47 protein-coding genes and 2 tRNA genes (1 of these 49 running past the window's edge) are annotated in these 57,671 nt (G+C 62.5%); 19 read left to right on the forward strand and 30 right to left on the reverse strand.

The genetic code is table 11. The annotated features are described in order from the left end of the window. Window positions 1–296: 296 nt before the first annotated feature. Window positions 297–962 (reverse strand): phosphoribosylglycinamide formyltransferase, encoded by a 666-nt coding sequence (gene purN, locus RO069_RS00495; RefSeq protein WP_328184556.1) that lies wholly within the window; start codon window positions 960–962, stop codon window positions 297–299. A gap of 5 nt (window positions 963–967) precedes the next feature. Then, window positions 968–2,032 carry a phosphoribosylformylglycinamidine cyclo-ligase gene (gene purM / locus RO069_RS00500; protein ID WP_328184557.1) on the reverse strand — a complete coding sequence of 355 codons (1,065 nt, stop codon included), beginning with the start codon at window positions 2,030–2,032 and terminating at the stop codon, window positions 968–970. Between the two features lie 185 nt (window positions 2,033–2,217). On the opposite strand from purM, the gene RO069_RS00505 reads away from it, so the two are divergent. From RO069_RS00505 to RO069_RS00520, 4 genes are all read left to right on the forward strand, one after another. Next, window positions 2,218–3,402, forward strand: a complete 1,185-nt coding sequence (locus tag RO069_RS00505) for a DUF2066 domain-containing protein (RefSeq protein WP_328184558.1) — start codon at window positions 2,218–2,220, stop codon at window positions 3,400–3,402. Window positions 3,403–3,418: 16 nt separating this feature from the next. Next, a complete protein-coding gene (locus RO069_RS00510) occupies window positions 3,419–3,976 on the forward strand; it encodes a CDP-alcohol phosphatidyltransferase family protein (protein ID WP_328184559.1) in 558 nt (185 codons plus the stop codon). After that, a complete protein-coding gene (gene hda, locus RO069_RS00515; protein ID WP_328184561.1) occupies window positions 3,973–4,668 on the forward strand; it encodes a DnaA regulatory inactivator Hda in 696 nt (231 codons plus the stop codon). The genes RO069_RS00510 and hda overlap by 4 nt, the downstream gene beginning before the upstream one ends. A 62-nt stretch (window positions 4,669–4,730) precedes the next feature. Next, window positions 4,731–5,066 carry a YqcC family protein gene (locus tag RO069_RS00520; protein WP_328184563.1) on the forward strand — a complete coding sequence of 112 codons (336 nt, stop codon included), beginning with the start codon at window positions 4,731–4,733 and terminating at the stop codon, window positions 5,064–5,066. Between the two features lie 29 nt (window positions 5,067–5,095). Here RO069_RS00520 and RO069_RS00525 read toward each other — a convergent pair whose 3' ends face one another. Together RO069_RS00525 and nadC are read right to left on the reverse strand one after the other, a co-directional pair. Further along, window positions 5,096–7,162 (reverse strand): putative bifunctional diguanylate cyclase/phosphodiesterase, encoded by a 2,067-nt coding sequence (locus RO069_RS00525; protein ID WP_328184564.1) that lies wholly within the window; start codon window positions 7,160–7,162, stop codon window positions 5,096–5,098. Window positions 7,163–7,212: 50 nt separating this feature from the next. Continuing rightward, the gene (nadC, locus tag RO069_RS00530) at window positions 7,213–8,082 is read right to left on the reverse strand and encodes a carboxylating nicotinate-nucleotide diphosphorylase (protein ID WP_328184565.1); all 870 of its coding nucleotides are present in this window, start codon (window positions 8,080–8,082) and stop codon (window positions 7,213–7,215) included. A 294-nt stretch (window positions 8,083–8,376) separates the two neighbouring features. Between nadC and RO069_RS00535 the strand changes: the two genes are divergently transcribed. Together RO069_RS00535 and ampD are read left to right on the forward strand one after the other, a co-directional pair. Continuing rightward, a complete protein-coding gene (locus RO069_RS00535) occupies window positions 8,377–10,788 on the forward strand; it encodes a DUF1631 family protein (protein WP_328184566.1) in 2,412 nt (803 codons plus the stop codon). Window positions 10,789–10,862: 74 nt separating this feature from the next. Further along, window positions 10,863–11,447, forward strand: coding sequence for a 1,6-anhydro-N-acetylmuramyl-L-alanine amidase AmpD (ampD, locus tag RO069_RS00540; RefSeq protein ID WP_442915317.1), 585 nt, complete (start codon window positions 10,863–10,865; stop codon window positions 11,445–11,447). 16 nt (window positions 11,448–11,463) lie between these two features. Here the strand turns inward: ampD and RO069_RS00545 are convergent, their stop codons facing one another. From RO069_RS00545 to RO069_RS00615, 15 genes are all read right to left on the reverse strand, one after another. Next, window positions 11,464–12,021: a cob(I)yrinic acid a,c-diamide adenosyltransferase gene (locus tag RO069_RS00545; RefSeq protein ID WP_328184567.1), complete on the reverse strand. Its 558-nt coding sequence runs from the start codon at window positions 12,019–12,021 to the stop codon at window positions 11,464–11,466. A gap of 1 nt (window position 12,022) precedes the next feature. Further along, entirely contained in the window at window positions 12,023–12,994 is a 972-nt protein-coding gene (locus RO069_RS00550) for a ketopantoate reductase family protein (RefSeq protein ID WP_328184568.1), read from the reverse strand. Continuing rightward, window positions 12,995–15,847, reverse strand: coding sequence for a valine--tRNA ligase (locus RO069_RS00555; protein ID WP_328184569.1), 2,853 nt, complete (start codon window positions 15,845–15,847; stop codon window positions 12,995–12,997). A gap of 487 nt (window positions 15,848–16,334) precedes the next feature. Further along, the gene (locus tag RO069_RS00560) at window positions 16,335–17,228 is read right to left on the reverse strand and encodes a hypothetical protein (RefSeq protein ID WP_328184571.1); all 894 of its coding nucleotides are present in this window, start codon (window positions 17,226–17,228) and stop codon (window positions 16,335–16,337) included. Next, window positions 17,215–18,471, reverse strand: a complete 1,257-nt coding sequence (locus RO069_RS00565) for a hypothetical protein (RefSeq protein ID WP_328184572.1) — start codon at window positions 18,469–18,471, stop codon at window positions 17,215–17,217. Before RO069_RS00565 ends, RO069_RS00560 begins: the two co-directional genes overlap by 14 nt. 9 nt (window positions 18,472–18,480) lie before the next feature. Then, window positions 18,481–19,923: a Dyp-type peroxidase gene (locus RO069_RS00570; RefSeq protein WP_328184574.1), complete on the reverse strand. Its 1,443-nt coding sequence runs from the start codon at window positions 19,921–19,923 to the stop codon at window positions 18,481–18,483. Between the two features lie 22 nt (window positions 19,924–19,945). Beyond that, complete coding sequence (locus RO069_RS00575) at window positions 19,946–21,310, reverse strand: hypothetical protein (protein WP_328184576.1); 1,365 nt, start codon at window positions 21,308–21,310, stop codon at window positions 19,946–19,948. Between the two features lie 24 nt (window positions 21,311–21,334). Further along, window positions 21,335–21,913 carry a hypothetical protein gene (locus tag RO069_RS00580; RefSeq protein ID WP_328184578.1) on the reverse strand — a complete coding sequence of 193 codons (579 nt, stop codon included), beginning with the start codon at window positions 21,911–21,913 and terminating at the stop codon, window positions 21,335–21,337. 57 nt (window positions 21,914–21,970) lie between these two features. Beyond that, on the reverse strand, window positions 21,971–23,659 hold the full coding sequence (locus RO069_RS00585; protein WP_328184579.1) for a GMC family oxidoreductase: 1,689 nt from the start codon (window positions 23,657–23,659) through the stop codon (window positions 21,971–21,973). Continuing rightward, complete coding sequence (locus tag RO069_RS00590; RefSeq protein ID WP_328184580.1) at window positions 23,656–24,615, reverse strand: alpha/beta fold hydrolase; 960 nt, start codon at window positions 24,613–24,615, stop codon at window positions 23,656–23,658. Before RO069_RS00590 ends, RO069_RS00585 begins: the two co-directional genes overlap by 4 nt. Then, window positions 24,612–25,268 carry a COG1470 family protein gene (locus RO069_RS00595; protein ID WP_328184581.1) on the reverse strand — a complete coding sequence of 219 codons (657 nt, stop codon included), beginning with the start codon at window positions 25,266–25,268 and terminating at the stop codon, window positions 24,612–24,614. Before RO069_RS00595 ends, RO069_RS00590 begins: the two co-directional genes overlap by 4 nt. 20 nt (window positions 25,269–25,288) lie before the next feature. Then, window positions 25,289–26,113 carry a hypothetical protein gene (locus tag RO069_RS00600; protein ID WP_328184583.1) on the reverse strand — a complete coding sequence of 275 codons (825 nt, stop codon included), beginning with the start codon at window positions 26,111–26,113 and terminating at the stop codon, window positions 25,289–25,291. 12 nt (window positions 26,114–26,125) lie between these two features. Continuing rightward, a complete protein-coding gene (locus RO069_RS00605) occupies window positions 26,126–26,575 on the reverse strand; it encodes a hypothetical protein (RefSeq protein ID WP_328184584.1) in 450 nt (149 codons plus the stop codon). Window positions 26,576–26,817: 242 nt separating this feature from the next. After that, window positions 26,818–27,300, reverse strand: a complete 483-nt coding sequence (locus RO069_RS00610; protein ID WP_328184586.1) for a DNA polymerase III subunit chi — start codon at window positions 27,298–27,300, stop codon at window positions 26,818–26,820. After that, on the reverse strand, window positions 27,287–28,780 hold the full coding sequence (locus RO069_RS00615) for a leucyl aminopeptidase (protein ID WP_328184588.1): 1,494 nt from the start codon (window positions 28,778–28,780) through the stop codon (window positions 27,287–27,289). The genes RO069_RS00610 and RO069_RS00615 overlap by 14 nt, the downstream gene beginning before the upstream one ends. Window positions 28,781–29,021: 241 nt before the next feature. Between RO069_RS00615 and lptF the strand changes: the two genes are divergently transcribed. Together lptF and lptG are read left to right on the forward strand one after the other, a co-directional pair. Continuing rightward, a complete protein-coding gene (gene lptF / locus RO069_RS00620) occupies window positions 29,022–30,131 on the forward strand; it encodes an LPS export ABC transporter permease LptF (RefSeq protein WP_328184589.1) in 1,110 nt (369 codons plus the stop codon). Then, the gene (gene lptG, locus RO069_RS00625; RefSeq protein WP_328184590.1) at window positions 30,118–31,179 is read left to right on the forward strand and encodes an LPS export ABC transporter permease LptG; all 1,062 of its coding nucleotides are present in this window, start codon (window positions 30,118–30,120) and stop codon (window positions 31,177–31,179) included. The genes lptF and lptG overlap by 14 nt, the downstream gene beginning before the upstream one ends. Before the next feature lie 16 nt (window positions 31,180–31,195). Here the strand turns inward: lptG and RO069_RS00630 are convergent, their stop codons facing one another. Then, window positions 31,196–31,726 carry an RDD family protein gene (locus RO069_RS00630; protein ID WP_328184592.1) on the reverse strand — a complete coding sequence of 177 codons (531 nt, stop codon included), beginning with the start codon at window positions 31,724–31,726 and terminating at the stop codon, window positions 31,196–31,198. A 141-nt stretch (window positions 31,727–31,867) separates the two neighbouring features. On the opposite strand from RO069_RS00630, the gene alaS reads away from it, so the two are divergent. From alaS to RO069_RS00665, 7 genes are all read left to right on the forward strand, one after another. After that, the gene (gene alaS, locus RO069_RS00635; RefSeq protein WP_328184594.1) at window positions 31,868–34,498 is read left to right on the forward strand and encodes an alanine--tRNA ligase; all 2,631 of its coding nucleotides are present in this window, start codon (window positions 31,868–31,870) and stop codon (window positions 34,496–34,498) included. Window positions 34,499–34,670: 172 nt separating this feature from the next. Next, window positions 34,671–35,903, forward strand: a complete 1,233-nt coding sequence (locus RO069_RS00640) for an aspartate kinase (protein ID WP_328184595.1) — start codon at window positions 34,671–34,673, stop codon at window positions 35,901–35,903. 186 nt (window positions 35,904–36,089) lie between these two features. Next, window positions 36,090–36,290, forward strand: coding sequence for a carbon storage regulator CsrA (gene csrA, locus RO069_RS00645; RefSeq protein WP_328184596.1), 201 nt, complete (start codon window positions 36,090–36,092; stop codon window positions 36,288–36,290). A gap of 168 nt (window positions 36,291–36,458) precedes the next feature. Beyond that, window positions 36,459–36,548: transfer RNA gene (locus tag RO069_RS00650), tRNA-Ser, on the forward strand. Window positions 36,549–36,902: 354 nt separating this feature from the next. Next, a tRNA-Arg gene (locus RO069_RS00655) sits at window positions 36,903–36,979 on the forward strand. A gap of 451 nt (window positions 36,980–37,430) precedes the next feature. Next, entirely contained in the window at window positions 37,431–38,864 is a 1,434-nt protein-coding gene (locus RO069_RS00660) for an alpha/beta hydrolase (RefSeq protein ID WP_328184598.1), read from the forward strand. 276 nt (window positions 38,865–39,140) lie between these two features. Further along, the gene (locus RO069_RS00665) at window positions 39,141–40,580 is read left to right on the forward strand and encodes an alpha/beta hydrolase (protein WP_328184599.1); all 1,440 of its coding nucleotides are present in this window, start codon (window positions 39,141–39,143) and stop codon (window positions 40,578–40,580) included. A 45-nt stretch (window positions 40,581–40,625) separates the two neighbouring features. Here RO069_RS00665 and RO069_RS00670 read toward each other — a convergent pair whose 3' ends face one another. After that, complete coding sequence (locus RO069_RS00670) at window positions 40,626–41,165, reverse strand: DUF2058 domain-containing protein (protein ID WP_328184601.1); 540 nt, start codon at window positions 41,163–41,165, stop codon at window positions 40,626–40,628. 99 nt (window positions 41,166–41,264) lie between these two features. On the opposite strand from RO069_RS00670, the gene dbpA reads away from it, so the two are divergent. From dbpA to RO069_RS00690, 4 genes are all read left to right on the forward strand, one after another. Further along, on the forward strand, window positions 41,265–42,641 hold the full coding sequence (gene dbpA, locus RO069_RS00675; protein WP_328184602.1) for an ATP-dependent RNA helicase DbpA: 1,377 nt from the start codon (window positions 41,265–41,267) through the stop codon (window positions 42,639–42,641). Between the two features lie 240 nt (window positions 42,642–42,881). Further along, the gene (locus RO069_RS00680) at window positions 42,882–43,133 is read left to right on the forward strand and encodes an OadG family protein (protein WP_328184603.1); all 252 of its coding nucleotides are present in this window, start codon (window positions 42,882–42,884) and stop codon (window positions 43,131–43,133) included. A gap of 42 nt (window positions 43,134–43,175) precedes the next feature. Then, window positions 43,176–44,975: a sodium-extruding oxaloacetate decarboxylase subunit alpha gene (gene oadA, locus RO069_RS00685; RefSeq protein ID WP_328184604.1), complete on the forward strand. Its 1,800-nt coding sequence runs from the start codon at window positions 43,176–43,178 to the stop codon at window positions 44,973–44,975. Between the two features lie 13 nt (window positions 44,976–44,988). Then, the gene (locus RO069_RS00690; RefSeq protein ID WP_328184605.1) at window positions 44,989–46,323 is read left to right on the forward strand and encodes a sodium ion-translocating decarboxylase subunit beta; all 1,335 of its coding nucleotides are present in this window, start codon (window positions 44,989–44,991) and stop codon (window positions 46,321–46,323) included. A gap of 293 nt (window positions 46,324–46,616) precedes the next feature. Here the strand turns inward: RO069_RS00690 and RO069_RS00695 are convergent, their stop codons facing one another. From RO069_RS00695 to RO069_RS00735, 9 genes are all read right to left on the reverse strand, one after another. After that, window positions 46,617–49,739: an error-prone DNA polymerase gene (locus tag RO069_RS00695; protein WP_328184606.1), complete on the reverse strand. Its 3,123-nt coding sequence runs from the start codon at window positions 49,737–49,739 to the stop codon at window positions 46,617–46,619. Window positions 49,740–49,749: 10 nt separating this feature from the next. After that, a complete protein-coding gene (locus RO069_RS00700; RefSeq protein WP_328184608.1) occupies window positions 49,750–51,168 on the reverse strand; it encodes a Y-family DNA polymerase in 1,419 nt (472 codons plus the stop codon). After that, complete coding sequence (gene imuA / locus RO069_RS00705) at window positions 51,165–51,860, reverse strand: translesion DNA synthesis-associated protein ImuA (RefSeq protein WP_328184610.1); 696 nt, start codon at window positions 51,858–51,860, stop codon at window positions 51,165–51,167. The genes RO069_RS00700 and imuA overlap by 4 nt, the downstream gene beginning before the upstream one ends. A gap of 232 nt (window positions 51,861–52,092) precedes the next feature. Continuing rightward, complete coding sequence (locus tag RO069_RS00710) at window positions 52,093–53,991, reverse strand: hypothetical protein (RefSeq protein ID WP_328184612.1); 1,899 nt, start codon at window positions 53,989–53,991, stop codon at window positions 52,093–52,095. Between the two features lie 2 nt (window positions 53,992–53,993). Next, window positions 53,994–54,587: a YmfQ family protein gene (locus RO069_RS00715; RefSeq protein WP_328184613.1), complete on the reverse strand. Its 594-nt coding sequence runs from the start codon at window positions 54,585–54,587 to the stop codon at window positions 53,994–53,996. Continuing rightward, window positions 54,575–55,636 (reverse strand): baseplate J/gp47 family protein, encoded by a 1,062-nt coding sequence (locus RO069_RS00720; RefSeq protein WP_328184614.1) that lies wholly within the window; start codon window positions 55,634–55,636, stop codon window positions 54,575–54,577. The genes RO069_RS00715 and RO069_RS00720 overlap by 13 nt, the downstream gene beginning before the upstream one ends. Beyond that, the gene (locus RO069_RS00725) at window positions 55,637–56,086 is read right to left on the reverse strand and encodes a phage GP46 family protein (RefSeq protein WP_328184615.1); all 450 of its coding nucleotides are present in this window, start codon (window positions 56,084–56,086) and stop codon (window positions 55,637–55,639) included. Beyond that, window positions 56,083–56,793, reverse strand: a complete 711-nt coding sequence (locus RO069_RS00730; RefSeq protein WP_328184617.1) for a phage baseplate assembly protein V — start codon at window positions 56,791–56,793, stop codon at window positions 56,083–56,085. Before RO069_RS00730 ends, RO069_RS00725 begins: the two co-directional genes overlap by 4 nt. Continuing rightward, window positions 56,790–57,671, reverse strand: the 3' portion of a protein-coding gene (locus tag RO069_RS00735; RefSeq protein WP_328184619.1) for a phage baseplate assembly protein. 159 nt of this gene lie beyond the right edge of the window; 882 of the gene's 1,041 nt are visible here — the last part of the coding sequence; its start codon lies off the right edge, out of view — the gene reads right to left on this strand; the stop codon is at window positions 56,790–56,792. The genes RO069_RS00730 and RO069_RS00735 overlap by 4 nt, the downstream gene beginning before the upstream one ends.

Consider the following 57,671-nt stretch of genomic DNA (forward strand, 5'->3'; position numbering starts at 1 on the left):
GGTAGAAATCGCGCCAGGCGAGAGCGTCCCACTTTGAGGCCATTTTGACGGTCATCTGAGGCGCATAGTGGTTCTATGCAACGAGGATGAGCGCTCAAAAGGGACCAAAGTGGGGCGGTCACAGCGGCGGGACGTTCTGCCGCGCAGACTCCTGGGCCGATGGTGGCGCGAACAACAGGGTGGGATTGACGGTGGTGTCCTGTCACTGGGTGCTCCCTCATACTGCTTGAACTGCCCCAGTGTAGCGGGCACGCCCGGGCCAGCGGATGACGATTTTGTTATACGCGGCGCGCCCGTCAACCCGCGGGCAATGTGAGTACCTGGCTCAGCGGTTCCCCGTCAAACCGGATCTGGTCGTTCCCGGCCAGTTGCAAGCGGCCCTCGCAGAACCAGCGGATAACGATGGGATAGAGCAGGTGTTCCCGGGCCTGTACCCGTTCGGCCAGGGTTTCGGCGGTATCGTCCGGCTCCACGGGGACCTGGGCGCGGGCGATGACCGGCCCGCCATCCAGGTCCTCGGTGACGAAGTGGATGGACACGCCATGTACCTCGTCGCCGGCGTCGATGGCCCGCTGGTGGGTGTTCAGGCCACGGTACTTGGGCAACAGGGAGGGGTGCACGTTCAGCATGCGCCCCTGGAAGGCCCGCACCAGTTCCGATGTCAGGATGCGCATGAAGCCGGCCAGTACCACCAGGTCCGGCTGGCGGCGCTCCATCTCGAGGCGCAGGGCGGCGTCGAAGGCTTCCCGGGAGTCGTAATGGGTGTGGTCAACGGTGAAGGTTTCGATGCCCGCCTGGGCCGCCCGCTCCAGGGCGAAGGCCTGAGGGCGGTTGCTGCCCACCGCCACGATGTCCCCCGGGAAGTTACGCTCCCGTGAGGCGTCGATCAGGGCCTGGAGATTGGTGCCGCTGCCCGACGCCAGTACCAGGATACGGGGTCTGTCCACCGGATCTGCCTGCATACCACTCATCCCCGGACCAGTCCCGGCGCGTAGCGCACCCGGGCGGGCTGGGAGAGGTCGTCCTGGCTTTCAATGGCGCCGATCTGCCAGGCGTTTTCGCCCAGGGCGGTCAGGGTGTCCAAGGCCAGGGCCTTCTGTTCCTCCGGTACGCAGACGATCATGCCCACGCCGCAGTTGAAGGTGCGGTACATTTCGGCATCTTCCACGCCGCCCTGGTCCTGCAGCCACTGGAACACCGCAGGCAACTGCCAGCTGTCGGTATCGATGGCGGCCGTGGTGCCGTCGGGCAGCACCCGGGGAATGTTCTCCGGAAGTCCGCCGCCGGTGATATGGGACATGGCACGAACATCAACGGTTTTAATCAGTTGCAGAAGGTTCCTGACGTAGATTCTGGTTGGGGCCATCAGACTTGAGGCCAGGGTGCCGTCGGCCATGGGCTGTTCCAGGTCGGCTTCTGTCATTTCCAGGATCTTGCGGATCAGGGAGTAGCCATTGGAGTGGGGTCCCGAGGACGCCAGGGCAATCAGGGCATCCCCCGGCTGTACCCGGGTACCGTCGATGACGCCGTCACGTTCCACCACGCCCACGCAGAAGCCCGCCAGGTCGTAGTCATCACCTTCGTACATGCCGGGCATTTCCGCGGTTTCGCCGCCCACCAGGGCGCAACCGGCCAGCTCGCATCCCTTGCCGATACCTTCCACGACGTTGGCAGCCACGTCCACGTTCAGTTTTCCGGTGGCGTAGTAGTCGAGGAAGAACAGGGGCTCGGCGCCGCCCACCACCAGGTCGTTGACGCACATGGCCACCAGGTCGATGCCGATGGTGTCGTGACTCTGGAGCTGCATCGCCAGGCGCAGTTTTGTGCCGACGCCATCCGTGCCCGACACCAGCACCGGTTCGCGGTATCCGGTGGGTAGGGAGACCATGGCGCCAAAACCGCCGAGCCCTCCGAGCACTTCCGGACGACGGGTACGCTTTGCGGTGTCCTTGATACGGTCCACCAGTTCGTTGCCGGCATCAATGTCCACGCCGGCATCACGATAGGTGAGGGAGGGCTTCTGTTCGCTCATGTCTGGGTCAGCCATGTTGGTCGGTGATGTGAGCGCGGGATTTTACCAGTTGCGGTAAGGGGCTCCAACTATGATTGGCGGGATGTCCGCACTTTCCCGGACCCGGCCCCCGGGGGTGGTTGCTACTCAGGGTCTGGGCCATCGTGTATCCTATGCCCCCGTGTATCAGTAACGCAGGGTGAAACATGGCAGTCGAGCATCTGAAGAACCGTCAGCTCCGGGGAACTGTGATCCTGATGACCCTGCTGTGGTTGCTGGTATCAGCCACCGTCACCCATGGCATAGTGGTTGACGGGCTTTACCAGGCCGAGGTGCCTGTTGCCGGTGAGGAGGACGCTCAGCTTGAAGAGGGCTACCGGGCCGGCCTGGAGCAGGTTCTGGTGCGTGTCTCCGGTGACCGGAACGTCATGGACCGTGAGGGCGTCGCGTCGCGGATGGAGAACATTGAGCCACTGCTGGAAAGCTGGCAGGTGGAGCCGGGACCGTCCGGTGAGGACCAGTTGCAGATGGTGTTTTCGGCCCAGGGGGTGAACCGTCTGCTGGCGGATGCCGGTGCCAGTGTATGGGGCGCGAATCGTCCGAAAACCCTGGCCTGGATCGCGGTGCAGGACGGGGGTGACCGGGGACTGCTGGTGGAGACCGGTGACCGGTCCGGACAGGGCTGGTCGGCGCTGATCCATGACAACGCGGAACAGCGGGGTCTGCCCCTGGTGCTGCCGCCGGCAGACCGTGCATCCGACCGCAGCCTGCTGTCGGAGGTCTGGGGGCAGTTCATGGGGCAGGTTTCCCGGGCGTCCTCCGGTATCGAGCACGACCTGCTGGCCGTGGTGCGTGTCCGGCGGAGCGATGGACTCTGGCAGGCCAGCTGGCTATACCAGGGCCGGGGCATCGAACAGTCCCGCTCGGTGTCCGCCGACAGCCCCGAAGCCCTGGCCAGTGCCATGGTGGATGCCTGGGCCGGTGAACTGGCGTCGCGGTTTGCAGTGACTGGCGATCGTATCGAGACCGGTCCCTATGTGAATCTTGTTGTCGAGGGTATTGATTCGCCGTCGGACTATGCCGCCATCAAGCAGGCATTGTCCCGCCTCAATCCGGTGGAATCCGTCGGCGCCACCAGCGTGTCCCGTGATCGCATCGTGTTCCGGGTGGAGCACGCCGGCGGGGTGGCCCAGCTCCAGCAGAATATTGCCCTGGATGAACGCTTCCAGGCACTGACTGGCAGCGGTGGTGACCACCCCAATGGTCGCGACGAAGCCGGGGGAGCCAATGCCGGAACAACCGGGCAGAAGCTGTTCTACCGCTGGCAGGACAACGTGGTCGCGCCGGTGGGGGCGGGAGAGCAGGAACCGGTTTCCGGACCAAGGACCTGATATTGCTAAGGACCTGATGTTGCTAAAGTGGCGATGGATACCCAACGGACTGACCTTTTTCCGGATACTGCTGGTGATTCCATTCGCCTGGACACTGGCAAGCGATCAGTATCGTCCTGCCCTGGCGCTGTTCATCCTGGCGGCGGCCACCGATGGGCTGGATGGTTTCCTGGCCCGGGTCTGCGACTGGAAGACACGCCTGGGGGCCATTGCCGACCCCCTGGCCGACAAGTTGCTGATGATCACCGCCTTCCTGGTATTGAGCGTGACCGACGTGCTGCCCCTGTGGTTGTTCGGGCTGGTGCTGGGGCGGGATCTGGTGATTGTCGGGGGCGGCCTGCTGTTCCACCGCCTGATCGGGCCATTCGACATCCAGCCGAGCCTGCTCGGCAAGCTCAATACCCTGGTGCAGATCCTGGCCGTGCTGGCGGTGATGATGGCGGAGGCGGGTTTCAGCATGCCAGCCAATATCCATAAGCTGGCCTTAGGGGCAGTGGCCTTCATGGCTGTGGTGAGTGGGGCTCATTATGTCGGTCTGTGGGGAATCCGGGCCGTTCGGGGGGAATCGTCATGAGCGGGGCGCAGCTGGCCCTGGGAGTACTGCTGAGGGATGATGCCCGCTGGGCCAATTTCCATGGTGAGCGTAACGCCACGGCGATGTCGCTGATCCGGGGCGCCTGTGGCAGCGACGGACACCCCCTGGTGGTGATCTGTGGCGACGAGGACACCGGCAAGAGCCACCTGTTGCAGGCGGCCTGCCACGACTACGAGCAGTCCGGTCGCAGTGCCGTGTGTTTCAGCCTGGCGGAACTGGAAGAGCTGGGCCCCCAGGCGCTGTCCGGGGTCGAAGCCATGGACCTGGTCGCTCTGGACGATGTGCACCTGGTGATTGGCCAGCCGGACTGGGAGGAAGCGCTGTTCCACCTGTACAACCGGGCCCGGGACCTGGGGCACCAGGTCATGATTACCCTGGACAATACCCCGTCGGCCCAGTCCTTTGGGCTGGCGGACCTGCGTTCCCGTTTCCAGGAGGGGCTGCTGGTGCAGCTCGGCACCTATCGTGACGACGACCGGGTCACCATATTGCAGGCCCGTGCGGAACAGCGGGGGCTGGTGCTGAGTGATGAGGTGGCCGGGTTCATCATGCGTCGCTCGTCCCGCCGGCTGGGGACCTTGCTGTCGGTCCTGGATCAGCTCGATGAGAACTCACTGCGGGCCCAGAGGCGGCTGACCATTCCCTTCGTGAAGTCTGTCATGGGATGGTAAAATAGCGGGTTTCACCCAGGGCGGACGTAGTACGCTCCGCTATTCGTAAGAGGATTTCCCCCATGAGCGCCTCCCACGAGCTGCTGTCCGAAGTGGCCGACCGTCTTCTGGGCATTGAAGTCGAGATGCGCCGGATCGAGGTATGGTCCAGCGAACCACCATCCGATGAAGCCCTGTCCAGTACCCAGCCATTCTGTATCGACACCCTGGAATTCACCGAGTGGCTGCAGTTTGTGTTCCTGGCGCGCATGCGGGTTATCGTGGAGCGGGGACACAGTCTGCCGAGTGTCTCCGGTATCGCGCCCATGGCGGAGGAATACTTCCGGGCCCGGCCCGAGCCCGGCGATGGCCTGGTGCGCGAGCTGGAAGCGATGGACGAGCTTCTCAGCGAGTCCTGATCAACCGTCTGGTCAATTCGCTGAGGGGGTTACTGGCTGTCCGACAGGTCCGGCATCAGCTGGCGGCCCTCACGCACTTCCGCGAACAGGCTGGCCAGTTCCTGGCTGGAGACCGGCGGACAGAACCGGTGTCCCTGTACCATGTGGCATCCCGACTGGCGCAGGAACCGGTCCTGGTCCTCGCTCTCAACCCCGGCGGCGACCACCCTCAGCGACAACCGCCTGGCCAGGCTGATCAGCGTATGGGTAATGGCGGCGGTATTCTCGTCATCAGGAGATCGCTGAAGCAGGCTTGGATCAATCTTGACCTGGTCGAAGGGCAGCTCCCTCAGCAGGGTGAGGGATGACAGGCCACTGCCGAACCGGTCCAGGGTCAGGCCGATACCGATGTCCTTGAGCCTGCGCAGCACCGCCGCCGTCTCCTCCAGCCGGTCCGACAGGATGCGTTCGTCAATCTCCACCATCAGCAGGGCCGGGTCCAGCCGGGTGGCTTCAATGGTGCGTTGCAGTTCCTCCGCCAGGTGGGGGTGGTTATACTGGCGGGATGACAGATTGATGCTGATCCGCACCGGCGAGCCGCTCATGGCCTGGATGGCCCGGGCCTGCAGGCAGGCATTACTGCAGATCCATTCGCCAATGGCGTGGAGCTGACCACTCTGTTCCGCCACCTCCAGGAAATCCACCGGCGACAGCATGCCCCGGCCCGGGTGGTTCCAGCGCAGCAGGCTTTCCAGGGCCACGATCTGGCCGTTGCGGGCGTCCAGCACGGGCTGGTAGTGGAGATCCAGTTCTCCGGCCCGGATGCCGGCGCGCAGTTCCTGCTCCAGGGACATCTGCCGCTGCATTTCGTGGTTCATCTCCTCGCTGAAGAACTGGATGTTGTTGCGGCCAGCCTTCTTGGCCCGGTACATGGCCATATCGGCGTTCTTCAGTAGCTGTTCGTAGCTGCAGCCGTCGTCCGGGGCCACCGTTATCCCGATGCTGGAGGTGATCACCAGTTCGCCGCCGGGTACGGTCACCGGCTCCGTGATGGCCTCCAGGATGCCCCGGGCCACCTTTTCGCAACCTTCCGCGCCGCTGACATGGTGTAACAGCACCGCGAACTCGTCGCCACCGAGCCGGGCAATGGTGTCTTCCTCCCGCACGGTATCCCTGAGCCGCTGTGACAGCGTCTTGAGCAGGGCGTCGCCGGCGTCGTGTCCCAGGGTGTCGTTGATGCGCTTGAAGTGATCAACATCGAGACTGATCAGCGCGCAGTTGTGGCCATGGCGGCTGGCGCTGGCCAGGGCCCGGCGGCAGCGGTCCTCGAACAGCCGGCGGTTGGCGGTGCCGGTGAGCACATCAAAATGGGCCAGGTAATGGAGTTGGTCCTGGGTCCTGCGGATCTCGGAAATGTTCTGGCCGATGAGGATGAGCTGCTGGCGGTCCTCTTCCTCGTCCTGGAGCAGGTTCAGGTTCCAGAGGATGATGTGGTCGGTGCCATCGTAGCCCTGGATGCCGGTTTCCAGGAGTTCCTGGGTATTATGGCCGGTGCCCAGGGTCTTGAGGATCTTCCAGCTCATCTCATCCCGGTATTCCTCGGGTATGAAGGTTTCCACCAGGTTGCGGCCCACGGCTTCATCACGGCTGTAGCCGAACAGGGCTTCGGCGGAAGCGTTCCACTGGCGGATCCGGAAGGTGGAGTCGATCAGCATGATCGGGGTGGCCGCAGTGTCGAACAGCGCCCGGAAATGCCGGGAGGAACGCCGGAAGGAGCGCTCCGCCTGCTGTCGTACGAATACCTCGTCCCGCAGTTCCTGGTTGATGGCCTGCAGCTCCCGGGTACGCTCCTCCACCACTTCCTCGAGGTGGGTTTCGATCCGGCGTCGTTCCCGCAGCAGCGCCCGTACGTAGACAAAGGTGCCCGCCAGCACCAGCATGGCGGGCCCCGCCGACCACATGAAGCGGATCAGCGTCTCCTGTTCAATGGGCACCTTGGGAGCGGTGAGTAGCACAAGTGGGCTCAGGGCCAGCGCCAGTATCACCAGGCTGACCAGGCTGTCCGCCAGTATCGGCAGCCAGCGCTCTTGAAATTGATGGGTCCTGGTTTCTTTCACGTATCCCTACCTGTATCCGGCCTGGTGAGCCGGTCCGATTGTCTCTGGTGTCAGCCCGGGTTGGGGCCGCCCTCGACGTGAAGCCTCATGGATAGATCGACGGCTTCCACATCCTTGGTCAGTGTCCCTATGGATATATAGTCGACACCGGTTTCTGCAACGGGTACCAGGGTATCCCGATTGATACCGCCCGACGCTTCCAGGCGACAGGCACCCGCGACCTTGCTGACCGCGGCTTTCATCTCTTCCAGCGAGAACTCGTCCAGCATGATGATATCGGCACCGGCGTCCAGCGCCTCATGCAGTTCGGCCATGTTCTCCGTTTCCACTTCCACCGGGCGTCCCGGGGCAATCTGCCGCGCCTGACGGATCGCGTTGGCAATGGAGCCGCAGGCGGCGATGTGGTTTTCCTTGATCAGGAAAGCATCCCACAGGCCGATACGGTGGTTATAGCAGCCACCACAGGTGACTGCGTACTTTTCCGCCATCCGCAGCCCTGGCAGGGTCTTGCGCGTATCCAGCAACCGTACCCCGGTATGGGCCACCTGGTCGGCGAACTCACGGCAGCGGGTGGCCACTCCCGACAGGGTCTGCAGCCAGTTCAGGGCCGAGCGTTCACCGGTCAGCAGGCTCCGGGCCGGTCCCTCACAGGTGAACAGGGTCTGGTCCGGTGCCACCCGGTCACCATCCGCCACCGCCCAGGTCACGGTGACCGACGGATCTATCTGACGGAACACCTCATCCACCCAGGCTCGCCCGGCAACCACCGCCGGCACCCGGGTGATCACCCGGGCCTGTGCCCGCTGCCGTTCCGGGATCAGGGCGGCGGTTATATCACCACTGCCGATATCTTCTCGCAGACTCAGGGCAACGGACTCAATACAGGATTGGCGTAACAGCTCTTCGGACAACGGTGTCATCGTGTTTCTATTCCGGTCAGTCGGTCGGGGCCGGTGATTGTATCGGCAGGTGCCTGTGACTGGAAATACCCCGTGCGTCGACCCATGGGTCATTGGGTGACGTTTTACGTCAGTTTTTGCGAAAAGGCGACCAGTTGGACCACCTGTAACACTGAAAATAGGGGCTGGCGTGACGGATTTGTGATGGCGTTCCGCTGTTCACAATCGGTGACAAAAACTGACACATATTGACGTGAGAAGGGCCTATGATACGTGCTAATAAGTGTCAATCAATGTTAAACGGGGCCTGAAGTCATGGCACAGGAAAGCAAGGTAGTCAGTCTCAGAGACGCGCCGGGAGCGCGCACGGAGTTACCCGCTGCCCTAATACGCCTGAGGGATGCCTCTGCACGATCCCTGACCAGGGTCATGTCGGAGTTCTTCGACAGTGCCGACGATGTGCTGTTCGGCATGGCGGACCGGGCGGGGTCCAATCAGGATCAGATCGCCTACTTTGACGCCATGCGTGAACTGCGCCTGCGGCGCAAGACCATGACCAACACCATGCTCCACTGGGTGGCCCGGGCCTTCAACGAGATTGGCCGGTTCGATCCCATGCCCCGGAGTCGCAGTCTGGAGGACGTGGACCAGGACTCACTGACCCTCCTTGATGACAGCGAGCTGGAGCAGAAAGTTGCCATTGAAAGCCTGATCAACAAGCTGGCCAATCGTTACGCCGAGCCGGTCCGCCTGCTGAGTGTCCGCATTGCCCATGTTTCCGGTCATCGTGATCTGGCCGATCGCCAGATGCCCCTGAGCCCGGAAGTGATCTGCACCGGTCTGGGGGAAGCCAGTGGCGAGCTGGATATTGATATCCGTGCCCGGCTGGTGGTCCTCAAGCTCTTCGACCGGCTGCTGCTGGACCGCCTGAGTTCACTCTACAAGGATACCAACCAGATGCTGGTGGCCGAGGGTGTGCTGCCGGATCTCAAGCGTCCGCCGGCGGCAACGCCCCCGAAAGACGCGGCACCGCGCCGTCCGGTGCCGCCGCCCACAAGCCGTGCGTCCGCAGACACCGAACGACCACAAGGCGATGGCCGTGACGAGGCCGAGTCCTCGGTGACCTTCTCCGAACTCACGGCGCTGCTGCATCGTAGTGAAGGCGCCCAGCAAGGCCTGTCCGGTGGTATGCCTGCCGGCGCCGGTTCGGCGCAGCAACTGGATACCAGCGCCCTGATGAGGCAGTTGGGCGGCATCCAGGGGTCCGCCATGACCAGTGAAAACGGTGAAGTGTTGCCCCTGTCGGAGCTGCTGGGCCGGGTACTGGAGCGTGGCGCCGGGCAGGGCGGTCAGGGTCTGCCGGTGAACCAGGTGGACGGCGATGTGATCAACCTGGTGGCCATGCTGTTCGAGTTCATCCTGGACGACCGCCAGTTACCGTCGGTCATGAAAATGCTGATCGGTCGCCTGCAGATTCCGGTACTCAAGGTCGCCCTGCTGGACCGCAGTTTCTTCAATCGCGGCGGTCATCCCGCCCGCAAGCTGCTGAACGAACTGGCCCTGGCCGGCATTGGCTGGTCCCCACGGGGGGATAACCAGCGTGACCCGCTGAGGGAAAAGATTGAAGGCATCGTCGATCGATTGCTGAACGAGTTTACGGACAACGTCGGATTGTTCGATGAGTTGCTGGTTGATTTCCAGCATTTCATGGACCTGGATCGCCGCCGCCGTGAGCTGGTGGAACAACGCCTGCGGGATGCGGAAGAGGGCAGGGCCAGGCACGAGCTGGCCCGTGAACGGGTCGGTAAGCTGCTGGCTGGTGTGCTGGACACCTACCGACTGCCGGACAGGGCCCTGGCCATTGTCCAGGAACCCTGGCGGAAGTACCTGGAGTGGCTGTTCCTGCGGGAAGGGGATAAATCCGGGGCCTGGCAGGAAGCCACCGACCTGACCATCAGGCTGGCCTGGAGCCTGGATCCACAGCCGGTGGAGGAGACCACCCGGGATGACCTGCTCAAGGCCATCCCCGGCATTACCGATGCCCTGCGTCGTGGGCTCCACGAGATTTCCTGGGACCCGTTCGCCATTGACGCGGCCATCCGTGATCTTGAACTGGCCCACGTGGATGTCCTGCAGGGGCTGGTGACCCGTCCCCGCAAGCCGGAAACCGAGGAAGAGCTGCCCAGCGGCCCGGCGGATGAGCTGGTGGTGGCCGAGCCGGCGCCGGAAGCCAGGCAGGCTTCGCCCGAGCCGGCACCGGAACCCGAGGTAAAAGCGGATGACGTGCCTGTCCTGAAAGTGGCGGAAGAGGAGCCGGCCAGGGCGGAGCCCGAAGCCCGCAAGCCCGTCAAGGCACCGGAACCCGCCGCGACACCGGAAAAGGCGTCTACGCCGACGCCGGAAAGTAAGGCTGAAGCCAGGGCGGAAACCCCGGTCCCGGAGGTGGATTCTGTCTGGATGGAAAAGGCTGCCGGCCTGAGGGTGGGTTGCTGGGTGGAGATGCCCCGGGACAATGGCCGTCTGCGTTGCAAGCTGGCGGCGATCATCCGCGCCACCGGCAAGTACATCTTTGTTAACCGCAATGGGGCCAAGGTGGCGGAATACCTGCAGGACGAGCTGGCCATGGCCCTGTCCACCGGCAGCATCACCATGCTGGATGACGGCCTGATCTTCGACCGGGCGCTGGAGTCCATTATCGATAACCTGCGCCATAACCGCCGGGACTGAGGCTCCCTCCTCGCCCTGGCCGGGGCTTTATGTTTCAATTCGGGGTCTGACATTAGCCAATCAGCAGGAATGCCGTGTCCGATCCCGAATTCTCCTACCTTGTCTCTGAACTGCGAACGTCCGGCCGTCTGCCATCCGCCCGCTGGTGTCCCTCACCCAACTTCGGTCCCCGCCCGGACGAGGACGACATCTCGCTGCTGGTCATCCACAACATCAGCCTGCCGCCGGAACAGTTCGGTGGTCCCTATATCGAGGATTTCTTCCGCAACCGACTGGATACATCCGCCCATTCCTATTTCCGGGAAATCGGCGACATGAAGGTGTCGTCGCATCTGCTGATTCGCCGGGACGGGGAGGTGCTGCAGTTTGTCAGCCTGAGGGACCGGGCCTGGCACGCGGGGCGTTCGACGTTCTGCGGTCGGGAGGAATGTAACGACTATTCCATCGGTATTGAGCTGGAAGGGGCGGACCACATTCCCTATACGGAAGACCAGTACCGGACCCTGGTGGAGGTGGCCCGGCAGATCATGGTGGGCTGGCCGGCGATTACCGACGACCGGATCACTGGCCACAGTGATATTGCCCCGGGCCGCAAGACGGACCCCGGCCCGGCCTTTGACTGGGGCTATTTCAGGCGCCTGCTGCAGACGGGGCGCTAGTGCCCCTTGACACGGGTCAGATCGCTGACCGGTGTTGCTCCCAGAGTACTTCCTCGCCGCCATCCCGTCGTGCCAGTACCCTGGCCACCACGAACAGCAGGTCTGACAGCCGGTTGAGGTAGTGGCGGGCATCGGGATTGATGGAGTCCTCATGACTGAGGGCCACCACGACCCGCTCAGCACGACGGCAGACCGCCCGGGCCAGGTGGCACTGGGCAGCGGCCATCGATCCCCCTGGCAGGATGAAGTTCTTCAGGGGCGGCAGGTCGGCGTTATAGCGATCCAGGGTGTCCTCCAGCCAGCGGATGTGCGATTCGCCGATCACCTGGCTGCCGGGAATGGCAAACTCCCCACCCAGGTCGAACAGGTGATGCTGGATACGGCGCATGGCTGCGGCCATCTCGTCGGCGGATGCCAGTTGTTCGATCAGCAGGCCGATGTGGCAATTCAGTTCGTCAGCGGTGCCCATGGCTTCCACCCGCTGGGCGTTCTTGGCAATCCGGTTGCCGTCCGCCAGGCCGGTGGAGCCATCATCGCCGGTACGGGTGTAGATCTTCGACAGTCGGTTACCCATGTCAGGAACTCCGTTCTGGGTTGGGGTGGGGTACCAGGGTTCTTACCCGGTCCGCCAGCATCTGGTTCACCGGTGCGGCCAGTCCCAGCTCCCGGGAGCGCCTTGCCACGTAGCCGTTGATGTAGTCGATCTCGGTGGCACGCCCGCTCTGGAAATCGCCCCGCATGGACGAAGTATTGGCGGCGGTATTCCGGGCGACCCGTTCGATATTGTCCCGTAGCTCCCGGGGCGAGTGGGAGGGCAGGCCTTCCGCCTCGATCAGGTTGGCGAGTTCGTCGCAGAGGGCGTCGATGTGGTCAAGGAACAGCGGCGACGTCAGTATGTCACCATTGCGGCAGTCCAGGATGGCGGTGAACGGATTGATCCCGGCGTTCACGGCGAGCTTGCCCCAGAGTCGTTCCAGGATGCGTTCCTCTCCCCGTACCTCCAGGCCGGACCGGGCCAGCTGGCGAATGACGGCCGAGGTGACGGCGGCGCCGGTTTCGGTCAGGGCGCCGATCCAGGTATGTCCCCGGGCGGCGTGGACCACCCGGTCCGGTGTCGGGCGGTTGGCGGCCTCGGTGGTGCTGGCCGCCAGCACGGGCCGCCCGGGCCAGCGCTCGGCCACGGCCTGTTGGCTGCCGAGGCCATTCTGGAACAGCACGATGGGACAGGGTGCGGGTAGGCGGTCGATTATCGGTGCAAGAGCATCGAGGGTATCGCCCGCCTTGGTGGTCACCAGCAGCAGGCTGGTGCCGGACAGCCCCGTCAGCCAGCGACGCACGATGTCGTGCTCCCGCCCCCGGTCGTCTTCCAGGTGGTAGTTGAGCTTGAACGAGGACAGCGCCGAGGCGTTCCGGGGCACGAAGCCGGTGGTTTCCGACGGCAGGTAGGCGGCCCACAGCCGTCCCAGGGCACCGGCGCCGAGGACCGCGACAGGATCGTCCCCGTAACCGGACTGGGAAGGGCTGCTGGACGACTGCGGGGAGGGCACCTACATGGCCTCGATGTCGGCGCGCTGGTCGCTCAGTCGCTTGCGGCTGCCCTCGGCGTCGCGGAGCTTGTCCTTTTCCTTTTCAACCACCTCCGCCGGGGCCTTGGCGGTGAACTTCTCGTTGTTCAGCTTGCCTTCCAGGCGCCCGATCTCCTTCTGCAGGCGTTCCAGCTCCTTGTCCAGGCGCTTGAGTTCCGCCTCCTTGTCGATCAGGCCGGCCATGGGTACCAGCACTTCCATCTCTCCCACCAGCTGGGTTGCCGACATGGGAGCCTTGCCGTCCCCGAGCCATTCCAGCTTCTCCAGCTTGGCCAGGGAGATCAGGAACTGGCGATAGTCGTCCATACGGCGCTGGTCGCCGGCGCTGGTCCCCTTGAGCAATACCGGGACCTGCTTTGCCGGGGAGATGTTCATCTCACCGCGAATGTTGCGCACGGCGACGATCACGCCCTTGAGCCACTCGATATCACCGGCCACCTCCGGGTCGCGCTTGCTGTCGTCCGGCTGCGGGAAGGGTTGCAGCATGACGCTTTCGCCGGTCCTGCCGGCCAGGGGCGCGATGCGCTGCCAGATTTCCTCGGTGATAAAGGGCATGATCGGGTGAGCCAGGCGCAGCACGGCCTCCAGCACCCGGACCAGGGTGCGGCGGGTGCCGCGCTTGGCTTCGGCGCTGGCGTTGTCATCGTTGAGCACCGGCTTGGACAGTTCCAGGTACCAGTCGCAGTATTCGTTCCAGATAAACTCGTAGAGGGCATGGGCCGCCAGGTCGAAACGGTACTGGTCCAGGTGGCGGATCACCTCGCCCTCGCAGTGCTGCAGCTCGCTGATGATCCAGCGGTCCGCCAGGGACAGTTCCACTGGCTCGTCGTTAACGCCGCAGTCCTCGCCCTCGACGTTCATCAGCACGTAACGGGCCGCATTCCACAGCTTGTTGCAGAAGTTGCGGTAGCCCTCCAGACGCTTCATGTCCCAGTTGATATCACGGCCGGTGGTGGCCATGGCCGCCAGGGTAAAGCGCAGGGCGTCGGTGCCGTGGGCACTGATGCCTTCCGGGAACTCCTTCTTCGTGCGCTTGGCGATCTTCTCCGCCAGCTTGGGCTGCATCAGGTTGCCGGTGCGCTTGCCCAGCAGGTCGTCCAGGCCGATGCCGTCGATCATGTCCAGCGGGTCGATAACGTTGCCCTTGGACTTGGACATCTTCTCGCCATGCTCGTCCCGGATCAGGCCGGTGACATAGACGGTATGGAAGGGGACCTGCGGGGTGTTGTCCTCGTTCTTCATGAAGTGCATGGTCATCATGATCATGCGGGCGACCCAGAAGAAGATGATGTCGAAGCCGGTGACCAGCACATCGGTGGGGTGGAAGGTCTTCAGGCGCTCGGTGATCTCCGGCCAGCCCAGGGTGCCGAAGGTCCACAGGGCGGAGCTGAACCAGGTATCCAGCACGTCCTCGTCCTGATTCAGCGGGACGTCGTCAGCCAGGCTGTACTTCCGGCGCACATCGGCCTCGTCCCGGCCCACGTAGATGTTGCCCTCGGCGTCGTACCAGGCCGGAATCCGGTGGCCCCACCAGAGTTGGCGGGAGATGCACCACTCCTGGATATCCCGCATCCATGCAAAGTACATGTTCTCGTACTGCTTGGGCACGAACTGGATGCGACCGTCCTCCACCGCCTCGATGGCGGGTTTGGCCAGGGTTTTGGCATCCACGAACCACTGGTCGGTGAGCATGGGTTCGATGATCAGCCCGGAGCGGTCGCCCCGGGGCACGCTCAGGAAGTGGTCCTGGGTGTCTTCCAGCAGACCGGCAGCGTCAAGGTCGGCGACAATCCGCTTGCGGGCCTCCTCGCGGCTCTGGCCAGCGTAAGCCTCCGGCATGGTGCCATCGAGATCGGTATTCTCGGTGCCGTCGGCGTTGAAGATCTCGGCCACTGCCCGGATGTTGGCGTCCTCGGTCATGACGTTGATCATGGGCAGGTTGTTGCGCTTGCCCACCTGGTAGTCGTTGAAGTCGTGGGCGGGAGTGATCTTCACGCAGCCGGAGCCTTTCTCCGGGTCGGCGTGATGGTCCGCGACGATGGGGATGCGGCGGTTCACCAGCGGCAGCATCACGTACTTGCCGATCAGGTGCTGGAAACGCTCGTCGTCCGGGTGTACCGCCACGGCGGTGTCCCCCAGCATGGTTTCCGGCCGGGTGGTGCCGACCACCAGGTAGTCCAGGCCGTCCTCGGTTTTCGCGCCGTCGGCCAGTGGGTAGCGCAGGTGCCAGAAATAGCCTTTCTCTTCCTTGTTTTCCACCTCCAGGTCGGAGATGGCGGTGTGCAGTTTCGGGTCCCAGTTCACCAGCCGCTTCCCCCGGTACACCAGGCCTTCGTCGAACAGGCGGATAAACACTTCCTGCACGGCCCGGTAGAAGCCGTCGTCCATGGTGAAGCGTTCGTGGTCCCAGTCCACCGACGTGCCCAGCCGGCGCATCTGGCCGGTAATGGTGCCGCCGGACTGTTCCTTCCAGTCCCAGATGCGCTTGATGAACGCCTCGCGCCCCAGATCGTGGCGGGTCTTGTCTTCCTCGTTGGCCAGCTTGCGCTCCACCACCATCTGGGTGGCGATGCCGGCGTGGTCGGTGCCCACGGTCCACAGGGCGTTGCGGCCCTGCATGCGGCGGTAGCGGGTGAGCGTGTCCATGATGGTGTGCTGGAAGGCATGGCCCATGTGCAGGCTGCCGGTCACATTGGGCGGCGGGATGGCGATACTGAAGGATTGGCCTTCACCGCTGGGGCGGAAATACCCCTTGGATTCCCAGTTCTGGTACCACTGGCGCTCAATGTTTTCTGGCTGGTAGGTTTTTTCCATGGGTGTCTTCTGGTGACCGTTTTTGGTTGGTTCGCAAGGGAAAATGAAAGGCCACGATTATACATTGTCATGGGGTACGCGGCGAATATGTGCGGCATTATCCAAATGTGTCGGGCCCGTAAATAGCTGGAGGTGGGTAAGGTGAGATCCCTTTCCGGGACCTTCGAAAACAGGGACGTTTTCGAAGAGCCTCCATGGACGGATTTACGGCGTGTCCCGGAAAGGGGGCTCGCCTTGGCCACTTTGCACCGAACGTTGCCGTCTTATGGGGATCAGGTTGCGGAGCGCTGCAGTCGAGGCGATATCATTATTCAGGACACGCCCCGCAAGTACGTCTCTGGCCGATTTTTGCTCCTGCAAAATCGGCATTCTCGCCATCCGTGGCGGTCATAGAACTCGACGAACGCCATCCCTGGCGTTCGACGGTCCTGAATAATGATCTCACCCCGCCTGCTCTGACAGTCGTGCGGGTCTCCCAGATAGGCTGCTAGACAGTAGCCAGCCGGCGGCGGGCGCGGGTTGCGGGCTGGCGGGAGCGCTTGTTGGCAGCCAGATAGCCGGTGAGGCGGCTGCCATGGCCGTCTGAGCAGGTGAAGCGGCCCTGGCAGAAACTGTGGAGGTAGTGGGTGTTGAACAGGTGCCCCGAGGCCCGGTGCCGGAAATGGCGACCGGTAAACCTGCCCGGAGTGCCAGCAATGCCGATACGGGCCACGTAGTCGTTGGTGTGGTAGAAATGTTCGGCGTAGATCCCCTTGAGCCGCATTTCCGTGGCGGCGCTGGCAAAGGTATAGATTTCCAGTTTCTCCAGTAGCGGGCTGTCATCCCCCGACAGTCGCTCCATCAACTGATAGACCGCGCCGGTGGCGATGATGCCGCCCTGGGAATGCACCAACAGAACAACTTTGCTGTGCTCCCTCAAGCCCTGCTCCAGCAGCCGCGAGACACTGGTTTCCAGGGTGGACATGATCTGCATGGTACGGCCGGCGGCGCATTCCAGCAGGTCCAGCAGGATGCCGTCGGACGGATTGTGCATCAGGTAGATGCGGCGGCCGAACAGGTTGGCCAGTGCCAGCCCGTTAAGCCGAAGCACATTGCGGTCGGTACAGATGCCGTTGAGGAAGTACCAGGCCTCATTGTCCAGCGACAGGGAACGGGTGTCGTCGGGCACTTCGGATGGCAGGTGGGGCACGCCGCGAAAGGGCGCATAGACCGGGAACAACGCCCGGAAAATGGCGCTGTGGAAGTAGTGGGGCGTTTCGTAGTTGCCCTTGCGCAGTTCCGACCAGGGTAATCCGGGGTTCAGCGGACTCAGTACCTGGGGCAGCCAGGGCAGGTTGACGAGGGTGGCTCTTGCCCGTTCCAGGGCTTCAAACAGGTTCATGGGCGGTTTCCTCCGATGACTCCGGGGCATTGTCGCTATCGGGCTCCCCGGCCAGGTCAAACCGTTCGTGGCCGGTGGGTTCGATGTGTTGCTCGCCGTTGATGGCCTGTCGGGTGCGGGAGGTGGCGTAGTAGATGGCCCGTCGGGCCCTGTTCTGGTTGCCCAGGGGGCGGTGCTCGGCGATGGTGTGCCAGGGGTTGATGGTGAGGTTGCGGGCAAAGGCATCCTGGGCCGGGTAGTCAAATCGCTGCATATGCAGGTCCAGCCGGGCCACCCTGACCAGGGGGGAGTCCCGGGTGGACCAGACGATGGCGGCGTTCTCGATGGGCATGGCGCGCGGGTCGGTCTGGAACTGGATGGCGAAGTCAAAGCTGACCGGCTCCTGTGCCAGGGTCTCCCGCATGGCGTCCCGCAGGTAGTTCGGGGTGAAGGGGCCGGCCCTGGTGTGTGTCTGCCGGCGGGGAAGCAGGGCGTACTTGATGGCCCGGGGCCTGCCGTCGCCATTGTCGTAGAGATAGGGCACACAGCTATGGTAGGCCAGGTGCAGCGGATTGGCGTGGGCCCGGGCGTAGAGGCCCTGCATCACCATGTCCAGATAGTGGGAGTCGAACGGGTTGAGGAAGTACCAGGCCGGAGTGCCCAGGCCCACCTGCTGTTGCAGCTTGACGTTTTCCTGTAAGTCCGGGGTGGTGAAGGTGGGGGCACTGATACCGGAGAAGTCCACGGTATGGCGTTCGTCGTCCAGTAATTTCGGCCCTGGCACGCCCATCAGCTTGAGGCCGATACTGAGGATGCCATTGTCCTCGATATCCGGCACCACCCGGGGCCCGGGGCCGCCGAAGCGGGCATAGGCCAGATAGCGCTCACCGGGCTGGAACAGGGGCGTTCGCAGGTGGGGGGCGAGATAGTCGTTGACCCGGAACACCCCCCGGACCAGGCCGTAGGTCTTGGTGTTACCGGCCCGTTCGGCAGTCTCGCCGGTGTCTCCGTACTCCCGCTCCAGGAAGCGGTTCATCAGGTCGGTGATGTCGTCGATAAGTGCCGCCTCGTCCTCCATTGGCCGTTCTTCCGTCAGCCCCAGGCCGGTGGGGCGCTGTCGCAGCCGGATAAGTCCCTGGGTGAAGGCCTGCAGGGGGCCTCGGGCCAGGCGGTCGAAATGGTCACGGTAGTACGGGTCCAGCCGCCGCAGGCGGGGAATCAGGGTATCGGTCGTGGACTGGACCAGCCTGGGAATGATTCTCATGATGCCCTCCTAGCCACTGAACAGGAATTGCAGTGCCCGCCGACCGGGCAGGAAGAAATAGCCGCCGCCCCGTGTCCTGACGAATTCGGGTAACGGGTGGTACTTGCAGCGCAGGGGGTCGTGCTGCACACGGAAACTGTCCTGGGACTGGCCGAACATGGTGCGGTGCCCGATAATCGGGTCGGTTTCTTCCCGCAGTCCGTTGAAATTCGGGTTGTCCGACCAGGTGTGCTGGACGAATTCGAACTGGCGTCCGATGTTGGCATTCAGGCAGATGAAGTGCAGGCCCCGGTCTCCGGCCTCGTCCGGTTCATCAAGCCGCGCCAGCATCTCTTCCGGGGCGAGCCCGGGCACAAACGGCGTGCCGTAGGCCCGTCCACGGCGGAGCAGCCGGTGGCGGTTGCTGAAGGCGACCGACTTGTCGCTTCCCGGTTCCGGTTCCAGGCTGTCCCGTGGGTGTGTGCGCCGGATATGGGCTCCCAGGGGGCATCGGATGCCATCCGCGTCGGGGTCGTGATAGCGGAAGTCGTCCAGGTCGGTGACGCCGGGCTGGTCACGGTCCGGGGCCAGTACCAGGGGCACGCCGCTGGGCCAGCGGCCGACCATCTTCGCGGCCAGGTGGACCGGATCCCGGATCAGCGAACCGGGGTGGGCGGCGAGTTCCCGCTGGGTGCGCCAGAATCCGGGCACATCCTGAGCCAGTTGTCGAAACACCAGGTAGGTGCCGTTGAATCCCAGGTCCTTTGCTCCGGAGCCTTCCGGGTCAGCGGGCAGGAGGTCCTGGTGGTCCTGGCCTGGTTCCAGCAGCGGTCGTGGCGTCAGCAGCCCATAGCCATTGGGATAGCCCAGCAGGAACTCCCCCAGTGGCACGGCATTTCCCCGTGACCGGGCCTGCCGGTCGAATTCGGCGATATAGGGCTGCCCGATGCTGTCCCGGAAGCCGAAGTGCTCCCGGAACTCCGGCAGGGTAACGGTGGCGAGCTGGTGAACCACCTCCAGGCCATGATCGGGCAGGTCCGACACCAGGCGGCTGACCTGCTCGGCCAGTGCCGACTCGCTGGCGCTATAGCAAAGTACCAGGACATCCACCGGTGGCGACTCTGGGCCGCCCCACTGCCAGTGCTCCGGTGCTTGCTCGCCCTCGTCGCCGAGAATCCGACGCTTGTGGGGCGTGGTCATACCGGAGCGGAACTCGTTGGAAAAGCCAGCGAGGATCGACTCGTGAACACCCAACCGCACCAGGCCATGGTGGCTCAGGGCCAGGTTGGTGGCGTGGTCGGTGGGCCGGGTATCGGCGAAGGTGACCTCACTGGTCAGCTCCCGCAGCCAACGCCTGGCCTTGCTGCGATTGCGTATCGACAACAGCAGGAAGGCGGCGGCGGGCAAGGGGCCATAGCCCCTGACCACGAGGCCCTGGATATCGCTGAAATCCGGTGTGGCGGTGTCTTCCATGTGATGGCTCTCCAGTCGCCTGTTACAGGCGCTTCAGCCAGGCCAGGGCCTGCCGGTTGCTCATGTGTCCCCGTAGCCCGTCGCGGATGGCTTCGTTGCTGGCGATGTTCAGGGCCGTGAGGTGGGGGTAGGGGCTGTACCAGACCAGGTTTTCCAGCTGATGCAGCCCCAGGTAGTCTTTGAACCGCTGTTCCTTGCGGGCGCCGCCGAACACCAGCCAGCGGGTAGCGGGATAGCCGACACCGTTGCTGAAGATAATGTTCAGCCCCCAGGACACCTTGTCGATAAAGTCCACCATGTAGCTTTCCATGCTGCCGTCGTAGTTACTGGTGAACAGTAGCCGACGATCGTTTTCCAGCAGGGTCCAGCGGGCGAAGTGGATGGTATGGACGCCGTCCAGCCCCAGGATGGGGATGCCGGCCAGGTTGCCGTTGTTGAAGATGTGCCGCAGGACCACCTGCGCCGGGAACAGCAATCCGCGGGCGGTGACCCGCCGCAGCAGGCCCGGTTTGACGTAGCCCACGGCGGCAAAGGGATTGTGGGGCAGGAAGTCCTCGGTGGCCCGCAACTGGTTCAGGCGACTCAGGGGTGCCCGGTGAGTGTACTCGATATCGACCCGCTCCCTTATCCGGATCGCCAGCAGCCAGGCAAGGAGCAATGGCCAGCCCCAGAACAGGATTACACTGCCCACCACCAGGAAGCCGGCCAGCCGGATCTGTTCGACGGCCTGCCAGAGCCTGCCGGGGCCGGGACGACGGGCGAGCATGTCCGACAGTTCCGGGTGGGTGCCCACGAAGTCGATAATGGATTGGCGTACCTCCCGGGGGGATGCATCCGGCGTTGGCGTGTGACGGTCCAGGAAATCCTGTATGGCGTGGTAAAGCGCATCCTCCTCCCGTATCTGGCGGACGGTCCGGCCAATGGTGTTGATGTAGAAGGTCTGGGAGGGAATCGTGTGCCGCGCCAGGAACCCCTGCCGTGCCAGTCTGTCCCGTTGCGCCGGCGCCGGGTAGCCCTGGCACTCGTTGAAGATGGCATCCAGTCCCTCGGCAAACTCCCGCACCAGTTGCTCCAGGAAGGCGGACACCGGGCCATCCACATTGGCCAGGAAAAACAGCGCCGAGGCATATTCCTCCGGATGGTCCGGCCCTTCCACGACCAGCAGCCGGGCAAAGTGCAGGCTGTCCAGTCGGCCCAGGGGCAGGATGGCATTACCCGCCGGGTCCTGGTTGATCTCGGCCAGCCGCTGTCGCAGCGCCGGTTCCCGGGCTGGGTCCAGGGGCACCCGGATGGTCAGGTCATTCTGGGGCATCGGGTGCAGGGTTGTGAGCGCCCGCCTGACCGGGTTGTTCAGGACAGCCCTGAGTGGGTTCCGGATAACAGCCATCGCGTTTCCCTCGCAGCCAGTTGGTCAGGATTCGGTGCTATCCGGCAGTTCCAGGGCGAAATCCAGAACCCTGCGCCGGCCCAGCCACACCTTGCCCAGGTAGAGGCCGGGGGCAACCTCCCGGATCTCGTCGCGGACGGACCGGGCCACCAGCGAGGTTCCGCTGTAGTCGATGACGATGGTGTCCCTGCCATCCAGCCAGCTCTCCCCCCGGTACACCTTGGCGACAATCAGGTTGAGCCCCAGGGGAGTGACCTTGTTGACTACCACGCCGGCATCCCGGGCCTTGCCCTGGAGGTCGAACACCTTGCCCTGCCAGCCCAGGGTGCGGGCCAGCCCCGCCAGCCAGCCGGGCATGGGCCAGCCCGCGAAGATCGGCGTTCCCCGGGTGTCACCCTGGGGCATGGCGCCGCTGTCGGCCTTGCGGTATAGGTCGTCCAGTTCATCCCGGGACAGCCGGAGCCAGGACCTGACCCGGTCGGCGTTGGGGATGGCGGTGGTCCCGACGCGGGCGGTCTTGCGGTTGTTCCTGGCCGATGATGGCGGCCTGGTCCGGGATTTCGCGGTGGTCCTTGTGCTTTGGGCCATGGTTTGTGTGGCCATGATCCTGCTCCTCTCTCTGGTGGTTGTCATGGTATCCCCTGCAACGCCCGGGGCCGGTCAGGCCGTGGCCGGTTCCGTTACCCGGTCGGCGTGGGGTTCTCCGGGCGGGGCATTGGCCGGTGTCATCTCGTCCCGATCCCGCAGTTCCCGCTGGTGGAGCAGCCGGAAGGTCACCCGTTCGGCCAGGGCACTGATGGTGGCGGACGGGTTGACCCCCAGGGGGCCGGGTAACAGGGCGCCGTCCGCCACATAGAGGCCGGGGTAGCCCCAGACCTCGCCGCTGTCATTGGTAACGCCATCCCTGGGGGTGTCGGACATGGCGCAGCCCCCCAGCGGGTGCGCGGTCAGGCTCTTGCGCAGTGGCAGCCGGAACAGGGGCGTTCGCCACTGGAAGCTGTTCACGAACTGCCCGCCCGAGCGGTAGCTCAGCTCCTTCATGTGCCGGATCATATCGGTGAACATGGGCAGGCTGCGGCGACTGGACCAGTGCAGTTCCAGCTCGCCCCGGCGGTTGAGGGCCAGGCGCCCGTCGGCGGCGTCGGTCCCCATGCCCAGGTAGGGCAGGAACCGGGTGGCGGCGCCGTCGTCCAGCAGCTCGCCAATGCCGAAACGCAACCGTCCGCCGGTGGCATCGCTCAGGTAGCGGCGGGCGTGCTGCAGTGCCCGTCCCGGGCGCCCCGGCGTCGGCAGGATGCCATTGAGGTACCAGATGAAGGGGTCCGGGTACCCCAGGTCCTCGATAAAAATGTACTGGTCCGACCGGTCCCGGAAACCCACGCCGGCGGTAATGCTGGGCCCCCGTCCCGGGTCGACGACCCGGTCCCGGTAGCGGGTGCCGGCAAACAGGAAGTCGCCGTTGCCGGAGTACCCATGCCCCAAGCGGTCGGACAGTTGGGGCAGGGTGCGGTAGCGGTACTTGCACCGCAGTAGCAACTCGTTGGTGCCCAGGGTGCCCGCCGCGACAATGACCCGACGGCCGGTCAGCTCCCTCAGGGCGTCCCCCGCCGGCTGTGCCGGTGCGGCCGACAGGTCCTGGCAGGTGACCCGGTAACCGCTGGCCACGGGGGTAATGTTCAGGGCTTTGTGATGGGCCAGAACCCGGGCACCATGGTGTTCCGCCAGGGGGATGTAGTTCCTGTCCAGGGTGTTCTTGGCACCCACATGACAGCCCAGCAGGCAGTTGCCGCAGTAGCGGCAGGTCTGGTCCGACCCCGGGTCCAGGTGCACGCAGACGGGCACGCGTCGGGGCTTGAGGCCGATACTGTCAACGGCGTCCTCGAACGCATGAGTGCGGGGAGGGATCTCGTGCTCCCGCTCCTGTTCCAGGGTGTTGGCTGCCAGCATTCCGGCGGCAAGTCGGAAATAGGGGCGCAGCTTGCGCAGGGAAAGCCCCCTGGGCCAGGCGGGACCGTCCAGGATATCCGCCGGCGGCCGGATGTGTACGTTGAAGTAGTGCAGCGAGCCGCCACCCACCCCGGTGCCCTGGACCACATCCATATTGCGGAAGGTCAGGTACTCGATAAACCCGCGTCCCGGGTAAGTTGCCCCGGGGCGGACGAAGGCATCCCGGCTGACCTCACCGGGCGAGCGGGGAAACGACGACACCGGCCAGCGCCCGCCCTTTTCCAGGATACAGACCGAATGGCCTGCCTGGGCGAGCCGGCAGGCGGTGATGGCCCCTCCGAAGCCGGAGCCGATAACAATGGCGTCATAGTCCGTTTCCATGGCCAGTCTCCCTGTGGTCATGCCGCTTCATGCCGTGGCGCGGATGTCGCCGGGGGCTGTCCCCGGGCCTCCAGGACCCGGTCCAGTTCCCGGGCCAGCAGTTCCGGTGCCTCCAGGTCGACGAAATGGCCGATGCCCGGCAGTGGGCGCCAGTCCACGGGACAGCCCGCATCCCGGTGGCTTTCCCGGGCAACCCTGGCGGACAGGGCGCCGTCCTCCAGTCCCCATATCAATGTCACGGGAACCCGGATTGGCGTGCGGTAGAGTTCCGCCAGTTTCCGCCGGCTGTCCGGGAACAGCAGGGTGCGCACGAAATAGCGGTAGTACTCGATGGCGCCCCGCATGTCGCCGGCGGTGTCGAACCGACGCACGATCTCCCGGGTCAGGTCATGGTCCATACTCCCGGCGGAGCCTTCCCGCAGGGTGAAGGACAGCTCAAGCAGCTTGCGCCCGACGGGGTTGGCGATCAGGTGCTCCGGTAGCCAGGGCACCTGGAAGGGCAACACCCAGGGAATCCGGAAGGCCTGGAAATCCTGCAGCCGGAACACCGCACGCACCAGGGTCCGGGGGTGGGTGCAGTTGACCACCATGAGGTGGCTGATACGGTCCGAAAAACGGTGGCCGTAGAGCCAGCCCAGGGCCCCGCCCCAGTCGTGGGTGAGCAGGATGGGCCGCTCCAGGCCCAGGCTGTCGATCAACTGGTCGATATCGTCGGTCAGGGTAAACACATCGTAGCCGTCCCGGGGACCGGCGGAACGGGGATAACCGCGCATATCCGGGGCGAAGAAGGCCACGTCCGGCATCAGGCGCATCAGCGGGCGCCAGCTCAGCCAGCCTTCCGGAAAACCATGGATACACAGTACCTGAGCCCGGGCGTTGGAGATGTAATCCTCCGGCGCTTTTACAGGTTGCGACACGGCCACGTGCAGGGAGGTGCCGTTAATGGTGACGCGCCGGTGTTCGATGTGGCCGCTCATGGCCGGTCCCCGGCTGGCGGAAAGCAGTCCTGGGTGCACTGGAAGTGGTGGTACCAATGGTGGGCCCGGACCTTCTTTGGCATCTCCCCCTGTTCGATATGGCACTGACAGCACTGCCTGGCCCTGACCTCCAGGCTGACCAGGATGTGCTCCTCATAGGCGCCGACCAGTTTGATGCGTGACTGGTAGCAGCCGCCGGCCATGGCTTCGGGATTGGTGAAGCTGACCACCACGGTGGCGGACTCGTCCGGCCCCAGGGTCTTTTTGTCCGGCGACACGGTGACCGTTTCGCCGGTGACCGGAAAGGGTTCGGGGGTGAGGGTGAATTCCCGCTCCACCCGGGTGCGGTTGGTGATCTGGAGTTCGTATCGGAAGCTGTTGCCCACACAACCCCGCCAACGGATGTGGCAGGGAACCGGGCAGCTGGTTTCCGGAATATCGCAGCAGGCTTCCCGGTGCACGCCGTTGCAGACCTTGCACAGGGCGGCGTCGTACTTTTCATAGCTGCCATCGAAGGTCCTGCGGATCACGCCGGCGCCGCTGTCCAGGGTGGCAAACAGCAGCCTGGGTGGCAGCAGCAGGAGGCTGAGGGGCGAGGGCAGGTAGGCGCCGGTTTCCGCCCGGGGGGCCGGGGCACAATGTTCGGTTTGCATGACTCTCTCCTTGATGTCTTTCACTCATTGGTTGCGCCGGCAGTCTCCGGCGTCCGTTCCCGGGCCGGCGGGCCATTGCAGTACACCTCCAGCTCCACCCGTTCCCCGTTGATGCGGATGAACCCGGTGTACTCACGACCGGTCCGGAGGTTGTCCGGAAGGGTCAGTGACAGCTTCAGGTCGATGGTCTGGCCGGGGGCCAGGGTCAGTTCCGGGGCCGGGGTTACCGTGAGTTGGACCGGACCGGGAATATCCCGGCGGGCGTTGTCGAGCAGTCGTTGGGAGAAGGCGGCAAAATCATCGGACTCACCGGTTTCCTGCAGGGTGGACACGAGGATTCTCTCGGTCCAGTCGTCCTCGGTGAGCCAGACCGGCGCGATCCGTTGTAGTTCAATGGGCACATTGCCGGCGTTGGTGACGGCCAGGGTGAAGGCGATGGTCTCGCCCGCCGTTCCCACCAGCTCCAGTTCCTCCGGCTCCGGTTCCAGTAGCCGGAAGGGCGTTACATGGATGTCCAGTACCACCTTGCGATCGCCAATCACCATGTGGGCCAGGTAATGCCCCGGGGGCGTCGACGGGGGCAGTTTCAGTTGGGCCGTGGCAGTGCCCCGGCTGTCAGGAGCCAGGTTGGCCCGGACACGCAGTTCCGTGGTCCTGAGTTTGCCGACCCCCTTGCGGGTCCGGGAAGGCGCCACGGCTTCCAGGCGTCTGATCCGGATCCGCTGTTGTGACAGGTTGACGAAGGTGAGCTGCCCCGAGCAGTCCTCCGGTGGCCCGGAGAACCGGTAGGTGTCTTCGGCAAGTTGCCAGTCGACGCCGGGGTTGCCAGTGAAAGCGGGTCTCATGATGGCATCCTCCTACCGGCACTGTTCCGATTCCAGGGGGTGGTAATCCTCGCTGACCACCATGGCCTCGCCGCAGGCCTGGAATTCGAACAGCCGGCAGCCAAACAGGGTGACGCAGAACCGGAAGTTCAGGGGCAGGTGGAAGCGCATGGGTCGGAAGCCCAACTGGAGATCGATACGGGGCAACTCGGCTACCCGCAGTTCCAGGTCCACCTTGCTGGTGCTGTTCAGCACACTGCTGGTTTCAACCTTGCTGTCGGTGCGGATGTCACTGTCGCTGTTGAGGTTCAGCGTCGGCAGTTCCCGTACCTCAAGGTTGAGGTTGATGTCCGGTAACTCGGTGACCCCGACGTGGATGTCCGGAAGCTGGGTGAGTCCCACCCCGACCTGTCCGAAGAGGTCCAGGTCAAGGTTCACTTCCGGTAACTCCTTGATGCGGATATTGCTCAGTTTGCCAGCCATGGCGTGCCTCCCGGGCGCGACCTTGAGACAGACATACTGAAACAGCATGGCTCCGGAATCAGGCTACGACGGCAGGGCCTACAGCGAATTGCAGGAGTCTTCAGTAAGCAGGGTAAAAACGTCAGGAGAGGGTTCGTAACATCCTTTTTACCTAACTTGAATTCTGCAACAGATGCAGGATGCAAGCAAGAGGAAGTGGAGTGTACATATCAACCGGCAGGCAAGGGAATGGTGCCTGAAGGTTATCGAGGGTTTCTCTGGTCATGGACCCGTGGCTCAATGCCCAGGGCGCGGAGCTGTTTGAACTGGGAGCGTGCCTGGCGCAGGGCACCGGCGTCGTTGTGGGCCACCAGGGCCAGGCGCCGGAAGCGATCGGCATCCGCCGGCAGGCGTTCGGACAGCAGGATCACCGTGTCCCAGTCATCCGCCGCCGGCTCGCACAGCAGGATGCCCACCGGGTCGGGGCAGCGGGTGGTGGAATCCGGCACAATACTGTGGGGAATAAAGGCGTCCGGGCCGAAGTTCCACAACAGGTCGTCCAGCTCCTCGGCGTGGCCGTACTGGTCGCAGGCGATGCAGACCCGATCCCCCTGTTGCCAGGCCTTGTCCACCAGGCGGACCGCGTGGAGATTGCGGTCCGCCGGGCTGGCACCGGCCAGGATATGGAACCAGTAGGATCGGTTCCCATTGCTGCCGGCTTCGGACGGGGCGTTACTTTCCGGCATTGGACATCAGGTAGTCGACCAGCAACGGAACGGGACGGCCGGTGGAGCCTTTGGCTTTGCCGGAGAGCCAGGCGGTACCGGCGATGTCCAGGTGCGCCCAGCGATAGTCCCTGGCGAACCGGGACAGGAAGCAGCCAGCAGTGATGGTGCCGGCGGGCCGGCCGCCGATGTTCTGCATATCGGCGAAATTGCTGTCCAGCTGGCTCTGGTATTCGTCCCACAGGGGCAGGCGCCAGGCCCGGTCACCGGAGCGTTCACCAGCGGCCAGCAGGTCGTCCGCCAGGGCGTCGTTGTTGGCCAACAGGCCGGTGGCATGGCTGCCCAGGGCGATGATGCAGGCGCCGGTAAGAGTGGCCATGTCCACCACCACTTCCGGATCGTACTTCTTGACGTAGGTGAGGGCATCGCACAGCACCAGCCGGCCCTCGGCGTCGGTGTTCAGGATCTCGATGGTCTGCCCGGACATGGAGGTGACGATATCGCCCGGGCGGGTGGCGGTGCCGCTGGGCATGTTTTCGGCGGCGGCCACCACGGCCACCACGTTGATCTTCGGCCTGGTCTCGGCAATGGTCTTCATGGTACCGAACACCGCGGCGGCGCCGCCCATGTCGTATTTCATCTCGTCCATGCCTTCGCCGGGCTTCAGGCTGATACCACCGGTATCAAAGGTGATGCCCTTGCCGACCAGCACGTAGGGTTTGTCCTTGGCCTTGCCGCCCCGGTATTCCATGACAATCAGGCGGGCGGGCTGGGCGCTGCCGGCGGAGACGGACAGCAGGCTGTTCATGCCCAGCTTCTGCATCTGCTTTTCGTCCAGGATTTCGGTCTTGATGACTTCGTTGTCCTTGGCCAGCTCCTTTGCCCGGTCGGCCAGCCAGCTCGGGTGACAGACGTTGGCCGGGGTGTTGCCCAGGTCGCGGGTGAAGTTCATGCCGCGACCGGTGGCCAGCCCCAGGTTGAAGGCGTCCTTGAGGGCCTTGCCGGCACCGGAGGCCAGTACGGTCACCTTGGTGAGCTTGCGCTTGGGGGGCTTCTCACTCTTGAAATCGAAGAAGGTGTAGAACTGCTCTTCCAGGGTGCGGCCAATCAGGTTCAGCTTCGCGCCCTCGGAGGTGGTGGCGGCTTCACCGATAAGGGGGGTGTCGGCCAGGGCGATAACCGCATTCTTGGCGGCGCCATCCTTGAGGACACCCGCCATGGCAATCAGGGCCTTGCGGTAGTCCGCCGGCTTGCGACCGGTGTTGGGGCCGGTGCCCACGACCAGTACACGGTTCCATGGTGTGTCTGCGGTGGGGATCAGCAGGGTACTGGCGGTCTTGCCGGTAATGTCACCATTCTTGTGCAGGGCCTTGAGCTGCCCGCCCATGACCTCGTCGGCCTGGGTGGTGGAGGCGGGCCATTCGCCTTTCTCGGGAACGGCGACGACCAGACAATCGGTTTTGGCACTGCTGATGGCTTTGCTGCTGAGCGTGAAATTCATGGCGACTCCTGAAGGTTGTCGGCAAGGGACTCTCCGAATAACGCCTTGCCCGAACAGGCAGAGGGGTATTCAGGTGCTCCCGAAGTATCAGAGTTATCCCTATAGCATCGGGGTCTGTTCCCGATTTATCAAGCACTTTGCGGTTTGGCGAATATGGTTTATACCCTGTCATTTGATGATCAGGTTCCATAGAATAGCCCGCATTCCACTATGCCGGTGACTGCCCTTTGCGAGGCCATTGTTGAGCATCATCTTCCGTTATCTGACCCGACAGACCCTGATCACCATGCTCGCCGTCTCCGGTGTGCTGCTGCTGGTGTTCATGAGTGGCCGGTTCATCAAGTACCTGGCCGAGGCCGCCGCCGGCGAACTGGCCGGGGACGTGCTGTTTGCCATCATGGCCTACCGGTTCCCCGGTTTCCTCGAACTGATCCTGCCCCTGGGGTTCTTTATCGGCATCCTGCTCGCCTATGGCCGCATGTACCTGGAAAGCGAGATGACCGTGCTGTTCGCCTGTGGGGTCAGTGACCGCCAGGTCCTGGGTCATACCCTGGTCGCGGCACTGGTGGTGATGCTGGTGGTGGGCGCCATGAGCCTTTGGGTCACCCCCTGGGGCATGAAGAATGTGGACCGGATCTTCCACGAGCAGAGTCAGGTGACGGAGTTCGAGATGCTGGCCCCGGGGCGGTTCCAGACCCTGGAGTCCGGGGGCAGGGTGACCTACACCGAAGCCCTCAGCGACGACAAGCGGAAACTCCAGGGGGTGTTTATTGCGGAGTACTCGGAGGCCGACCAGCAGTTGAGCCTGGTGGTGGCCGAGGAGGGTTCCCAGTTCGTGGACGAGGACACCGGAAGTCGCTTCCTGGTACTGCAGGACGGGGCGCGTTTCCAGGGGCTGCCCGGTGAGCTGGACTACGCCATCACAGAGTTCCAGGCCTATGGCCTGAAGGTGGCCGAGCAGGATGTCCGGGGTGGCGAGGATGAAGAGGGGATGAGTACCGCGCAACTGATGGCGTCCGACGACCCGGAACTGAGGGCCCTGCTGCACTGGCGTTTCTCGCTGCCGCTGATTGTTCCGGTGGTGACCCTGCTTGCCGTGCGCCTGAGCCGTGTCAATCCGAGGCAGGGGCGCTTTTTCCACCTGTTACCGGCGATGATGATCTACATCCTCTACCTGGGGCTGCTCATCGTGGCCCGGGATGCCCTGGCGTCCGGCAGGGTGCCTGAATGGATCGGCATGGCCTGGGTGCATGTGCTGTTCCTGGCCCTGGGCCTGTGGCTGCAGTTCGGCCCCGCCTGGCTCCGCCGCCGGCGGCTTGAGCGGGAAGGAGGTGCCCGTGCGCAGGCTTGACCGGTACATCATGGGGAATGTCGGCGGGGCCATGTTCCTGGTCATGCTGGTGGTGCTGTCCCTGGACCTGGTGTTTGGCTATATCGCGGAACTGGACGACACCCGCAACGACTACCAGGCCATGGAGGCGGCCCTGTACATGCTGCTGACGCTGCCCCGGCGTATCTATGACTACCTGCCCCTGGGGGCGTTCATGGGCTGCCTGGTGGGGTTGGGCGCCATGGCCAGTTCCTCCGAGTTGACGGTGATCCGCGCGGCCGGTGTCTCCATTCGCCGTATTGTCTGGTCTGCCATGAAGCCGGCACTGATTATTGTGCTGATCGGCGTGGTGATCGGCGAGTACGTGGCGCCCCCGGCCGAGCGGATGGCCCAGAGCCAGAAGGCGGTGGCCCGGGGCGGCTCCGGCAATATCGCTGATGCCAGTGGTGTCTGGCACAGGGAAGGGGATACCTTTATCCACCTCAACGCGGTGCGGCCGGACGGCGACCTGAACGGGGTTGCCCTGTTCCGATTCAATGATGACCGTTGGCTGGTATCGGCCAGCTATGCGGCATCCGCGACCTATCAGGGCGATCACTGGCTGCTGCAGGATGTGCGCAGGACCTTCCTGTCACGGGACGGTACCCGGCAGGAAAGGGTGGATCAGGAACGGTGGGACAGCGGGCTGACGCCGGAGGTGCTCAGTGTGCTGGTGGTCAAGCCGGAGAACCTGCCCCTGGGTGGCCTGTTTACCTACGCCCGCTACCTGGACCAGCAGGGCCTGACGTCCGGCCAGTACTGGCTGGCGTTCTGGAAGAAGGTGCTGATGCCGGTGGGCACGGCGGTGATGGTCATCGTGGCCATCTCGTTCATCTTCGGTCCGCTGCGGTCGGTCACCATGGGCTTCCGGGTGTTTACCGGGCTGATCGTCGGGTTGCTGTTCAAGTACATGCAGGATCTGTTGGGGCCCATGAGCCTGGTGTTCGGATTCAACCCCATCCTCGCCATCCTGATTCCCATCGTGATCAACGGCCTGATCGGCGCCTGGCTCATGCGGCGGGCAGGCTGATCAGGCCTTGCCGCCTTTATTTCTCCTTGGGAAGCGCGACCACCACGCTGTTGGAGGCCCGGTCCGTCAGGGACAGACCGTTGATGGGATAGAACAGCGACACCAGCAAGGGGATGGTCAGCAACAGCGTGACCGCTCCGATATAGCGACCGGCCAGCATGGCGACGAAAATGGCCGCCGCCGCCGTGACGTACCTCAGCAAGGCCTGGGTCCAGCTCACCGACGTACCATCAAGGTTTTCAATACGGACACGCCAGACCTGCATGCCCAGGGTCTGGCCGATGCGTGTCCAGAAATAGGCAAAGAACAGGTAAAGTACCAGGAACAGGACAAAGGTGAGGCCCGGGTCACCCGAGAGCTGACCGGCTTCCGCCATCTGTTCGTACCGGTCCCAGCCGGTGATCCAGCCGGCCATCATGGTGTAGGCCCAGGTGGCGACCAGCAGCACGGCAATGCAGATCAGGCCGTCGTAGACGATGGCCAGGGCACGTTTGAGCGCGGTGGCGGGGGGAAGCAGTTCCTCGGCGTCGTGGAAGCGTCGGGGCATTGGGGCTCCTGTGTGGTTTCACGTTTTTCCTGATTTCGGCGTGTGCTAGAGTAGCGGATTTGCACACCCATGTAATTATTCCTTATTAAACGCGGCCCTGGCGGGCATTCCGCCGGGTTTCTGGAAAGGTATCAAAGGTCTATGAAAACCGCAGAGTTGCGTCAGGCGTTTCTCAAGTATTTCGAACAGCAGGGACATACCATTGTTCCGAGCAGTTCGCTGGTGCCCCATGATGATCCCACCCTGCTGTTTACCAATGCGGGCATGAATCAGTTCAAGGACGTCTTCCTGGGCCGCGAGGAGCGGGATTACGTTCGTGCCACCACCTCCCAGAAATGTGTGCGGGCCGGCGGCAAGCACAACGACCTGGAGAACGTGGGTTATACCGCGCGGCACCATACCTTCTTCGAGATGCTGGGCAACTTCAGTTTCGGCGACTACTTCAAGCGCGAGGCCATCAACTTTGCCTGGACCTTCCTGACCGGTGAGCAGTGGCTGAAACTGCCCACCGAAAAGCTCTGGGTCACCGTCTACGCGGATGACGATGAAGCCTACGATATCTGGAACAAAGAGATTGGCGTGCCCGCTGACCGCATTGTGCGTATCGGCGACAACAAAGGCGCCCGTTACGCTTCCGACAACTTCTGGCAGATGGGTGACACCGGCCCCTGTGGTCCCTGCACGGAAATCTTCTACGACCATGGCCCGGATGTGGCTGGTGGCCCTCCCGGCAGCCCGGAAGAGGACGGCGACCGCTACATTGAGATCTGGAACGTGGTGTTCATGCAGTACAACCGCCAGGCAAATGGCGACATGCTGCCGCTGCCCAAGCCGTCCGTGGACACCGGCATGGGCCTGGAGCGTATCACCGCAGTGTTGCAGGGCGTGCACAGCAACTACGAAATCGACCTGTTCCAGGACCTGCTGAAGGCAGCGTCCGATGTGCTGGGTGGCGTCGACACCACCGAGGCCTCCCTGCGAGTGGTGGCGGACCACATCCGCTCCTGCGCCTTCCTGATTGCCGATGGGGTCATGCCCTCCAACGAAGGCCGGGGTTTCGTGCTGCGTCGCATCATCCGTCGCGCGGCTCGCCACGGCAACAAGCTGGGCGCCAGGGATGCCTTCTTCCACAAACTGGTGGCTGCGCTCGTGGGCCTGATGGGCGATGCCTATCCGCAACTGCGCAGCAGCCAGAAGCAGATTGAAAAGGTACTGCAGCAGGAAGAGGAGCAGTTCGCCAAGACCCTGGACAAGGGCCTCCGTCTGCTGGAGCAGGACATCGCCGACCTGAAGGGTGGCGAAATCCCCGGTGAGACCATCTTCACCCTGTACGACACCTTTGGCTTCCCGGTGGACCTGACCAATGATATCGCCCGTGAGCGGGGCCTCACGCTGGACTATGAAGGCTACGAGAAGGCCATGGAGCAGCAGCGGGAACGGGCCCGCGCCGCCAGCAAGTTCGGCATCGATTACAACACCGCCGGCATCAAGCTGGAAGGCAAGACCGAGTTTACCGGCTACGAGCGCATCGACGGCCACGAGACCATCCGCACCGTGCTGGTGGATGGCGAGGAAAAACCGGCCGAGGCCGGCGACGAGGCGGTGATCGTGCTGGAACGCACCCCCTTCTACGCCGAATCCGGTGGCCAGGTGGGGGACACCGGCCTGCTGACCTGGAGCGGTGGCCGCTTCCAGGTCAACGATACCCGCAAGGAAGGGGATAATCACCTGCACATCGGCACCGTGGTGGAGGGTGATTTCACCGCCGGGCAGGAAGTGGACGCCCGCATTGATCACAAGCGTCGCGAGGACACCAAGAAGAACCACTCCGCCACCCACCTGATGAATGCCGCCCTGCGTAACGTACTGGGTGAGCACGTGAGCCAGAAGGGGTCGCTGGTGGACCCGGACAAGCTGCGCTTCGACTTTTCCCACTTCGAGCCGGTCACGGACGAGCAATTGCGGGAGATTGAGCGCCAGGTCAACGAACAGATCCTGGCCAACACCCCCGTCCAGACCGACCTGATGGACATGGAGAGTGCGAAGGAGAAGGGCGCCATCGCCCTGTTTGACGAAAAATATGGCGACACCGTGCGGGTGCTGAGCATGGGTGCCGACGACTACTCCATCGAGCTGTGTGGTGGCACCCATGTGGCCCGTACCGGCGATATTGGCCTGTTCCGCATCACCTCGGAAAGCGGTATCTCCGCCGGCGTGCGGCGTATCGAGGCGGTAACCGGTTTCGGCGCCCTGCGCTGGATCACCGAGACCGAAGACACCCTCGACCGGGTGGGCAAGCTGGTCCGTGGCAGCCGTGAGACCGTGGTGGAGAAAGTCCAGGCGGTGATTGACCGCAGTCGTCAGCTGGAAAAGGAAGTGGAGCAGTTGAAGGGCAAGCTGGCCAGTTCCGCCGGTGCCGATCTTGCAGGCTCGGCGGTGGACGTCAAGGGCCTGAAGGTGGTGGCCGCCCGGCTCGATGGAGCCGACCGCAAGTCACTGATGGAGACCGCCGACCAGCTCAAGAACAAGCTGGGTGAGGGCGTTGTGGTGCTGGCCAGTGTGGAGGACGGCAAGATTACCCTGGTGGCGGGTGTCACCAAGTCCGCCACCTCCCGCATCAAGGCCGGTGACCTGATGAAACACCTCGCCGGCCAGGTGGACGGCAAGGGGGGCGGTCGCCCCGATATGGCCCAGGGTGGTGGCAACAATCCCGATGCGCTACCGGCCGCCCTTGAGGGTGTTGCGGGCTGGGTCGAGGAAAACGCCGGCTGACGCCAAATGTGAAATCGCTTCTCCGCGGCTGTTATTCCGCTTTTAACCGAGTGTATAATTCTGCGGTTTTTTCGGAACGGGTGCTGACGCGCCCGGCCTTTGGGGCGGCCCGATACCGGCAGACAGCTGGGTCGGGCCGCTTGGTATCCCTGACCGGATATTAGGGAAGGACATGGCTCTTCTGGTTCAGAAATTCGGAGGTACATCCGTCGGCTCCGTCGAGCGGATTGAGGCGGTTGCGGAGAAGGTCTGCCGGTTCCGTAACCAGGGGCACGACATTGTGGTGGTGGTGTCCGCCATGAGCGGCGAGACCAACCGCCTGATCGCCCTGGCCAATGACATCATGGAGGAGCCCACGCCCCGCGAGATGGATGTGCTGGTGTCCACCGGAGAGCAGGTTACCATTGCCCTGCTGTCCATGGCCCTGCAGAAGCAGGGGTGCGATGCCCGCTCCTACACCGGATCCCAGGTGCGGATCCTCACGGATAGCGCCCACACCAAGGCCCGTATTCAGGACATCGACGAGCGCAACATGCGTGGTGACCTGGACAAGGGGCGCGTCGTGGTGGTGGCCGGTTTCCAGGGGGTCGACGAGCAGGGCAACATCACCACCCTGGGGCGGGGTGGTTCGGACACCACGGCCGTGGCCCTGGCGGCGGCACTGAAGGCCGACGAATGCCAGATCTACACCGATGTGGACGGTGTTTACACGACGGATCCGAGGGTGGTGGATTCCGCCCGTCGCCTGGATCGCATTACCTTCGAGGAAATGCTTGAAATGGCGAGCCTTGGCTCCAAGGTATTGCAGATCAGGGCCGTGGAATTTGCCGGCAAGTACAATGTTCCGTTACGGGTGCTATCTTCTTTTCAAGAGGGCGAGGGCACCCTGATTACCTTTGAGGATGACAGCGCCATGGAGCAACCGGTTGTTTCAGGAATTGCATTTAACCGAGACGAAGCCAAGCTGACCATGGCGGGCGTGCCTGATACGCCGGGCATCGCGCTTCGTATTCTCAAGCCGGTCAGCGATGCGAACATCGAAGTGGACATGATCGTCCAGAACGTGGGGGCCGATAACCATACCGACTTCACGTTCACCGTTCACCGCAACGATTACCGTCGCACCCGCGAAATCCTGGAAAAACTGGCCAGGGAACTGGGCGCCCGGGAAGTGAGCGGCGACGACAGGATTGCCAAGGTCAGCATTGTGGGCGTGGGTATGCGTTCCCACGCCGGGGTCGCGACCCGCATGTTTGAGGCGCTGTCCAACGAAGGCATCAATATCCGTATGATCTCCACCTCTGAAATCAAGGTGTCGGTGGTGATCGACGAAAAGTATCTTGAGCTGGCAGTGAGGGCGCTTCACAGCGCGTTTGATCTGCAATCAGCCGGGACAGAGGCCTGAAAAAGGCGGATAAACAGGTCGGTCCGCCAGGGTCTCGCTATAAGAAAGGGAACCAAACCTGTCCTTGAGTCGTCACACCATTGCCTGTAAGGGATTGTGCGACTTTTGGTCAGGTACATCCCAATATAAATTGGTAACTAATTGTTCAAGTCGGAACAGGTAGCTCTGGAATAGGGAGTAAAGGACATGTTGATCTTGACCCGCCGCGTAGGCGAAACCCTGATGGTCGGTGACGAAGTAACGGTCACCGTACTGGGTGTGAAAGGAAACCAGGTACGTATTGGTGTGAACGCGCCGAAAGAAGTGGCCGTACACCGTGAAGAAATCTACCAGCGTATCCAAAGTGAAAAGGGTGATCCGGAAGGCCCCGAGCCCGGCAATCACTGAATGACGGAACCGGTCGAATAATGGCCGGTATTGTCAAGAAACCGCCATGGCGACGGGCCGTGGCGGTTTTTTCGTTATGGATTGAGGGGATGGCACTGGCGCCCAGAAAAATTCGGTGTCAACCCTATGAAAACAGAAAAATTATGGTAGTATACGCGCCGTTGTCACGGAGAGGTGGGTGAGTGGCTGAAACCAGCTCCCTGCTAAGGAGCCGTACGAGCAATCGTACCGAGGGTTCGAATCCCTCCCTCTCCGCCATTTCTTCTTCTATATATAAAGAAGAAAAACTGGTGACAGGTTGAGATAGTAATCAACCAATGCGCGGCTTTAGCTCCCCGGAGCGCCGGCCGGCTAAAGCACCTGGCTACGAACCAGACGGTCGAGGATTCGACCGAAAGCTTAAGAGTTTAGATGCGCGGCTGTAGCTCCCCGGTTCGCCGGCCGGCTGGATAAAGTACCTGGCTACGAACCAGGCGGTCGGAGGTTCGACCGAGCGGGCGAAGCACGCGAAGGAACGTCGGAGCAAAGCGACGACGGCCCCCGAAGGGGGTGAGGGCCGAAGGCCCGAATAATCCTCCAATGAGGGTTATGCCATAGTAATGGTTTTGATGCGCGGCTGTAGCTCAGCTGGATAGAGTACCTGGCTACGAACCAGGCGGTCGGAGGTTCGAATCCTCCCAGCCGCGCCACTTATATGGAAACGCCTCAGTCTGGAGTCCCCCTCTGGCTGAGGCGTTTTTCGTAGTGTACTGGGAGGATTTGAACCGATAGAGGTTCGACCGGAGTGCGCCCAGCGCACGGAGGAACGTCGGAGCGAAGCGACGACGGCCCCGAAGGGGAAGGGCCACAGGCCCGCGTAATCCTCCCAGCCGCGCCATTTATATAAGAGCGCCTCAGTCTGGAGTCCCCCTCTGGCTGAGGCGTTTTTCGTAGTGCGGCACAAACACCCCGTTTGTTACTGGAATGCAAATTATCATCAAAAGTGACACAAGAAACCTATAGCGCGCATACATATGTATCTCGTGTGTTCGCGGAACGTTCTTTCCTCCCTTCTAATAACCTCTGGTTGTACAAAATGATATTCCGCATGGCGGAATTTCTTGTCGGCCAAGATACAACAATAAAAGTCGGAGGTTTACCTTGAACAAAAACAAACTTGGGTTTGCGATTACTGCTGCGTTGTTGACCACGTCCATGCTGGCGGCCTGCGGCGGCGGCAGCGGCAGCAGTGGTGGTGATGACTCTGAAGTCACACGAACCCATGACTCCCGTGAGTTTGCTCCCGCAGCCGATATCTCGTTTTCAGCGTCACCCTCGGCGTCAGCCTACTACGGTACCTATGAGGGCCTCCAGGGGCCGGCTGTCTACGCAGCCGAGATTCCCGACGGCTGGAATGGCCATGGGTTGATTATGTACACCCACGGCTATCGCGGAACGGGCGAAACCCTGGATGTGTCTGTTCCGGACGCCGCCTGGCGGGCGACAGTGCTGGCGGCTGGTTATGCCTGGGCGGCTTCATCCTATTCCGCCAACTACTACGATGTGCGTGCGGCGATTGAGGATACCAATAAGCTGGCGCTGGAGGTGATGGACTACATTGAGGCGGATTTCGGCAACGCCTATGACGATCCCCAGCAGATCCTGATATCCGGGTATTCCCTGGGCGGACACACGGCTGCGGCGGCGGTCGATCGTGAAAACATGGAGCGTACGGCTTATCCGGTGGATTACCAGGGGGCGGCTCCATTCTGTCAGGCGGAGCAGAACCAGTTCCAATGGCTGGGCGATTATCCCCGGGTCATTCAGGAGTTGTCCGGGTATGGCGATGAGCCCTACGAAGATTTCCAGGACCTTCTGCCAAGCATGTTGGTGAACCTGTTCGAGACGGATGGTAGTGGTAACATCACCTGGGTACCAGCCAACCAGAATGGTGAAAGGGTCAAGCAGATCGCCATGAATCTGACAGGTGGAGAGCGCCCGATCTTCTATGATTTCGGTTTCCCGAATCCGGCGCTACAGGGCGCGGTGCTGGGAACCGGTGGCAGCAGCGGTGACGTCACTGGCATCCTGGCCCGGAATATCTATGACAACACCGGACGGGAGTACCGCTGGACAGACAGTGATCCCATGTCGGTGGATGAAGAAAACTTCAATAGCCAGATCCCACGGATTAGTGCCGACACTGGCGTGAATCCACTTCGGGACGATGGTGTCCGGTGGATTCCGCTGGTTCAGGGTGATTTCGACGTTCCGGTACTGACCATGCACACCCTGGGTGACTTCTACGTGCCGTTCAGGCACCAGCAACTGTATCGCGAGCGCGCCATCGAAAATGGTGCCGATGGCATGCTGGTTCAGCGTGCCATCCGGGCGCCCAGTCATTGTGATTTCACCGGTACGGAGATCAGTACCGCACTGGTGGACTGGCTGACCTGGGTTAATGGTGGTGCCAAGCCTGATGGTGACGAGGTGCTGGATCCGGCGGTAGTTGCCGATCCAGAGTACGGCTGCGACCATACCGTTGATGACGGCACCCAGGGGCGGGATTCTCTGGGCCTCCCGGCCTGTTCCTGATCAAACTGCCCTCTGAGGTACGGATGCGGGCACGGTGAGTGCCTGCATCCGTACCCCTCCCGTCCCGTCGGAGGCTCCGACCAACCTTCCTGAAACATCCGCTTGCTAGTCTGCCGCCAAAGATACTCGAAATGCAAAATGGTGTTAAAAGAAGAGTGTGGCGTATTAGCTGAACGATCATCCCTCCCCTTTACTTAGACGTGCCTCACAAAATGGCATATTCGTCGGGCGTGCTTTGGTCCGACCTATAACAACAAAAGGAAAGTGGAGGTTACCTTGAACAACAAACGATTCGCGCTGGCCGCCCTGGGCCTGAGCGCTGTCCTGCTGGGGGTGTCCACCTCAGCCAATGCTATCTGGTGGGAATGGCCTGAACAGGTCCGTGATCATGATAGCCGTGAATTTATCGTGGCTGATCCCCTGTCTTTTGATGCGTCGGCCGCCGGGCTGTCCGAGGCGGTTATCAATGGCAGCCGGCACTGGGGGCGCTATGAAGGTATCCAGGGGGAGGCCGCCTATACCGTGGAAGTTCCCGAGGACTGGAATGGCGGCCTGATCATGTGGGCCCGTGGTTACGGGGGTGAGGGCGAGACCCTGGGACGGGTGGTTCCCAGCGTCCCCTTCCGTAATGTCGCCCTGGGCGCCGGGTATGCCTGGGCGGCCTCATCCTACTCCGCGAACTACTACGACGTGCGTGCCGCACTGGAGGACACCAACAAGCTTGCCCTGGAGGTGACGGATTACCTGGAGCAGGACTGGGGTGTCGACTATGGGGACGTGCAGCAGTACCTGATCGCCGGCGGATCCATGGGCGGCCACACCGCCGCCGTGGCGGTGGAGAAGGAAACCCTGTACACAGCCCGTTATCCGGTCCGGTATGAGGGGGCGATGCCGTTGTGTCAGGCGGAACAGAACCAGTTTGACTGGCTGGGAGACTACACCCGGGTGGCCCAGGAGCTGGCGGGTTATGGCGACTATCCCCAGGACCAGTTCCAGGAACTGTTGCCACTGATCCTTGACGAGCTTTTCGTTGCCGTGGACGGGGAGAATGCCTGGGAGCCGAAAGGTGAAGCGGGCGACAGGCTCTTCCGCATCGCCGAGGAACTGACCGGTGGTGAACGTCCGATCTTCGAATATGGCTTCCGCGTTGGCGGACTGCAGTATGCGGTGCTGGGCACGGGGGGATCCGATGGCACGCTGAATGGCATCCTGTCACGGAACGTCTATGACAACACCTGGCGTATCTACCGCTGGACCGATGGTCACCGTATGACTTGGGACGAGTGGCGCTTCAACCGGCAGGTTGACCGGGAGCGTGCCGACTTCCTGGCGAACCCCATTCGCAGCGATGGTGTGCGCTGGCTGCCCCTGGTGAAGGGCAATTTCGATGTGCCGGTGTTGACCATGCATACCCTGGGGGACTTCTACGTGCCGTTTAAGCACCAGCAACTTTATCGCAAGCGGGCGGAAATACGTGGTAACGGTGATCTGCTGGTGCAGCGCGCGATCCGGGCGCCCAGTCACTGTGACTTCTCGGGTACCGAGATTGCCACCGCGACCATCGACTGGCTGACCTGGGTCAACGGTGGTCCCAAGCCCGGCGGCGACAAGGTGCTGGATCCGAAGGTGGTGGCCGATCCGGACTACGGCTGCCAGTTCACCAACAACGCGCTATCGGTCGGGCGGGATAACTTGCCTGCCTGTAGCGGGGAGTAACAACCGGTAAGCCGGCCCCGTGCCAGGGAAGGCGCGGGGTGGCTGTCACCACATCAGGTCGTCCGGAATCTCGTAGCCCGCGTAAGGGTCGTCCTCATCCTGCTCCGCCTGCTGCGTGCGCTCATGCAGGACCACCACAGCGGCTTCATCCCGCTCCATGATCTTGCGGGCCACCGGCTCCGGCACCACTTCATAGTGGTCATTGACGAAAACCACCGCCAGCCGGCCCCGTGAGAGCTGATCGGTCATGGTGCCGTCCACCAGGATCTTCTTGATCTTCTTGCCGTGAACGAACTGGTAGTCGGTGTCGCAACGGCTGCGGTCCAGGCGGTTGGTGTCCACAAGCTGGCGGATCTGGGCAGCAATGGCCTTGCGGCGAGCCTCTTCGTTGCGCTGGCGGTTCAGCTCGCGATCCCGCTCGGCCTTTTCTTCCCGGGCCTGCTGGGCGCGGAGCTTGGTTTCATCCGTCTGAACGGCGCCTTTCGGTTGTTGCTTGCGCTGCTTCTTTTTTTCCTTCTGGTGGGCCTTGAGTTTCTTCTCGTCTGCCAGGCCGGCTTTAAGTAATTGATCCTGAAGTGATGGCATGCTTGGTTCCGTGGGCGATTCTGAATTGACGACGGTTTCCGGTATTATAAGCGTCTGACGACCCTTGTCGTAACCTCCATTCTCCTTTCCGGACCTCCCATGACTAGATTCCAGATACCTGGCCTGTCCAGCGCCATGCTCGACAACCTGACAACGCTTGGCTTCGAATCCCCGACGCCGGTACAGCAGGAGGCCATCCCGGTGGTGCTGGAAGGTCGGGACGTGATCGCCATGGCCCGCACCGGATCGGGCAAAACCGCTGCCTTCGGTATCGGAATGGTTGAGCGGCTCAACCCCAAGCAGTTTGCGGTGCAGGCTCTGGTGTTATGTCCCACCCGGGAACTGGCGGATCAGGTGGCCAAGGCACTTCGGGAGCTGGCGCGGGCCTATCACAACATCAAGGTTCTGACCCTGTGCGGTGGCACGCCAATCGGTCCGCAGATAGGTTCACTCAGCCATGGTGCCCATATCGTGGTGGGTACCCCGGGGCGAGTGCAGGACCATCTTCGCAAGGGCACGCTCTCGCTCGACCGGTTGAGCATGCTGGTGCTGGATGAAGCGGATCGAATGCTGGACATGGGTTTCCAGGAATCGGTGGAATCCATTGCCTCCCATTGCCCCGAGAATCGTCAGACGCTGCTGTTCTCGGCCACCTGGCCGGACGCGATACGTCAATTAAGCAGTCGGTATCAGCAAGACCCGATCAGTGTGACGGTCAGTGGAGGTGAAGAGTCGACAGCCACCCTCCAGCAGCAGTTCTACGAGCTGTCACCGGGTCAGGAGCCGGAAGCCCTTATGGGACTGCTGTCCAGGGAACAGCCTTCCGGCTGTCTGGTGTTCTGTGCCACCAGGCAGGATTGTGACACGGTGGCTTCGTCATTGACCCGTAGCGGTTTCAGTGCCCGATCGCTGCACGGAGATCTGGAGCAGAAGGAGCGGGACCTGGTGCTGACCCTTTTCGCCAATCAGAGCTGCACGGTTCTGGTGGCCACCGATGTGGCGGCCCGTGGGCTGGATATCGATGACCTGCCGCTGGTGGTGAATCTCGAGCCCGCACGGTCGCCGGAAACCCACACCCATCGCATCGGGCGGACGGGGCGTGCCGGTCGGCAGGGGCTGGCCGTCACCTTTTTTACACCTGCCAGGGCGTACAAGATCACCCAGTTGGAGCGGTCTGTTGGAGAAACCATCGAACCCTTGTCAGTGGACGGGTTGCTGGCCGTACCCCTCGCACCGATCCAACCCCGGTATGTGACGCTCTGTCTGTCCGGCGGAAAAAAGGACAAGGTGCGCCCCGGGGATATCCTGGGGGCTTTGACAGGGGAGGCCGGGTTGCCCGGGAAGGTGGTCGGAAAGATCCATATCGATCCGTTTCAGAGTTTCGTGGCCGTTGAGTCCGGGGTTGCAAAGACAGCGCTAAGGCGGCTTGAAGACGGCCGTGTCAAGGGCAGAAAGTTCCGTGTGCGGATGGTTTGAAAGCGGCCTGAAAAGGCCCTTTTTGCCATGAAGGGGTAATACGTGGTAATGCCAATTGCAAGATGTGAAGTGCTGGAAAAATGCGGGTTTCCGGCCAATAACCAAGTTGCCCTGTCAGGAATAAAACGGTAAATTACGCAGGATTTTGCCTCCGACAATGGTCTTAGTTCCAGTTGTTGTAAGGGTTGGGACACCGCTGTCAGAGGAAAGTCATCACATTCAACACAGGTAGCACATGTTATGAGTGAGCTGATGTCACAGGCGGTCGACCTGATGATCGCAGGCATGGGTTTCGTGTTCGTATTCCTGGTTATCCTGGTATTCGCAACCGGAATCATGTCGACCATCATAGGCCGTTTCGCGCCGCCCGAGCCGGCAACACCGGCGAAGGCGCCACGTGCCAAAGCATCTGCACCCGCCGCGGTTGATCCCGACACGGCGGAAGCAATAAAAAAAGCGATTGCACAATACCGGTCACGCCACAAGAAGTGACCGGCGCAGAACACTAGAACCTTTTAACAGAAGGCTGACACGATGACTGACACCAAGAAACCATTGGGGATCACGGACGTTATCCTGCGGGATGCGCATCAATCCCTGCTGGCAACCCGCATGCGTCTTGATGACATGCTGCCGATTGCCGAGAAGCTCGACAAGGTCGGCTTCTGGTCTCTGGAATCCTGGGGTGGAGCAACCTTTGACTCCTGCATCCGTTACCTGGGTGAGGATCCATGGGAGCGGATCCGCGAACTGAAGAAGGCCATGCCGAACACCCAACAGCAGATGCTTCTGCGTGGCCAGAACCTGCTGGGTTACCGTCATTACGCGGACGATGTGGTGGATCGCTTCTGTGAGCGTGCTGCCGAGAATGGCGTTGATGTATTCCGGATCTTCGATGCCATGAACGATCCCCGTAACCTGGATCGCGCCATCAAGGCCGTTCGCAAGACCGGCAAGCATGCCCAGGGCACCATCGCCTATACCACGAGCCCTGTGCATACCATCGACATGTGGGTCGATATGGCGAAAGAAGTGGCTGATATGGGCGCGGACTCCATCGCCATCAAGGACATGGCCGGCATCCTCAAGCCCTACGTGGCCTTTGACCTGGTTAGCCGTCTGAAGAAAGAGCTGGATATTCCCATCCACATGCAGTGCCATGCCACCACCGGCATGTCGACCGCCACCGCCATCAAGGCTGCGGAAGCCGGTATCGACAACGTGGATACCGCCATTTCTTCCATGAGCATGACCTACGGCCACTCGCCCACCGAGGCCGTGGTGGCCATCCTGGAAGGTACCGACCGTGACACCGGTCTGGACCTGGAGCTGCTCGAGGAAATCGCCAGCTACTTCCGCCAGGTGCGCAAGAAGTATGCGAAGTTCGAAGGCAGCCTGCGAGGCACCGATTCCCGCATCCTGATTGCCCAGGTGCCGGGTGGCATGCTGACCAACATGGAGAACCAGCTTCGCGAACAGAATGCCACCGATAAGTTCGACGACGTTCTGGCGGAAATTCCCAAGGTTCGTGAGGACCTGGGCTTCATCCCGCTGGTGACGCCGACCTCCCAGATCGTGGGTACCCAGGCGGTACTGAACGTTCTGACCGGCGAGCGCTACAAGTCCATCTCCAAGGAAACCGCCGCCATCCTCAAGGGTGAGTACGGCGCTGCACCGTCTGACTTCAACAAGGAGCTGCAGGAGCGGGTTCTTGAGGGCAAGGAACCGGTTACCTGCCGTCCGGCGGATCTGATCGAGCCGGAAATGGACAAGCTGACCGAGGAACTCCGGAAGCTGGCGGAAGAGAAGAACATCAAGCTGGCGGACCAGGAAGTGGACGATGTTCTGACTTACGCCCTGTTCCCGCAGATCGGCCTGAAGTTCCTGGAGAACCGTGGCAATCCGGACGCCTTTGAGCCGGTACCCACCGCTGAGGACGCCGCTGCGGCTTCCGCACCGGCCAAGTCCGCGGGCGGCCCGGAAACCTATACCGTCACCGTGAATGGCAAGGAGTACGTGGTTGCCGTTTCCGAAGGTGGTGAAATCAGCCAGGTCGAAGCCAAGGGTGGGGCCGGTGCGGCACCTGCAGCCACAGCTGTGCCCGCTCCCGCCGCCGGCGAGGGTGAACCCCTGGTCGCTCCCCTGGGCGGCAACATCTTCAAGGTGAACGTCTCTCCGGGCGATCAGGTTGAGGAAGGCGATGTACTGATCATCCTCGAAGCCATGAAGATGGAAACTGAGGTTCGGGCACCCAAGGCCGGTACTATCGGCGAAGTCTTCATCAAGGTCGGTGATGCCGTCTCTCCTGATGATGAAATGCTGACAATCGCATAAGGGCCAGCATTCCATGGATAAATTACTAACGCTGTGGACGGGCAGTGGCCTGTTCAATATAGAACCTGGTCAGGTGGTGATGATCGCCGTTGGCCTTCTTCTACTGTTCCTTGCGATCCGCAAGGGGTTTGAGCCGTTGCTGCTGGTACCCATCGGGTTCGGCGGTATCCTGGCGAATATCCCGGAGGCAGGGCTTGCCCTGACTGCGGCGGAAAATGCCATCCACTTCGCGCTGAAGGGCGGTAATGCCGAGATTCTTGCCGCGCTGGCCGCGCCTCTGGATGTGGCCTATCAGGCCGGGCAGGCGATCACGCCCGAGTTGAAGGACGCCTTCAAGGTGGCGGTGAAAGAGGCCAGCTACTCCGAGATGGCGATGGCGAACTCCATTGCGCAGGATTTCGGTTACGGCAATGGCATGCTGTATAACTTCTACTCCGTGGTTATCGGCAGCACCATCGGGCCGCTGGTGATCTTCATGGGTGTGGGGGCAATGACCGACTTCGGTCCTTTGCTGGCCAACCCGAAGACCATGCTGCTGGGCGCGGCTGCCCAGTTCGGTATCTTCGGTACCGTGCTGGGTGCGGCGCTGCTCGACTGGCTGGGTGTTCTTGATTTCACCATCCTGGAAGCGGCAGCCATCGGTATTATCGGTGGCGCGGATGGTCCCACATCCATCTACGTTTCCAGCGTACTGGCTCCGCATCTGCTGGGCGCCATCGCGGTGTCGGCCTATGCCTACATGGCGATGGTGCCGATGATTCAGCCGCCGATCATGAAGGCGCTGACGACCAAGGAAGAGCGGGAAATGAAGATGAGCCAGCTGCGTCCGGTCAGCAAGCGGGAGAAGATCACCTTCCCGCTGGTGGTGCTGATCGCCGTGGTGCTGTTCCTGCCGGATGCGGCACCCCTGCTGGGCATGTTCTGCTTCGGTAACCTGATGCGTGAGTGTGGCGTGGTTGAGCGTCTGAGCGATACTGCCCAGAACGCGCTGATCAACATCACCACCATTTTCCTTGGCCTGTCCGTGGGTTCCAAGCTGATGGCGGACAAGTTCCTGGATGCCCAGACCCTGGGTATCCTGGCGCTGGGTATCGTCGCCTTCGCTGTGGGTACTGCCTGTGGTGTTCTGATGGCCAAACTGATGAACTCCATGGTGAAAGAGAAGATCAACCCGCTGATCGGTTCTGCCGGTGTATCCGCGGTGCCAATGGCGGCGCGGGTCTCCAACAAGGTTGGTCTTGAGGCCAACCCGCAGAACTTCCTGCTGATGCACGCCATGGGGCCGAACGTGGCTGGTGTTATCGGCTCTGCGGTGGCAGCCGGTGTGATGATCAAGCTGCTTAGCTGATTGTTTTTGCTGGTAGTCTGAAAGCCCCGAAAGACATTTAGTCTTTCGGGGCTTTTTTGTCTGGGACTAATGGTGATTGGCCTGGGGGTATGGGTGGCCCTTTCTCCGCTGCAATTCAGGGGCCGTCCCTGGCACCCGCCTTGCTCCGCGCCATCCCTGGCGCTGCTGCGAAAGGGCCACCCATACCCCCAGACCGATAGGCTCATTGCGGGCCTGAAAGGGAAAATATCAGTATGTCCCTGGAGCCATGCTCCCAATTAGCCGGCGAGGTGCAATGGATACTAGCGATAGTCTTATTGAAAATCCCGGGAGGCCACCGGCAGGGTATGAATCAGGTGGCTCAGGTCCGTCAGCTTCCCGGCCATGATGTGAACGATATCCCCCTCACGCTCCACAATGCCCTTCACATGCAGCAACCGCGATGTCAGCAGAGGTTTGCGTTGCTGCCGGGCGGTGTTTAACCAGACCACCACATTGATGTTGCCGAATTCGTCTTCCAGGGTCACAAAGGTCACGCCGGAGGCGGAACCGGGGCGCTGGCGACCGGTGACCAGGCCGGCAACCTGGACCGGGCGGTTGGGTTCGGCGGTTTTCAGTTGCTGGGAGTTCAGGCAGTTGCGCAGTTCGCCCTGTTCCCGCAGCAGGGCCAGGGGATGCCGTTGCAGGCTGAGGCCCTGGCTGGCGTAATCCGCCAGGATATTCTGGCCTTCCGATGGCTCCGGGAGGTTGATGTCATCCTGCTCTGCCCGGTAGTTATCGTCATCACCGGCCTCGGAAACCCAAAGGGGCGCGGCGGGCTCGTGTCCCAGTAATTGCCAGTAACTCTGGTGGCGATGGCCGCTGATGCCCTCCAGTGCATTGGCGCCAGCCAGCAGTTCCAGGTCCCGTTGGGGCAGTGCGGTACGCTGGCGCAGTTCCCGGACACTGGTGTAGCCGCCGGGTGGTCTCTGCCGGCACAGGGTATCGGCACTGGCCGGATTCAGGCCCCTGATCTGCCGAAGGCCGACCCGCAAGTGCTTTTCGGGCCCCTCCAGGGTGTAGTCCCAGTGGCTGTGATTTACATCGGCTGGTAGCACGGTGACATCATGACGACGGGCATCCTGGATCAGTTGCGACGGCGAGTAGAAGCCCATGGGCTGGCTGTTCAGTAAGCCGCAGTAGAAGGCGGCGGGGTGGTGACATTTGATCCAGGCGGAGATATACACCAGCAGGGCAAAACTGGCGGAATGGGACTCGGGGAAGCCGTAGCCCCCAAACCCGCAGATCTGCTGGTACAGCCGCTCAGCAAAATCCTCGTCGTGGCCGCGGGCCCGCATGCCGTTGATCAGCTTGTCCCGGAACGGTGTCAGGTCGCCATGGGACTTCCAGGCCGCCATGGCCCGGCGCAACCGGTCGGCCTCGCCAGCGGTGAAGCCGGCGGCCACCATGGCCAGTTTGATGGCCTGCTCCTGAAAGATGGGGACCCCCAGGGTCCGTTCCAGCACCGCCCGGACGTCGTCGTTGGGGTAGGTGGGTTTCTCCAGGCCATGCCGTCGTTTGAGGTAGGGATGCACCATATCCCCCTGGATGGGGCCGGGGCGGACAATGGCGACCTGGATGACCAGGTCGTAGTACTTTTCCGGTCGCAGGCGCGGCAGCATGTTGATCTGGGCCCGGGACTCCACCTGGAAGACGCCGATACTGTCGCCGCTCTGCAGCATCCGGTAGGTTTCTTTCTCCTCCCGTTTGATGCCCTGCATGGTCAGGGGCTTACCGTCCTTCCCGGGGATCAGTGCCAGGGCCTTGCGGATGGCGGTCAGCATGCCCAGGGCCAGTACGTCCACCTTCATCAGCCCCAGGCTTTCCAGGTCGTCCTTGTCCCACTGGATCACCGTGCGGTTTTCCATGGCGGCGTTTTCCGTGGGTACCAGTTCCGCCAGCGGGCCCGAACTGATCACGAAGCCGCCCACATGCTGGGACAGGTGCCGGGGGAAGCCCAGCAGGGTCTTCACCAGGGTAAAGAACTGGTTGGCGACGCGCTCGTGACGGGTCAGCCCCTTGTCCAGGATCTGGCCGCGCCAGTCGGTTTCCCGGTCCCGCCAGTCGATGCCGTTGAGCAGTTGCTCCACCTGTACCGGATCAAAACCCAGGGCCTTGCCCACATCCCGGATAGCGCTGCGGGGGCGGTAACGGATGACCGTGGCTGCCAGGGCCGCCCGTTCCCGTCCATAGCGCCGGTAGATGTACTGGATGACTTCCTCACGGCGTTCGTGTTCAAAGTCCACGTCGATATCCGGGGGTTCGCCGCGATCCTTCGAGATAAACCGTTCGAACAGCAGCTCCACCTGGCGGGGATCCACCTCGGTGATGCCCAGGCAATAGCAGACCGCTGAGTTGGCCGCCGATCCCCGGCCCTGGCAGAGGATGTCCTGGCTGCGGGCAAAGCTGACAATGTCCTGGATGGTCAGGAAGTAGTGCTCGTATTGCATCTGATGGATCAGGGCCAGTTCCTTGTGGATCTGTGCCCGGATATCCGCTGGCGTGCCGTCCGGAAACCGCCGTTGTTCGCCCTGGCGGGTCAGTTCCTGTAGCCAGCTGGCCGGGGTCTCGCCGGGGGGGATCAGTTCCGATGGATATTCGTAATGGAGCTCGGACGGTCGGAAGGTGCACTGTTCGGCAATGGTCAGGGTCTCCTGCAACCAGGCTTCCGGGAACAGCCGCGCCAGCACGGGCAGGGGACGCAGGTAGCGTTCACCGTTCTGGAACAGGTGATGGCCGGCGTCTTCCAGGCTGGTGTTGTGGCGGATGGCGGTGAGCACGTCCTGAAGAGGCTGGCGATGCCGGCAGTGCATGTGCACCTCGCCGGTGGCGGCGATGGGGCGTCCGAGCTGTTGTGAAAGGGCATGGATACGCTGCAGGCGTTGGTCCTCCCCGGATTCCAGGGTGCGACTGGCCGCCAGCCAGAGCTGGTCCGGGAACAGGCTCAGCAGCCATTCACCGGTGCGACGTGCCTCGCCAAACCGGCCCTGCTCCGGTGCCGGTGGCAGCCACAGGCAGAGGCAGTGGTCCAGGGCATGGGTTTCCAAGTCCTCTGGCAGCAGTTGATAGTGGCCTTTCGGGGCCCGGCGCCGGGCGGTGGTGATCAGTCGGCAGAGCTGTCCATAGCCCACCAGGGTGCGGGCCAGCAGGATGAGTCGGGTAGGGGCCGGGTTGGGGGCACCCGGCTCCAGTTCGAAATAGCTGCCGGTGATCAGGGCCACCGGACTTTTCCTCAGGGCCTGCCAGGCCCGGGGCATACCGGCCACGGAGCAAGTGTCGGTAATGGCCAGGGCCCGGTACTTCAGCTCCAGGGCCTTCTCCGCCAGTTCGTGGGGGTGGGAGGCGCCGGTGAGGAAGGTGAAATTGCTGAAGCAGTGCAGCTCGGCATAACCGTTCATGGGGCGTCTCCTAACCAAACCAGCCATGGACGAACCAGTTCTGCTGGTTGTCCCGATAGACCCAGGCCAGTTGTCCGGTGGCAAGGCGGGCAATGTAGTAATCCCGCATCACCCGGGCGCCATCCCACCAGCCTCCGCTGATGCGCTCGGGGCTGCTGAGCCAGGCCTCTGGTGTGGTGTCCAGGGGGCTCGGGTGTGGCAATAGCCACAGCGGGCGCAGGGGCAGGTGCGCCATAGCCCCGCTGTGGCCTTGGTGTCCGGTGGTCAGGCTGCGGGTGCTCCAGGCCCGTTCCGGTCGGTGGTCCGCCGCCGGGGCCAGGTGACTGAGGGCCTGCTCCCCCAGCCGGGCCTGCAGGCGGCTGACCAGGGTGTGCCAGGCTTCGCCGGGATCGGTGGCTTCCCCCAGCAGATCCGTGTTGGTAGCAGCCTGGCGGCCCAGGAAGCGGGTGACCTTCAGCTCCAGGGTTTCCACCGGTGCCTGGAGCGGGTGCTGTTCCAGGCGAATCCTGAGCAGACCCAGGAAGGCGTCCGCCCGGTGTTCGGGGCCGGTGGTGCGTACCCGCAGGCGGCTGGGCTCCCGGCGATAATGGTGGAGTATCAGCAACAGGCTGTCGGTGTCCTGCTGTCGCCATTGCAGGTCATTTTCCAGTTCCGACAGCATCCGTTGCAGGGCAAACAGCAGGCCCTGGGCTTTCTCCACGGGCAGGCTGAAATCCGCCCGTTGCCGGAAGTGATGGGGTGGCTGCCAACTGGTCTGCGGATCCGGTCGCTGCCCCTGTAGCCGCTGGACATAGGCCAGGGTTTCCGGCGCCAGGCGGCGGGCCAGTTCCGGGGCCGGCAGCCGGAAGACCTGGCCCAGGGTGGTCAGGCCCAGACGGGTCAGGCGTTGCAGGGTGCGTTCATCAAAGCCGGCATGGGCCAGGGGGAGCGCCTCCAGCTGACCGAGCATGTGCGATGCCTCCCCGGTACAGCAATGGACCCCGGCCCGGGCCAGCAGGCGGGCCGACAGGGGGGTCGCACCGGTGGTCAGGGTGGCGTTCAGCTGTCGTTCGTCCAGGGCCTGCTGGAGTTTCTGTCGCAATGTTTCCAGGTCACCGTACAGTCGCTGTACGCTGGCGGCCTCCGCCAGCAGGCCGTCTGGGGGATGCAGGGTGATCCGGTCCATGTAGCGGTACAGCCAGTGGGCCTGTTGCTCCAGTATCTCGCCCTGGCGGGCATCGTCGGCGTGGATCATGACCAGTTCCGGCGCCAGGTTGAGGGCGGTCTTCAGGGCCATGCCCGGCTGAATGCCCAGCTCCCTGGCCCGGGGGCAGGCCTGCAGCACCTGCCGGGTGCTGTGGGACAGCACCGCCAGCGGCCCGGTATCGTGCCGGGAGCGGTCGATATGGTCCAGCAGCAGGTGCCGGAAATGCAGGTATAGCCAGGTCATGGTGCCGGTCCGTCAGGCCAGGGCCCGCGGATCACCGTGGCGGAGGGTTCCCGGTTGCTCTGTCCCGCCCGGGCCTTCAGGGGCAGGGTGCAGCCTTCACCGGGCCAGCTTCCCCGCCGCTTGAGGATGTTGATCCGCAGGTCCAGGGAAGGATCGGGTGCCAGCTCCAGGCGCAGGGCGGCCGGGGAGCTCTGGTGGGCTTCCCGCCGGGACTGGAACAGGATGCAACTGCTCTGGCCGGCCTCGGCCGCCAGTTGCAGGCGGCGGATGTCCCGGGCGGCCATGGTGCCGGGCCAGGCCATGACCAGGCCGGTGACGGTGGAGCGCAGGCAGTTTTCCAGGGTCCATAGAAGATCCGGGTGGGATTCGGTCCGAACGACCACCAACTGGTCCAGGTCGATATCCTCACGGGCCAGGGCGGGGGCGTAGGGTGTCATGGGAGGGTTAACCCAGAACACCACCTGTTTACGGTGGGTTACCCGCCGCAGCAGGGGCAGTACCAGTTGCAGTTCACCGATCCCGGGGGCGTCCAGCAGGCATTCGCTGAGGGCGCCCCGGGGCCATCCGAGGCCGCCAAGCTGTTCGTCCAGGGCGGCGAACCCGGTGGGGTCCGGCGCGGGTGTGGTGGTCTTCCGGCGGTGCCCGTGCCACAGGCGGGCGTCCGTGAACAGGATGTTCAGCAGGTCATTCATGGTTCAATCCGATACTGTTTAAATATACAGTATTATGAACCCTGGAGTATTTCAACGATAGTGCTGACCTGTTACCGTGAGGATGAACCTGTGTAGCGCGTCGCAAAGTATGAGATCTCAGGCCATAAAGGATGAGACGCCGGGCCGCAGTCAAATTAAAGGCGCTTTAACCTTGAGTTAGGTTGCCCACCAAGCCACGTTTTTCAGCAGCTTGGCGGACAGGCCTTTAACGTTAAGCCCCAGTGAAAACCGGTGTCTGCCAAGTTCCAGTTGTTAAGGTGAGTCCCTCAGCAGCAGTATTGTTTATACCGCTCGCATCCGTGGAGGATGGGTTATGGTAGGCAACACCAGACGCGGCCAAGGCGTGCGTGTGGTTGTTTTGCAGGCGGACTCGGGCTGCATTGGACGCGATGGCGATGGAGTACTTCTGGGTTTCGGTCTCTCCCTCCTCCCCGAAAACACAGTCTTCAACCGAACAGTCCTCAGAAGCACGGATGCTGACCGCTGCCGTTGAAGTCAGCCCACCACCGTTGGCGTTATTGCGTTTGAAGGTTATGTTACGGATTCGACATCTCCTAGATAAGACGCTGTCGCTGCCCAATAGCGCACCATAGAGGTCAGCATCTACAATCTCTCCATCTTCCAGCAATAGACCGTCAACAGCGGTGCCGCAAAAGCTGCCTCCGGCAGTATCGCCGCTTATATCAATGCCAGAAATATGAACGTCCCGGCACTGCTCGAAGCTCATGCCGAAATTGTTGTTTCCGTTCAGCTTCTGTCCAACTACCCGAAGGCCTCTGCCTTTAACCGACATCGGAACCGGGTCAAGCGTTTCGCTTCGATGGCTCCCGACAACCCGGATCCCGTACCCGTAACAAGCGTTGATGGAAAGGTTTTCGAAGGTGATGCCTGTGCCGACAAGGGCTTTATAGCGGGCCGGTGCATAGGTGTTTGCATTGTCGCCACGGGTAGCCATCAGCAAGCCGAAGCCCTGTTCCATCGTGATGTTCTGGATATTGATATTAAAAGCCCCAGAGCACCATACCGCGTAGGCGAAGTCCGTAGTCGGGGTACTAATCGCGCCAATCTTGATATTGTAAATTTTTCCGTTGTGAGGGTGCCCTGTGCCACCGCCTGGAGTGCCGCCCCACTCGATGCCGATAATGTTTCGGCAGACCTGATTGTCTGGCACCGTTATATTGTAGATCTCAAAGTTGCGGCACTCTCCAATGACTCCTATGTGAGCGCCAGCATCATCCCGATTGGTAGAAACCGTCAAATCATGGTAGTGAAGATTCTTGTAGCCTTCTCCGGTGCTTTGGTTTCCTGAGTAGATGCAGTTGAGCGACCCTCCATATCCGCCCATAACCGAACCAACTACAGTGATCGAGCCGTTGTGGATGTCCACATTATTGCTTTGGACATTGAATCCCGGAGAGGTCGTATCCAGCTCAAAGCTCAGCGCTGACCCGTTTAGATCAACATTTTTCCATGAGGTGATGTCGAGCTTGTCGCTTATGTTATAGGTGGCCCCATATTTTCCGAACACATGGCGATTGCTATAGGCGAGCGCCATTTGCCACGGAAGGGTGTCATCCAGCACTCCATCCGCACCGTACTGTTCCGGGGTAGCAACTCTAGATTGACGAACGAATAGCCCTGTACCTCCTGGGTCAGTTTCGCCTAGCCCATTAAGATAGTTATCGCGTTTTTCTTGGTACGTCTCTCCGGGCTGAGCGGATATGGGCGGCACAGTTGGCGACCACCCAAAAAGGCCGTGACCGCTTTTGGCGAGCGAGGTGTCTCCGATAAAATCGCCACCACCGATCCCTGAGCCCTGCTTAAATTCGCTGAAAGAGTAAGCTCTACCATTCTTGATGGGCTTTCCCGATAGATCCTCAGCAATACTTTTGTAGCTGAAAGGTCGGTTTGTTACGTCCAAGGCCTGTAACAATTGGGAACTGCTTTCTTTACTCAGTGTTAAACCGGCATCTTCAATTACTCGGGCCAATTCTTCCTGCACGGAATTCAGCCATTCAGGGGTTACAATCGTAGCCCGCGTACCGGCCGCAGGATCGCCCTCGGTGAACTTGTTGTCATTCGTCGCCCCTGGACCATCAATACGATGCATGTCTATTCCCCATAACTGAAGTTAACAACGGTGTGTGCGGGCTTGAGCTGCTCTATCGGGCACTCCAGCTGGCCTTCTCCCCAGCTACGCACTGGTTCGCCGGCGGCGCTCTGGCCGGCGCTGAATTCGACTACGGCGGTTTCCGCCGCGTTTACCATCCAGTGGTGCAGCCATTCCTCGTTGGTCAGGCTATCGCCTGCGGCTGAGAATCCTGCCCTGAAGGGCCGGTACTCGGTGATCGTTACCTGGTAGCCGAGGCTCTCGGCCAACTCGATGAAATAGGCAGGGCTGGCGCCACCTACGCGGATCAGTTTGCCGTGTGCCGCCAGGCGTCGTTCCTGGATGGTCTCCGGCAGGCTGTCGCACGGGCCTGGTAGATCCAGAAGGCGCTCCCAGTCGGTCAGCAGCTCGTTGGTGCTTTCCGGGTTGCCTTCCTTGACCAGGTCGTGGAGACGGCCATCCAGGCGGGCGTACTCTTCTGCCAGGGCTTGCAGCAGCTGCTGCCAATTGCTGTCTGACTGATCTGGCAGGGCCTGCCCTGGCGGTGCCAGCGCCGTCAGCTGATTGCGGTATTGATCAGCGGTCAGGCGGTCCATGTGAACACCCCGGGTGTGGCTATTTCATTGGTCTGATGGGTGATATCAGCCGCCGGACTGACCAGCGTGTGCCGGCTCTCGCCGGCGGCCACGTAGATGATGCCGCTGAGCTGGCTCAGGTAAATGGTGGAGCCAGGCTCTGTCTCGCGGCGCAGGAAGTCCCGCACGGCCAGTTCGATACGGTCACGAACCGTTTGAGTGTCCGGAGTAATGGTGATTTGCAGGTCCAGCGGTACCGCCACGGGCGCGATCACATAAGGCACGGATGCCACCGGTCGCACTGACTCGATGTATGCCAGTACTGCGTCGACAACCTCGGTTGTGGGTGTGCCATCGGCAGTGGCTTCGTCGGTCATGATGCGGGTGGTGACGGACCCGTTCTCCAGCTCGCTTGGATAAACCCATGCCCTGGTAACGTCCGGGTGACCTTCCAGGGCCCACTGGATGTAGTCGTCCCTGCTGCCACCGTGGGGCGGGCGCTGGATACGTGCCAGCAGGCGCTCGCGCAGGCGTTCCTCGGTTTCCGGATCGGCGCCGCCGGTCAGCCCCTCCGCGCCCACAGTCGCGGTACCCTCAACGCCGGACAGGCTGCTGACGATCTCCAGCTCGGTACCGGCGTCCAGATTCCCTGCTTCTCCGGTCTCGGTGGCTGTGACGGAAACCGTGGCGGTACCGCCAACGATCGTTACTGCCTCGTCGGTCAGGTACTCGGCGCCGCTCTTGGCCTGCAGGCGGGTGCCTTTAGTAATGTCCCTGCATTCATTGCCTGCGAAGGTTACATCGCCTTTGGCCGCTGTAGGATCCACTGCAGGCACGCGCCAAATCCGGGCCCAGCGCTGCAGGTACTCGGACTCGGCGGTGTCTGGGAACAGCTGTTTGGATAGGAAGTCCAGGTACCCATACAGGCCATGGATGCCACCGGCCTCGATGTCCGCCAGGACACCCAGGAGAGAACGCCGCAGCTCCGGCTGAGCACCAGGCAGTCGCGCCCGGATGTCGGCACGGATGCGCTCCTGGAGATCACTCAGTGAAGGACGTTCAAACGGCATTTAAAGACTCTCCCAAAGGTTGTTAAAGCGCTGTTCAATCGCCTGGCCATCGGTGCGGATAATCCGGATCTTCATGCCCAGCCGATCGGTGGCCACGGTCTCCGCTTCCACCTCGATGGTGTTGGCAATGCCATCTTCCCGCAGCCATTCCAGTGCTTCGGCGGCGTAGGTCTCGGCACGCCGGCGCACCTCAGCCAGGTTCTTCTCGCGAGAGAGCAGCCACAGGCGGGATCCAAAACGGTCACCTTCAACCCTGGCCAGAATGTCGGCCCACCAACCCCGCCGATCATCGCTGCCATCTGGCAGGGCATCGCCCGGGTTCGCCCGCCGATCGGTGAGCAGGGACAGCACAACAGCGGTACGCAGGCCGTCGTCGGCCACCAGGTCGCCGCCCTGCAGCTGGATATCAATGCGGCCGTCAAAGCCAGGCTGGAGCGCGATATCGGTCATACCACAGGATCCCCTGAGGTTCCGCTGCCAGGCTCGACGCCACTGGTGCGGTGATGCTTGAGTGAGATCTCATCAGCTTTGACGTCGCCATTGGTGATCTGCATATCACCATCCACCGACGCACCGCTGCCCCCACTGATGGCCATCCCGCCCTGGCCGATGATTGGACCCTTCACGGTCAGCTTCTGGGTGATGATGGTATGGGGCGTGTCGAGGGTGACACTGGTGGCGGCTGTCACGACGGTGGTGTCGCAGTCCACGGTCACTTCCGGCGCGGTGGCCGCTATCTTGGCCCCTGCATTGACCGTCACCTGGTTACCGACGTTGGCTCTCAGGTCCTGGCCAACATTCACCTCCACAATGCGGCCGCGCTTCATGTGGATGTAATCACCCTCGTCCGTGTACAGCGCCACCTCGCCGTTTTTCATGTCCTTCATCCGGTGCCGGCGGTCATCCACTGCGATGGCCACCAGGTGGCCACGGGATCCGCCCACGGCCAGGGCTATCGCCTCGGCACCATCCAGCGGCCGGCAGGTGAAGCCGTATTGCTGGAAACGCTCCATGGCGGCCGTCTCGCCGGCGAGCATGTCGAGCTGCACCACCTGCAGCTTCCGGCCATCGTCGGAAAGGCGCACAACGCCACGGGAAACCAGCAGCCGGAGACGGCGCCAGACCGGGGCCAGCAGGCGAGCCAGGTTCTGCCTCACCACAAGCCCTCCTGTTCCTTCACTGGCTCAGGCTCCGCCGTCAGATCCCACGCGGAAGGCGGTACCACCTGGATCTCGGCTCGCTCGCCTTGGCCATCCAGCAACAACTGAACGCTGTCGATGATCATGTCGTCCTCGATGCCCAGCCACTGGTCCCGCACCGCCACTTCAAAGCCAGGTGTCCACAGCCCGCCTTCATGGCGCCAACCAGCGACGGTATAGGTGAGCCCACGGCCACGGCCTCGACGTCGACGGGTTTCGTTTTCCGCCCGCTGCCGGCAGCCAGCGGTGTCCACGGCGGTATCCGCGACAATCACCTGGGGGCGGTAACGGATGACAGGGTCGGTCGACACACCCTCCGGGCTGGCCGCCTGCTCGCCGGACAACAGGTCGTCCCCCGGCTGCTGGCCCTGGACGATGATCTGGGAGAAACGGTCACGAACCGAGAAACGTCCGGAACCCTTACGGATGTTCTTACCCAGCGCCAGCGCGGTATCGATGCGTCCACGGGGTGGCTTGGTGATCACCAGGCGGCCCTGGGGGTCGCAGACAAAGATCACCGCCCGGTAACGGCCCATCTGTTCCAGGGCCTCATAGAATGGCTGGCCCGCCTCCACGGCTGGGGCCTTGATGGGGGCGCCGGTGTCTGCCTCGACCACCACCTCAATGCCGAACGGCTCGGCCAGTTCACGGGCGATGGCTTCCAGCTTGCGGGGGTTGCTCCAGGTCTTGCGGCGGGAGGAACAGTCCACCAGGTCGGCGGTTTTGGAGCGGCCACTCACCACCAGGCTGTGCTGGTTGGCGTCGTAGGCCGGCAGGGCATCATCGACATAACCGGTGATCACCAGCTCATCATTGATAAACACCTGGCATTCGGC

The organism is Marinobacter sp. OP 3.4, from assembly GCF_036224885.1.
Taxonomy (GTDB): domain Bacteria; phylum Pseudomonadota; class Gammaproteobacteria; order Pseudomonadales; family Oleiphilaceae; genus Marinobacter.

Excerpts from the sequence above, each read along its gene's own strand:
- nadC (WP_328184565.1), bottom strand. The coding sequence starts at position 8,082 with ATGACACCGTTGTCCGAAGAGCTGTTACGCCAATCCTGTATTGAGTCC.
- RO069_RS00565 (WP_328184572.1), bottom strand. The coding sequence starts at position 18,471 with ATGAGAATCATTCCCAGGCTGGTCCAGTCCACGACCGATACCCTGATT.
- RO069_RS00575 (WP_328184576.1), bottom strand. The coding sequence starts at position 21,310 with ATGGCTGTTATCCGGAACCCACTCAGGGCTGTCCTGAACAACCCGGTC.
- RO069_RS00615 (WP_328184588.1), bottom strand. The coding sequence starts at position 28,780 with ATGAATTTCACGCTCAGCAGCAAAGCCATCAGCAGTGCCAAAACCGAT.
- RO069_RS00710 (WP_328184612.1), bottom strand. The coding sequence starts at position 53,991 with ATGCATCGTATTGATGGTCCAGGGGCGACGAATGACAACAAGTTCACC.
- RO069_RS00555 (WP_328184569.1), bottom strand. The coding sequence starts at position 15,847 with ATGGAAAAAACCTACCAGCCAGAAAACATTGAGCGCCAGTGGTACCAG.
- oadA (WP_328184604.1), top strand. The coding sequence starts at position 43,176 with ATGACTGACACCAAGAAACCATTGGGGATCACGGACGTTATCCTGCGG.
- csrA (WP_328184596.1), top strand. The coding sequence starts at position 36,090 with ATGTTGATCTTGACCCGCCGCGTAGGCGAAACCCTGATGGTCGGTGAC.
- alaS (WP_328184594.1), top strand. The coding sequence starts at position 31,868 with ATGAAAACCGCAGAGTTGCGTCAGGCGTTTCTCAAGTATTTCGAACAG.
- RO069_RS00680 (WP_328184603.1), top strand. The coding sequence starts at position 42,882 with ATGAGTGAGCTGATGTCACAGGCGGTCGACCTGATGATCGCAGGCATG.
- RO069_RS00605 (WP_328184584.1), bottom strand. The coding sequence starts at position 26,575 with ATGGCTGGCAAACTGAGCAATATCCGCATCAAGGAGTTACCGGAAGTG.
- RO069_RS00600 (WP_328184583.1), bottom strand. The coding sequence starts at position 26,113 with ATGAGACCCGCTTTCACTGGCAACCCCGGCGTCGACTGGCAACTTGCC.
- RO069_RS00725 (WP_328184615.1), bottom strand. The coding sequence starts at position 56,086 with ATGACCGATATCGCGCTCCAGCCTGGCTTTGACGGCCGCATTGATATC.
- RO069_RS00720 (WP_328184614.1), bottom strand. The coding sequence starts at position 55,636 with ATGCCGTTTGAACGTCCTTCACTGAGTGATCTCCAGGAGCGCATCCGT.
- RO069_RS00715 (WP_328184613.1), bottom strand. The coding sequence starts at position 54,587 with ATGGACCGCCTGACCGCTGATCAATACCGCAATCAGCTGACGGCGCTG.
- purM (WP_328184557.1), bottom strand. The coding sequence starts at position 2,032 with ATGAGCGAACAGAAGCCCTCCCTCACCTATCGTGATGCCGGCGTGGAC.
- RO069_RS00595 (WP_328184581.1), bottom strand. The coding sequence starts at position 25,268 with ATGCAAACCGAACATTGTGCCCCGGCCCCCCGGGCGGAAACCGGCGCC.
- RO069_RS00700 (WP_328184608.1), bottom strand. The coding sequence starts at position 51,168 with ATGACCTGGCTATACCTGCATTTCCGGCACCTGCTGCTGGACCATATC.
- RO069_RS00585 (WP_328184579.1), bottom strand. The coding sequence starts at position 23,659 with ATGACCACAGGGAGACTGGCCATGGAAACGGACTATGACGCCATTGTT.
- RO069_RS00505 (WP_328184558.1), top strand. The coding sequence starts at position 2,218 with ATGGCAGTCGAGCATCTGAAGAACCGTCAGCTCCGGGGAACTGTGATC.
- RO069_RS00560 (WP_328184571.1), bottom strand. The coding sequence starts at position 17,228 with ATGAACCTGTTTGAAGCCCTGGAACGGGCAAGAGCCACCCTCGTCAAC.
- RO069_RS00695 (WP_328184606.1), bottom strand. The coding sequence starts at position 49,739 with ATGAACGGTTATGCCGAGCTGCACTGCTTCAGCAATTTCACCTTCCTC.
- RO069_RS00590 (WP_328184580.1), bottom strand. The coding sequence starts at position 24,615 with ATGAGCGGCCACATCGAACACCGGCGCGTCACCATTAACGGCACCTCC.
- RO069_RS00580 (WP_328184578.1), bottom strand. The coding sequence starts at position 21,913 with ATGGCCACACAAACCATGGCCCAAAGCACAAGGACCACCGCGAAATCC.
- RO069_RS00640 (WP_328184595.1), top strand. The coding sequence starts at position 34,671 with ATGGCTCTTCTGGTTCAGAAATTCGGAGGTACATCCGTCGGCTCCGTC.
- RO069_RS00570 (WP_328184574.1), bottom strand. The coding sequence starts at position 19,923 with ATGGAAGACACCGCCACACCGGATTTCAGCGATATCCAGGGCCTCGTG.
- RO069_RS00610 (WP_328184586.1), bottom strand. The coding sequence starts at position 27,300 with ATGCCGGAAAGTAACGCCCCGTCCGAAGCCGGCAGCAATGGGAACCGA.
- RO069_RS00630 (WP_328184592.1), bottom strand. The coding sequence starts at position 31,726 with ATGCCCCGACGCTTCCACGACGCCGAGGAACTGCTTCCCCCCGCCACC.
- purN (WP_328184556.1), bottom strand. The coding sequence starts at position 962 with ATGCAGGCAGATCCGGTGGACAGACCCCGTATCCTGGTACTGGCGTCG.
- RO069_RS00670 (WP_328184601.1), bottom strand. The coding sequence starts at position 41,165 with ATGCCATCACTTCAGGATCAATTACTTAAAGCCGGCCTGGCAGACGAG.
- hda (WP_328184561.1), top strand. The coding sequence starts at position 3,973 with ATGAGCGGGGCGCAGCTGGCCCTGGGAGTACTGCTGAGGGATGATGCC.
- imuA (WP_328184610.1), bottom strand. The coding sequence starts at position 51,860 with ATGAATGACCTGCTGAACATCCTGTTCACGGACGCCCGCCTGTGGCAC.
- RO069_RS00510 (WP_328184559.1), top strand. The coding sequence starts at position 3,419 with ATGTTGCTAAAGTGGCGATGGATACCCAACGGACTGACCTTTTTCCGG.
- RO069_RS00535 (WP_328184566.1), top strand. The coding sequence starts at position 8,377 with ATGGCACAGGAAAGCAAGGTAGTCAGTCTCAGAGACGCGCCGGGAGCG.
- RO069_RS00545 (WP_328184567.1), bottom strand. The coding sequence starts at position 12,021 with ATGGGTAACCGACTGTCGAAGATCTACACCCGTACCGGCGATGATGGC.
- dbpA (WP_328184602.1), top strand. The coding sequence starts at position 41,265 with ATGACTAGATTCCAGATACCTGGCCTGTCCAGCGCCATGCTCGACAAC.
- RO069_RS00690 (WP_328184605.1), top strand. The coding sequence starts at position 44,989 with ATGGATAAATTACTAACGCTGTGGACGGGCAGTGGCCTGTTCAATATA.
- RO069_RS00520 (WP_328184563.1), top strand. The coding sequence starts at position 4,731 with ATGAGCGCCTCCCACGAGCTGCTGTCCGAAGTGGCCGACCGTCTTCTG.